Origin of the sequence: Butyrivibrio sp. AC2005 (genome assembly GCF_000424145.1) — a bacterium.
Taxonomy (GTDB): Bacteria; Bacillota; Clostridia; order Lachnospirales; family Lachnospiraceae; genus Butyrivibrio.
In genome coordinates this window covers 1-55,182 of sequence record NZ_AUJI01000033.1, presented here as the reverse complement: position 1 = coordinate 55,182, position 55,182 = coordinate 1, and the positions used below count along the sequence as shown (strand labels likewise).

Here is a 55,182-nt window from a genome sequence, read left to right as displayed (position 1 = left end):
GCAACAAATGAGAAAATCTTGTAATCTTACAAAAACACAGGAGTACTCAATTGTAGATATGTTTTTATCGGAGGGTGTAGGTGAAGGTTGTTCTTATTAGGCATGGAAGCCAAACTAAAAATATGCGGGGAGAGTGTGAAAGGTTTGTGAATTTGATTTTTGAAAGGATGAATGAAAAGAAATGATTTACATAGGCTGTCACTTATCAGTTACAAATGGATATGAAGCTATGGGACGTCAGATGGTAGCTTTTGGCGGAGATACATTTTCATGGTTTACACGCAACCCCAGGGGAGGAAAATCGAAGGATGTAGAACCCAGAGATGCCCAAGCACTTGAGAAGCTCCTCTCTGAAAAGAGATTCGGAAAACTCGTTGCTCATGCAAGTTACACCATGAACCTATGCTCTGCAAATCCTGATACGAGAGCGAATGGACTTGATATGCTGAAGAAGGATCTGGAGAAAATGGAATACCTTCCAAATCAGTTTTACAATTTCCATCCCGGTTCGCATACAGGACAGGGGGCAGATGTAGGAATAAGTCAGATAGCGGAGGGACTAAATAATGCCCTTTGGCCGGAGATGAAAACGACGGTTCTATTAGAGACCATGGCAGGAAAAGGCTCAGAAGTCGGCAGGAGCTTTGAGGAACTCAGGCAGATAATTGACCTTGTGGAGCTTAATGACAAACTCGGAGTCTGCTTCGATACATGCCACACCTGGGATGCCGGGTACGATATCGCAGGTGACCTGGACGGAGTGCTTGATCAGTTTGATAAGATCATCGGCCTTCACAGACTTAAGGCAGTTCACTTCAATGACAGCAAGAATGAGTGCGGCTCCGGAAAAGACCGCCATGAAAAACTCGGACAGGGAATGATAGGCATGGAAGCAATGAAGAGATTTGCAATGCATCCGGCTTTCGAAGGACTGCCGTTTATATTGGAAACACCTAATGACGATGAGGGATACGTGAAGGAAATTGAGACGGTGAAGGGTTGGTTTGGCTATGAAGAAGAGAAACTTTATTACAAATAGAATAGTGCATACATCTGCTATGGTTGCCCTTACGTCTGTATTGATTGCATTGTCAGCTGTCGGCGTCGCGACATATGCAAAAACAACTGACCATGAAGAGACAGTATTATCGATACTTCCGTATAGTGGTAGTGATTCTGTGCCTCTAAATGATAACAAGCCTGTTTTCATTGATTCAGAACTAACAAGCAAATCCTATGAGAAATATGGTGAACTTGATGAGCTTGGTAGGTGTACTCCTGCTATGGCATGCATTGGCAGGGATATGATGCCCACTAAGGAGCGTGGCTCTATATCTGAAGTAAAGCCAAGTGGCTGGAACCAAAATAAATATCCCCGGAGTTGTTGATGATTTTGGTCAATGCTCCGGGGATTTTTACGTTATAATGTTGGTATGTGATTTTTAGGAGGCTTGTTTATGGTTGGAGGATACAAGGTAATAACTCTTTGTGGAAGTACGCGTTTTAAGAATGAATTCATGGAAGTTCAGAAGAGACTGACTCTGCAGGGGTGCATTGTGATAAGCGTTGGGCTGTTCGGACATTCCGGGGATCAGGAAGTCTGGGAGAACATGGATGAAGGGACGCTTACCAAGACCAAAGAAATGTTAGACGATATGCATAAACGTAAGATAGATATGGCAGATGGTATTTATGTCATAAATGTTGGAAATTATATAGGAGACAGTACGAGGTCTGAGATTGAGTATGCATTGAAACATGGGAAGACTGTGGAATATCTTGAGTCGATAGAGTAACTCAGGGATAATGAGGTATTTAGGATATGATAACTGTTAATCTTTATTACAAGGGAACAAATGGCAATGCAAGAGCTTTTGCTGATGAAATGGAGTCATCAGGGATAGCTGAAGCAATCAGAAATGAGGAAGGAAATCTTCGCTATCAGTATTTCCAGCCAATAGGGGATTCTGAGACAGTTCTCCTCATAGATTCATGGACAGATCAGGCTGCTATTGATGCACACCATGCATCGCCGATGATGGGGCAGCTGGCAAAGCTCCGTGAGAAATATGATCTTCATATGACAGTTGAGAGATTTATCAGTGATGATTATGAAGGTGATGAGGGCTTCATAAGAAAGTAAAGTGAAAATTTTATTTGGTTTGGGAGGATATAACGATGAGAGTCAGGATTGAGGCAGAGATGTTTATAGAAAAGTCGCCAAAACGATTGATTATCGGAAGATACTGGAAAAGTGGTAAAAGCTAAGAAGAGGTTTCTGACTAAGGAGTAATGGAAAATGTTTTTCATAATGGGAATAACGCAAGGCAGGAAAGATTTTGATTTTAATCAGCTTGTGACCTGTACAATCTGTGGAAAGTATGGTCGTTTCAATGTGTTCATGACATATATGGTTCTGTCTCTTTTCTTCATTCCTACATTCAAGTGGAGCAAACGGTACTATGTTCAGACAAGCTGCTGCGGTACAGTATATGAGCTTGATCCTGAAATAGGCAAGGCTATTGCAAGGGGAGAGAAAGTTGAAATTCAGCAGTGCCATCTGACAAGAGTGATGGATGGAAACGGATATGCAAGAGGTTATAAAAGGTGTAGACAATGCGGATATGAAACTGCTGAGGATTTTGAGTTCTGCCCTAAATGTGGAACCAGATTTTGAAATACAAGGCAAACAGGTAACAGTTGAATATATGGAAGGGAAAGAGATTCATTTTTAATTGTATTTTTATTGTTGCTTTACCAGGTTTTTATATGAATACGCGATAATTTTCATAGGGATATTATGCGGAAAATACGGTGATGCCGTGATGAGAGAACAGAATAAAGAAGGAGTGAGGACACATTGAAGGTTTTTACCGGATGTTCAAACTATGCATCTGATACATGTCCGTGCATATTGGCAGAAACAGGGCATTGCCTTGTGTGCTCCCTGTGCAGAGGGATGGAAAAATATTTTCTGCGGTGGCGAAAAGGGAGCGCCACTTATTGGACACACCGAGGCCGTTGTTACGGGAGCTCTGGCAGGACACAATGCAGTCAGATATGCAAGGGGGCTTGAACTTGTTACATTACCTGATAGCCTTGCAGTAGGCCTGATAATTTCCCATTCACATGAACAGTTCATTGATAAGAAAGCGTATAAAGACAGATTTACCTTTGCATGAGGAGTGTTCTTTGAAATGATGAAGGAAAGACACCTGTATACCACAGATGTCAGTGAAATCCAAAGTCGTATAGAAAAAGCCGGCCTTAAAAATATCTATGAGAATTTATCATAAACCAAATGATATATTAAAAAAGCTATTTATTCAGCTGGTGGTTGTGAATAGCTTAATAGGATTGCTACAACCCTGCAATCAGCTGATTGACAGTGTTCTGACAGGGCAAATGCTTGGAACGTATTCGCTCAAAGTATATGCTCTTATTTTACCTGTCGGTTCTCTGGTTATGGCTCTCAGCTTTGTTTTTTCCATCGGAACTCAGATAAGTGTTTCTAACATGATTGGTAAAGGAAAGGTAAGCGAGGCGGAGGAGTACTTCCATACATCCTTGCGTGCTGCTACTTTGTTTGCCTGTGTTTTTGCTGCTATCGTTTTTATTTTTTCAAGACAGATAGTTGTTTTTCTAGGAGCCAGTGCTTCGGTCGAGGGACAGATTTCAGATTCTTCCGACTATCTAAGAGCGTATGCAGTTGGTATACCTGCTATTTTTCTAATGAACATAATGTTGTCCATGCTGCAGTTAGAAGGTCAAAAGAAATTGGTAGTCATTCTTTCTTTTTTCCTTGTGATTGTAAATGCCACAGGCGATTTGATGAATCTCTTTGTATTTTCCGGAGGTTTGTTAGGAATGGCGATGGCTACATCTATATCTTATATAACCATTTTTGCAGGACTGGTTTTGTATTATCTAAAGTTTTCCCGGATGTTTACCTTTTCGCTGAAAAATTTTAATGTTGACTGTCTGATTGGGATTGTAAAAAATGGACTTCCCTCTTTTGCCTATTACGGGAGTATTGTTGTGCGTACCGCATTTTTTAACCGTCTCGCACTTACTATTCCTTTCACGAATATTCTTGCTATCATGGCGGTCGTTAACAGCTTTACAACGATTGTAGATGCGGTAATTGGTGGAATAGGTGACACTGTTCTTTTGCTGGGAGGAGTTCTTCACGGGGAAAAAGACTTAAGTGGTCAGAAGTCACTGCTGCAAACTGCCGTGCTTTATGGCGGGAGTCTTCTCCTGCTTATGAGCATTCTTTCAGGTATCTTTGCAGTGCCAATAGCCGGAATTTTCGCATATAAAGATGACCGGTTATTTGTTCAGGACTGTGCACGGGCCATACGACTTACTTCAATTTGTTTTCTTCCTGATACTGTCGCCTGTATTTTTAAAAAGTATATCCAATCCATTGGCAGAGCAAAATATACTGCTATTACAAATGTTTTATGTAATGTTATTTATGTCGGCACAGCGGCATATGTTTTGGTTAATCTTTTGGGTAGCGACGGGATATTTTTTTCATACACGGTTTGTTACGTCCTGATGCTTTTCACACATTTCCTGTATGCTTTTTACATTGCCAAAGGGAGTTTTAAAAGCGGTGTGGACATTTTTCTTTTCCAACCGCAGGATAGACTTAAAAATATCGGAAGAATACATGAATATCAGATAAAAAATATTGATGAATGCGTTGAAGTTTCCAAAGAAATATATGAAATCTGTCTCAGGGAGGACATAGTTAAAAGAAAAGCTCTATATATGTCGTTGTTTACGGAAGAAATGGTAAAAAACGTTTTGCAACATGGAGTACGGAAGGATAATCAGGTCAGGATACTGCTTAAGATTATATTTTTGGAAGATGAAATTATTTTGAACGTAAAAGATAATTGTATTTATTTTGATCCGATGAATTATTATCACATCCTGCAGGAAAACGGAAATGATAAAAGCGGCTTTGGAATAAGGATTGTCATGGGATTGGCAAAAGAAGTTACCTACACAAACAGTTTTAATCTTAATAATCTGTTTGTCAGATTATCAAATGGGTAAGAAAGAAAAGTGATGATTATGATGAGCTTAAGCAATACTATATCAGGGCTATGGATTTTGATGTACTGCAGGACTTTGGTAATGCGATAATTGAAGATATAATTAAGTGCAAATAATTTTTGTGAAAAGAAATCTGCAAAGAGCGTGACGGAGGAGTAATGGGACATTTTTATTTTATCAGGCATGGACAGACAGTATGGAATGTTGAGAACAAGATATGTGGAGCAACTGACATAGAATTGACAGAGCTCGGTCATCAGCAGGCTATTGAGACGGGAAAAAAGATTGTTGAAACCGGGATTAAGGCAGATGAGATTCTTACGTCACCTCTTGTCAGGGCTTCAGAAACCGCGAGACACATATCCGAGGTTACAGGAATCCCCATGAGGGTAGAACCAAGACTCATAGAGCAGAACTTTGGAAGGTATGAGTCTACTGCCAGAGATGGTAAGGAATTTCATGAAGCCAAGAAGGACATGGCAAACAGATTTGGAACCGGTGAATCCATGCTCCATCTTGCACAGCGTATTTACAATCTTCTTGACGATATCAAAGAGGATGACAAGACATATATCCTTGTTGCACATAATGGAATATCAAGGATATTGGAGTCATATTTCAGGGAGATGGATAATGAGGAGTTTTCTTCGTTTGGTATAAAAAACTGTGAGATAAAGAGATATGATTTTTGATTATTAGGGGAGGGGAATCATATGAAAAAAGAATTGTTTGTTAAGCAGCTTAGACCTTATCTGTATCTTATGGATGAGGCCCATGAAGCAACCGGCTACATTGTGGTGGGGAATGAAAAAGTATGTGTGATCGACACCATGAATGGCTACAATGACCTTCATAAGGTTGTCAGGGAGATTACGGATAAACCGATTATTGTAGTTAATACCCATGGTCATCCGGATCATATTTTTGGAAATGTCTATTTTGATGAGGCATATTTGAATCCTAAGGATTTTGATATGGCATCATCATTCTTTAATGATCCCGAATTTGTAAATAACTGTAAAAAAGAAGGGCTTTCAATTCCTTCATTAAAACCGGTAAAAGGTGGAGATGTTATAGATCTTGGCGGAAAAACTCTGGAGATATACGATCTTCCGGGACACACACCTGGAGGAATATTGCTGCTCCTTAAAGAGGACAGGATACTTTTCACCGGAGATTCCGTAAACCATCACTTGTGGATGCAGCTGGATGAATGTCCTAAACTGGAAGAATATGTGAAAGCTCTTGATAAGATCATGTTTCTTGAAAATGAAGCTGATGTAATTCTTCATGGACATGCGACAGGCTTTGATGACATTTCACTACTCAGATGCATGAGGCAGGGAGCTGTCGAGATTGCAAATGGAGAAACAGAAAATGATCTTCCGTATAACTGGTTTGGTGGAGTGGCAAAGCAACATGCGTTTAAGCTTGAAGAAGGCAAGGAATACAATCAGCTTGAAAGTGTAATTTGCTATAAACCACAGATATGATTAGAGAAGCAGAAAATATCGAATAAGTTAAGGAGAATAATTGAATATGGGTAAAGACATGACAGTGCCGTGTGAGAACGGACTTATTAACATCAGAGTAGGAGCAATTATTCTGAAGAATGGAAAATTCCTTATGGTTGGGAACAATATAAGGCCGGAGTATTTGTACTCTGTAGGTGGCAGGGTATAATTCGGAGAGACAGCTGAAGAAGCAGTAAACCTTGGAAGAACAAATCAGGCAAATGTGAGGTATTTATTATATGGGTAATGAAAGTGGAACATGGATCATGTATGGCGTGGAGTGGGATGATCCCGAGTGCTTACATACGGTTCAGGATGCAATTAACTACATAAATGAGATAGGTTTTTTGCCTCTTTTCAAAAATGATATTCCGGGATTTTCATTAGAAGAACGAACTGTGCCGGAGTATTGGTGGTGTGGTAATCCGGAAGTTGATCCCTGGGAGTGGCGCGAACTTATTGCCAGAAGTGGAGAAGTAGCTTATGGGAAGTTTTTTGAAAAGAAGGCCGGATTCATTTCAAAAAAGTGGCTGCCATTTTTCACAAATTGCAGGCGTGATGGCTACGATTTTGATGCCCTATGGGATGATGAGAAAGCTTCGAGACGACAAAAAAAGATAATGGATCTTTTTGAGTCCGAGGACGATATATATTCCAATGAAATCAAAGCCTGGGCAGGATTTGGCAAAGGTGGCGAGAAGGGCTTTGACGGAACTATGACGGAACTTCAGATGAAGACTTATCTGTGTGTTCGGGATTTCAGACAAAGGAAGAATAAGAAGGGTGAGTTCTATGGATGGCCGATAGCTATTTATTCCAAGCCTGAAGCTATCTGGGGATATGAGCATGTAACGTCAAGATACAGCGAAACTCCCGAAGAATCCAGGAAGGCTATAGCAGATTACATAAAAGAGATATATCCCGTTGCTACCGAATCTCAAATAAAGAGGCTTATAACGGGAACCGGTGCTGCCGGAAGCAGGAAGAAGAGCAGTCGAAGCCCCAAGGAATGGCTGGTTCCTGCAAATCCCAAGTATTATGATATAGTCCATGCTTTTGATGATACAGATGAGATTGAATGGAAGCAGGGTGCCGGGATTATTTGCGATGACATCGTATATATGTATGTAGGATCACCGGTTTCTGCGATTATGTATAAATGCATTGTTACGGAAACTGATATTCCATACGATTTTGAAGATGAGAATCTGAAAATAACTGCCCTGATGAAGATAAGGCTTTTAAAAAGATATGAACCGAAAGAGTTCACTTTTGAAAAGCTTAAAGAAGTATATGGAATATATGCAGTGAGAGGTCCAAGAGGTATACCTGGAAAACTGAGTGAAGCTTTATAAGAGCCATGATAAAAAAGAGTAGATGCATAATCATGCACTTGATTTTTGAATCTGAAAGGTTATAATAAATATTGCACACAATGCAATATGACAAAATGTATTAAAACTATGACCGTTTAGAGATGGGAGGTGCGTAATGGCAACGCTTGTAACGTATTTCAGTGCTGAAGGCACAACAGCAAAGGTGGCGAAGGATTATGCCGAAAGGATTGGCGCGGATGTTTTTGAGATAGTTCCACAGGAGCCTTATACAGCTGCTGATATCAGATGGACGAATCCACTGGCACGATGCAACAGAGAGCAAATAGGTGGAAAAGACGTTCCTGTAAATGGGAATATAGAGTCTTTTGAGAGCTATGATACAGTATACATTGGATTCCCGATATGGTACGGGCAGGCGCCCAGGGTGGTTCATACTTTCTGCAAGGGTTATGACTGGACCGGTAAAACAGTCCATGCATTCGCAACATCAGGTGGAAGTGGTATAGGAAAAACAGCTGAAAAGCTTAAGCCTTCTCTTCAGGGAGTAGAGTCGGTAGATGCAAAGCTGGTTCACAGCGCGACAGAAATTTAAATGATATGGAGGCTACTATGAACGAAACATTAAAGGTATTGGAAAGCAGAAGAAGCTGCAGAACCTGCTAAGTATGCAACTCCAAGAAAAGAGAATTATGTTTAATATATTTAAGTAGAAAAAACTGCGATAACCTTAGGGGGGCACCTGAAGGTTATCGCAGTTTTCATATTACAGTGAATCAAAATTAAGATCGGTTTCATGCATAGCATCAAGCCTTATGTATATGACACCTAAAAACGTGGTATCATTGTAGAGTATGTAAAAAGTATTTTTGGAGAGGAGATTTGTAATGGGAATAATTCAGGCAGGAAGGAGATAGAATGAAGGACGAAATTATACTTGATGAAAAGAAGCTGGAGTTGCTTGATCTGATCGATAAGGCTGGGAAGGGAAGCATAGAAGCAGCTGAGCAGGTAGCGGAGGCATATTTTAAAGGGAGTAAGGAGGATAAGCCTAATCTTGCCAAGGCTAAGAAATGGGCTTCATATGCCGCGAAGCATGGAAGTGAGAAGGCTGCGGAGATTCTGAAGGAGATATCGCATTAAAGAAACGTTAATTCATTTTTGGAAAACAAAGAGGTATGTGTTATGAGTGAAAAGAAACTTTATAAAAGTAATGATAGAAAAATCTGTGGCGTATGCGGAGGCATAGCTGAGTATTTTGGTGTTGATCCTACGTGGGTACGCATTGGATGGGGAATAGCTGTTTTCTTTACGGGATTTGGAATTCCTGCATACATAATCGCAGCGCTGGTCATGAACGACAATCCAAGTTATATAGAGGACAAGTCATATAACCATGACAGGGTGGTCGATACCACAGCGACATACAGAAATGATGAGCCTGTAGGCTATCAGCAGTCACAGCAATATGAAACAGAGGAACCTGTTGGATTTAACCCATATGATAATGTGAACAAATAAATAATTTTTTGAAATAGTCTGATTTGCGCGCAGGGGATAACAGATCTATGGCAGACATAGCAAAAACGGAGGAGACAAATATGATGAAAGATACAATTCAGAAGAGATGTGAGTTATTAGTTGAAAACAGGAATATTATCCATGAAGGGTTTAAGCTTGAGAATAGCTTATTGAAGGCTGTAGCCGGAGCTGCTTTTGCAGAAAAGGAAAAGAAAGTGGATGTGGAGTATCTGAAGGAGTGCAGAAAGATTTTAAGGGATAAGCAGGGTGCGCTTTCATATTTCCGTGGCAATAATGAGCTTATTGTATCCACAAGAATGGCGCTTAGCAGTGATCCCGAAAAATATATAGATGAGCTGGTAGAGGTATATAACAAGTTCCAGAAGGGCAAATTCTTTGGATCAACATACAGGGTACTTGCAGCTATGTCAATCTGTGATGTAGGCAAGTTTTCAGAGGCAGATGCCATCATTGAGAAAACTAATGCCATCATGACCGGAATGAAGAAAAATCATCCTTTCATTACTTCTGATGAGGATACCAGTTTTGCTGTGTTGCTCGCCATGACAGATAAAGGTGTGGAGGAAATCCTTACGGAGCTTGAAGATGCATACCAATACATAAAGAAAAGCTTTTCACTTCATGAGAATGCTGCATATTCACTTACCCAGGTACTTACTGTATATGATGGAAACTATGAGGATAAGAGGGACAAGGTTCTTGAAATATATAATGCATTTAAGGCAGCAGGTCTAAAATACGGAAAAGAACATGAGCTTGCATCTCTTGGAACTCTGATCAATATAAACAGGAGTGCTGAGGAGCTGGTATCTGAGATAGCGGAAGCTGCAGAATTTTTCAATGGTAAAAAGGGATTTGGTATGTTAGATATGAGCAGGCAGACAAAGCTTATGCTTGGAGCTATGGTGATATCCAGTGTATATTCAGAGGAGAATTCTGTTACAGATGCTTCAGTAACGAGTGGGGCACTTGCAATGATAATAGCAGAGCAGACAGCTATGCTTGTTGCGATAATGATTGCATCGACATCAGCAGCAACCGCATCTTCTTCACATTAATAAGTATAAAATTCCGGATCATGATAAATTAGACTCCTTTTTATGAAAAATGATAAAAAAAGCATACATCTGATATAAAAATGTTCGATATGTATCGTACACTTTGGTACAAGATGTTCATTAACTCTGATGCCATATGGTAATCCGAGTTAAAAGATGATAGTTTGGTTTCGGAAATACTGGATGGGCAATTCGGAAACGATGTTGTGATCTATGGTTTTCGAAGAAAGGAGTACTATGACTATGAGTAAATTTATCAAGTTGGATCCCCAGCAGGTTAAGGATTTTGTAAGAGCGGCTTCTAAATGTGATTTTGACGTAGATATTTCATATAATCATCTGACAGTGGACGCTAAGTCACTCCTGGGTGTTTTTGGAATGAATTTCAGATTCCCACTTAAGGTTAGTTACCGGGGATATAATCAGGAATTTGAGAATTATCTTGCAGAGCATGCATCTGCATAAGTACAATTTAATATAAATACATGGTTTCATGTTTTTTAGGGGTACTGCCAGGTTATAATAACCTGGCAGTATTTAGTCTGTTGACGAAGGATGGATGAAAATGAAGCATTGCGGGATACAGACAATTGAGACAGAAAGATTTATACTTAGAAATATATAAATGTTCATGGGAGGAATTAATGCAAATCAAGCGAATTACAGAAGATGACAGAACGGGTGAGTTCATTAACATAGAGTTCTCAGATTATGCTACGGATTGTGATGTGGAACTTAACTTTGAAGAATTTTGTTTTGCAGCAGAAGATGATGGAAAGATTGCAGGAGTAATAACAGGCCGTGCGTACTACAACGAGGTCCATATTGGAGATTTGATTGTAGGAAAAGAATACAGAAAATCCGGAGCTGGCAGTAAACTTGTTGCCGCTGTAGAAGATGCATATAAAGGAAAAGGTTACGAGAAAATAGCACTTACAACTTTTGGGTTTCAGGCACCGGAGTTTTATAAAAAGCTTGGATATGAATTGGAATTTATTCGTGAAGATGCAGACCCAAAGCTTAGCAAATATTTCTATTTGAAGAGGCTAAAGTAATGGCCAGTTACTGAGGAGGTGCTTATGGCAGTTTACAGATGTAGGGCATGCGGTTACATTTTTGACGAGGAAAAGGAAGGTAAAAGCATCCGCGACATTGATGTGTGTCCAAGATGCAAGCAGCCTGATGACATGTTTGTGCTTGTTGTAGAAGATGGCACAGATAAGGAGGCTGATACATAAGTAGCATCAAGTACCATGTGGGAGATATAACTAAACTTAAGGTTGATGGAATCGTTAATGCGGCAAATTCTAGTCTGCTGGGTGGAGGCGGAGTGGATGGCGCCAGTAATCTTCGGAATAATTGAAGATTATTGGCGCTTTGTTACGTTTTAATTGTGGTTGGACATTTGTTGGACAGCCGGTATTAAGATGATAACAGAGAAGAAAAAGAGAGAGGTATTTGTTGATTTTGTGATTGGAGGTTGATGATTATGAGAAATATATTTGAAAGCATCATGGAAGAATTTGGGTTCATAAATGCTGCATCATATCACAAGCCATTTGGAAGACTTGATGCATCAGACTATAACAGGATTGAGGCAGAGCTTATCAGATTTGCTGATAATGTATCTGTAAATTGATGCTGAATGACAAAATACACATATGTGATATGAGTAACCTGATCAATGCAGAGTTGACCGGGTTATTCTTTTGCCCATTTACATGGCTGATAGAGTATAATATTGTTAAAAATATATTTCGGGAAAAGGATGGATTAAGTTTTCATAAAAAAGGAGGTTAAGTATGGCAGACATTGCGGAAATCATCAAACAGATCAGTGGGAACAAGGAACTTATGGCTCAGATTGCAAAGGCTGATCCGGCGCAGGCAAAGGAACTTTTTAAGAAGGTAAACATTGATGTTAGTGAATCAGACATCAAGATGGTGCAGGCCGCTGTTGCTGATGGCAAACTGGATCTGGGAGATATTAAGAATCTTGCCGGCGGGTTATTAAAAAAGTAATAGTGTTATGCTGAACGGTGCTTCGTAAATGAGGTGCCGTTTTTTGTGCGGTTGAGTGGGTGTTTGAGCGGATGTTTGAGCGGAGTGTTTGGGCGGATATTTACAGAGAGGATTTTTGGATACATGAAGCTATATTAATAAGACTCATCGTTTGTTAGGACCAAAATGACATGGATATTAAAAATCAAAATAGTCTCTGATAGCAACTCCGACTCCATTATGGTCGCTGTCCTTTGTGATATAGTTTGCCAGCTTTTTTATATCGCTGCGGGCATTCATCATGACGATAGAAATGCCTGCGGTGGTAAGCATATCTCGGTCATTGTCTGCATCTCCGATAGCCATTGTTTCTTCAATAGTGATACCCAGAAGAGAAGACAGAATCTTAAGGGCGGCTCCTTTTGATACTCCCTGGGCATTCATTTCAAGGCTTGTTTCTTCTGCCAGTGCAAATGTAAGTGGAAGGTCTTTTAATTCCTCATATCCATGGTGGCGGTCTTCCTGATTCCTGAAGTATATATTTATCTTGGTGATGGAATCGTGATTTTTGATTTCAGCAGCCATGTCTTCAACCTGCCTTGTCACTTTAAGGTACATGGGCTGGTAAACTCCCATATGGAAATCGTCCATGTGGTTGATATCGGCGGAAGACACTATGGATTCATTTTCTGTGAGAAAAGTGAGCATTCCACTGTATTTATCAGCAACTTCAATTATCTTTTCGAAGCAGTCAGAAGGTACTTCCTTTCTGTAAATAACTTTTTTATCCATGCAATCATAGATTATTGCTCCGCTATAGCAGATGGCATAGCGGATCATTGGTGTTATCTCAAAGTATTCCTTCATTTCCACGAGTGCTCTGCCTGTTGCGTAGGAAAGATATGCTCCTTTATCAGCTACCCATGACAGATCAGCCAGGGTTTCAGGGAGAATCTTCTTATCTGAGGTAAGAAGGGTTCCGTCCATATCCATAGCGATTAGACTGTAGGGCAGAAAATTTTCAATGCTGTTAGCTTTATTCAAAATAGACATTTATAATTCCTCTTACATATCTGTTTTCATACTTGCAAATTATACATGATTTTGAAGAAATGCCAAGTTTATTTATATAGGACCTCATACCTGCCGTTAATGTTGGTGGTAGGGCATATTTTTGTTTATGATATAGTGGTCGGTTGCAAACACTATTGAAAGCGAGAGGAAGAGATTAATAAAAAGCTCATTTGCTGTATTCTCTTAACCCGTAATAGTAGAATTTACGGATGCTTTCTTTGAGAGATTCGGGTTTTAGTACTATTGCATCTCTTCCGAACCGTTTAAAATATTCTTCAAGCTGCAGTTCAGGCCAGTCAAAGTAATAAAGGTCTCCTTCTATTTTTGATACAATAGGTCTGTTTTTGGTAATGGCTTTAAACTTACGCACACCATATTGATTTAGTTTTACAACTGCTTCAACTGTCAGTGATACAGAATGAGGGCTCCGGATAGCTTTTTCCTGGAGCTCTTTTTGTATGTCAGAATTTATTGGAAATGTATCAGAGGTTACAAAAACGCTTCTTAGTCTTGAAATCCGAAAGGTTCTGGGTTTGCGGACTTTTCTGTCTATGCATAGCAAATAGTTGCACTGTTCCTCTTTGGAAGGTGCAATGATATAGGGCTCCACATGATATGCTTTGTCCGTTCCGGAGGTTGTGGTTGTAAAAGATAGAATCCTGTGCTCTTTTAATGCTCTGGTTATATCCTCATAACTGTCCTTGAAAATGATGGCTTCTCGCTCACTTCTTGGGATGGAAAGGTACGCGTTGAACATATCTTTAAGGTATTGGGAAAGTGATGTGTCCTTTAGCATGTTGTTCTCAATTATCCTGAGGATGTCGTAGGAAGAGCCACTAACAGTCAGTGTCAGGGCAGAGTTTTTGCCACTCTGAAGACTGTCATTTTTTATATATGTACTTACGATTTTTTCTGCCAAAACAGCAGCATCCTTATTTGTTATTGAAGTGAGATCGGTCAGATCCTGCATTATATTGGAGAGCAAGGCTTCGCTGTCATGTCTGTACTGATCGAAGTAGTTAACAATAAGTGTCTTAAGAAAAGCGTTGAGGTTCACGCTCTCATCATTCTTGGTGAACTCGAAGAGTTCAGCGTCGTTTATAAGTCTTGATTTTGTATCCTCTGAAAGATAGATTTTATACTTCTCTGTCATATTGCGCCTCTTAAATGGGGTTGTAAAATATATATAAAACAACAAAAATATGCCATATATAATATTATATTGGGGTTGCAATAACAGGTCAATCTGCATCTTTTTATCTCCATTATTAAGAGCTATGATTTAATCACAACAAAGACACAGGCAGCAATCAATACAGGATAGCTAAGTGGTGAAGCACCGAATCATTGATTCGTGATCGCGGGTTCAAATCCCGCTCCAACCCGGAAGGGTGTATGTGTCTTGATAAAAAAGAAGATACTAACAGCAATTAAACTGGGGACGCGTTGAAAAGTCAGCTGTAGCATGACTTAGGCATGGCAGAGGTAAGAACCCGCGCGCGTAAAAAATGTATCTTGCAAGGCTCATGGAAGCTGCAGTTCTGTGAGCGACACTATAGAATATTGTTAAGGTGCATACAGCAAATAAATTATAACTGTCAATTATGAAACCGGGGTGATGCCTGGGGCACCTTGTAGATGAAGGAGGAACTACAAATGTTATCATTCTTAAAGAAAGAAGCAAACAAAACATATACAGAGAATGGCGCAGCTACTCACGTTTCAACACAGTCCGACTGCCTTGACCTTTTTGCTACAATCGGAGCGCTTAGAAATGCTTCTGAAGAAGATATTATAACCAGATTCACAAGAGCATACGCTGAGGATGCTGATCTTGCAATGAAGATGCTTTTCTTTGCAAGAGATATCAGAGGTGGCCTCGGCGAGAGAAGAGTGTTTAAGGTAATCCTTAAGCATTTGGCAGCTGCTGAGCCTGAATCTGTTAAAAAGAATATTGAGAACGTGGCTGAATATGGCAGATACGATGACCTTATGGCTTTACTTGATACACCTGTGGAAAAAGAGGTTATGGCATATTTAGAGAAGGCTTTAAGAGATGACATGGATGAGTTTGCTAAAAACGGCGACAACGCAGAGATATCACTTTTAGCAAAATGGCTCCCTTCTGTAAATACAAGCAACAAGGATGCAGTGAGAAACGCTAAAAAGATTGCAAGAGCAACGGGGATGACAGATGCAGAGTACCGCAAGACTCTTTCAGTACTCAGAGCTCAGATCAGGATAATAGAGAATAACCTTCGCAAGAAGGACTACACTTTTGATTATGAAAAGCAGCCTTCAAAAGCACTTTATAAATACAGACAGGCATTCATCAGAAATGATCAGGAGAGATACCAGGCTTTTATTAAAAGGGCAGAGGCAGATCCTACAGTGATGCACACAGGAACCCTTACTCCTTACGATGTGATAGCACCTGTGATAAGCAGAGCGCAGTTTACAGAGGATGAGAGACGTGCCATGAACGCAACCTGGAACGCCCTTCCTGACTTCACCGTTTCAGAGAATTCTCTTGTGGTGGTTGATGGTTCAGGCTCAATGTACGGTGGTAGCAATCCGGTTCCTGCAGCAGTTGCGCAATCACTTGGTATCTACTTTGCCGAGAGAAATAAAGGCGCTTTTCACAATCACTTCATCACCTTCTCAAAGAATCCCAGACTCATCGGGATCAAGGGAAGGGATATCGTGGAAAAGGTCCGCTACTGCATGGGCTTCAATGAAGTCAGCAACACAAATATAGAAAAGACCTTTATGCTCATTCTCAGAACTGCCGTGGATAATAAACTCACACAGGCTGATATGCCGGTGAAGCTCTACATAATCTCTGACATGGAGTTCGACTACTGTGCTGAAAATTCCGAGATGACCAATTTCGAGAATGCGAAGGCACAGTTTGCAAGATACGGCTATAAGCTTCCTCAGATAGTTTTCTGGAACGTGAACAGCCGTAATCAGCAGCAGCCTGTAAAAATGAATGATCGTGGCGTTGCGCTTGTATCAGGTTGCAATCCGCAGATCTTTTCAATGTTAAAAGAGGGCAACTTAGAACCTTACAAATTCATGATGAGCGTCCTTTCAGCGGCACGTTATGAAAAAATAGCAGCATAGGTTTACCGGAAAAATAGAAAACAGCCGGGAGGAAGCAAGCCTTCCGGCTCCGATAAAAGGATAAAACAATGAACACAATAGAGATAAAAGGGAAAGTAAATACAGCTCTTTGCTACGCCAAGGTAGTAGAGGACGAGGCAATAGAGCAGATAAGAAGAATGTGCGACTACCCTATGACGGAAGGCTCCAAGATAAGAATCATGCCTGACGTTCATGCCGGGAAGGGCTGCACAATCGGAACAACCATGACCATTACAGACAAGGCAGTGCCCAACGTGGTCGGCGTGGATATTGGCTGTGGCATGTACACAGTTAATCTTGGAAAACAGAACATTGACCTTGAGAAGCTTGATATGGCAGCTTTTACGATTCCTTCCGGAAGAGATGTGTGGGAGGGGAGAATTGAGAGATTTGATCTCACGGAGCTTCGCTGCTACAGACAGCTTAAGGATACTAAGCGCTTGGAGAGATCTCTTGGAACTCTCGGCGGTGGCAATCATTTCATAGAGGTGGACAGAGCGGCTGATGGCACGCAGTATCTTGTCATCCACTCAGGCTCCAGAAATCTCGGGAAACAGGTTGCGGAGCTTTATCAGACCCTGGCCGTAGACCTTGCAAAAGGTATAGGAGATTACCTCGAGGCGAGGGATGAGCTCATTAGAACCTACAAGGAGCAGGGCAGAAGAAATGAGATTCAGACTGCACTTAAGGAGCTCTATCATAAAAAGTATGTTGCGTTTCCGTCCACTATGCCCGAGGACCTTTGCTACTTATCAGGAAAATATCTTGACGACTACCTTCACGATGTGGAGATATGTCAGAGATTTGCCAGGAGAAACCGCGAAAAGATGGCAGAGATTTTACTTGATAAGTCTGGACTTGCAGGCGGGGAGGCTTTTCATACAATCCATAACTACATTGATACTGATGAGATGATTTTAAGAAAGGGCTCAATTGCTGCTCACAAGGGCGAGAAGGTTCTTATCCCCATAAACATGAGAGATGGATCAGTACTTGCAATTGGTAAAGGTAATTCTGAGTGGAACTATTCGGCACCGCATGGCGCAGGACGGATTATGTCCAGAACTGCAGCCAAGAACAACCTTTCAATGGAGGAATACAAAGAGTCAATGAAGGGAGTTTTCACGTCTTCTGTCTGCGAGGCAACAATTGATGAGGCACCTATGGCGTACAAATCGCTTGACGATATCATTGATGTGATCAAGGAGTCCGTGGAGATTGTAGATGTGATGAAGCCGATTTATAACTTTAAGGCTAAGGACTGATTTTATACCACAGGTATTATAGACAGCTAAGGCTTTCGGTGTTAGTATATGTTACCAATCCCTACGTGTGCATAGAGATTGTCCGCAAACTCATAAATATCAAGAATATACTGATACTTTTTGGGTGTGTGGGAAATATGCTGAAAAATATCGTTGGAATATTGTATTATAGAAGCTGATAAAATTTTTAGAGAGGGAGCCGCCATCCGTGAAGAGGATTTAAAATGTGACGGACAATAGGCCGCTGACCAAAGGGGTGGTTCAGATGAAGAGGTGTTTAATAACTGATAAGACTAGAAAGGTACTGCTGATTGCAGCAATTGTTATTATAGGACTGGTGATTTTTTCACAGCTGATTAAAAACCGTGGCGGCGTGAATGTAAAATGCCAGACAGAATATAAGGTGGAAGAAGGGTTAATCAGCTACAGACAGGATGATCCAAAGTGGAAGGATCTTTATCTTGGAGAGTCGGAATTTACGATGCAATCATCCGGATGCATAACTACCAGCATAGCAACAGCCATTTCCGAGAGTGAAAATCCTCTTGATCCTGGGCAATTGGTGGCATTTTTGTCTGATAACGGTGTGTTTGATAATGACGGAAATATGCAATGGGGCAAGTTAGATGAACTGCCGGGCTTCAACGCCGAGGTTTATGGCAAACCGGATGCCGACGCTATTGATGAATGCCTGGCACAAGGGCATTATCCGATTGTAAAGGTGCACAGAAGATCTCTTTTCAGTTACCATCATTTTGTTTTGATCATAGGAGCTGAAAATGGTGAATATATCTGTATGGATCCATTAAAGGATAGTTTCACCAAGCTCAAGGATTATGGTAACAGGATATATTCTGTCAGGTGTGTTTGGTATGGGGATTATTGAAAAAGAATTGTTCAAGTCTATAACATGTTTAGCAGAATATATCTATTAAATAGTTTGATAATTTAGAGTTATTTAATGGCTTAAATAAATATAGAGTATATAATTATTAATGGAGCTTCACATTGGCTCCATTATTTTTATCTTTTTATTGAAATAGACAATCTTTGTTCAGTCAAAGGCTGTCAGAGAGATTACAGATAAACCGATCATTATTCTTGAGGTATGAAAAATGAGTGACAAATATCAGTATATTATATTTGATCTGGATGGTACCTTGACGGATTCCGGCCCGGGGATCATGAATGGATTTGAATATGCCATAGAGAAAATGGGAAGGGAGCCGGTTGACAGGAGCGAGATGCGCAAATTTGTCGGACCTCCGCTGAAGGTCTCCTTTGGGGATCTTTTGGGATATTCAAAGGAGGACACTGACAGAGCAATTGTCCTTTATAGAGACTACTATAACAATATGGGCGGAGTTCTTGAAAACAGCGTTTATCCCGGAATTGTAGAGCTTTTGTCAGATCTGAAAAGTGAAGGAAAGAAGTTGATAGTTGCGACTTCAAAGAATGAAGTCGGAACAAAGACAGTACTTGAGCATTTTGAACTGAAGAAATTCTTTGATTTTGTAGCTGCGGCAGATGACAAGATACGTCCGCGCAAAACTGATGTAATCAAGTATGCTTTGGATAGCTGCGGGATAACAGATCTGTCCCATGTGGTTATGGTGGGTGACAGAGAAAATGATATTTTGGCTGCAAACGAGATTGGCATTGATTCTATTGGCGTTCTGTATGGATATGGTGACAGCGAAGAGCTTACAGCTGCAGGAGCGACCTATTTGGCAGAAAAACCTTCTGATGTGAAAAAATTGATTATTGATGATATAAGTATCAGATTGGAAACAGAGAAGGACTACAGAGCAGTTGAAGAGCTGACCCGTAATGCGTTTTGGAATGTCTATAAGCCTGGTGCAGATGAGCATTACTATGTTCACACAATGAGAAATCATCCTGATTTTATTCCGGAGCTTGCTTTTGTGCTGGAAAAGGATGGTGAGATTATCGGCAATATCATGTACACCAAGGCATGGATTGAAGATGAAAACGGAATGAAAAAAGAAATCGTTTCTTTTGGACCGTTTTGTGTTGCGCCTGAGTATCAGAGACTGAAGCTTGGCAAGGTTCTGATTGAGCATTCCTTTGAAGCTGCCCGCAAAATGGGATATGACGTAAATATAATTTTCGGAAATCCAGGTAACTATGTCACTCGCGGATTTGTCAGCTGTAAAAAGAAAAACGTCAGCTGTTTTCAGAAAGGAAACTTTCCTACAGCGCTTTTGGTGTGTGAAATGATACCCGGTGCACTTGATGGGCATGAATGGATGTATATTCCGAGCACGGCTGCCGATTGCTGCGATGATGAAGCAGCTGTTGAGGAATTTGATAAGACTTTTACTCCTAAGGAAAAGAAATGGATGCCGAGCCAGGAGGAGTTCTACATTTATAGGAATTCTTCGGTTGTAAGATGATTGAATAGTTTAGTTGTTATGGAGATGATGTAAAATGGATTCAATTTTAATTAAGGATACAACACGTGAAGAAAGGGAGAGGATTGTTGCCGAATCTATCGGGAATGTAAATGGTTCCTGTGATGGCTGCAGTGCGGGCCTGATAGAAATGTATCAGCCATATATAGATGGCATTAAAGAAATACGCGAGATAAACATGGAATTTCGGGCACATTTTGAATCAGGTGTTGACGGCCCGGAAAAAGCAGATTGCGGATACAAGTATTGAGGCTGATAATAGCATTTTATATCCCCGGAGTTGCTGATTTTGTTCATGCTCCGGGGATTTTTACGTTATAATAGCTTTATGTGTTTTGGGGAAGAATAAAGAGGAAAAGGTAAGTGGAAGTTTATGGATTTTATAAAGCTGATGCAGTCTGAGGAGTACGATTTCCTTAGGACTAATGAGAGATTAAATAATCGAATAATGCTACTGGGGCTTGGTGGCAGTTATGCATATGGAACAAATAATGAAAACAGTGATATAGATTTCAGAGGTGTCACATTACAGATGCCTTCTGATTTATTGGGGCTTACTGATTTTGACCAGTATGAGGACGATAAGACAGATACAGTTATCTATGGTTTCAACAAGCTGGTGAAGCTTCTGCTGGAGTGTAATCCTAATACCTGCGAGATGCTGGGACTTGACGATGATCAATATCTTATTATGTCTGAGCTTGGAAAGGAATTAAAGGATAACACCTATATGTTTTTGTCCAAAAGAGCTATAAAGACATTCGGTGGTTATGCGGATTCTCAGCTTAGAAGGCTTCAGAATGCAATAGCGAGAGACAGCCTTCCGCAGAGTGAGAGGGAAAAGCATATCCTTAAGTCAGTTATGCATGCTCTTGATGATGTGAACAGGAGATATTATGGGAAAACCGAAGGTGGTCTAAAACTGTACATCGATAAGGCGGAGAATCCTGAGCTTGATACGGAGATATTTGTAGATGCAAATTATGAGCATTTTCCGCTCCGTGATTATGAGGATGTCTGGGGTGTCATGAGGAGTGTTGTGCGAGACTATGACAAGCTGGGCAAACGTAACAGGAAGAAGGATGACAACCACCTTAATAAGCATGCCATGCATCTGATCAGACTTTTCATGATGGCGATTGATATTTTGGAAAAGGGTGAAATCATAACGCACAGGACAAATGATCTTGACACACTGCTCGCAATCCGAAGAGGTGATTTCATGGAGGCAGATGGTTCCTATTCACCTGCGTTTTTTGAGATGCTCAAAGAGTATGAGAGAAAACTTGATGAAGCTGCGAGGAAAACCACCCTTCCGGACAATCCTGATATGGAGAAGGTAGAGAAATTTGTTGAGCGCATAAACAGATATGCGGTTACAGGGGAACTATTATGAGAGATATTTTAAAGGAAATAGATGAAAAGCTTAATGAAATAGAGAAAACAGAGAACGTAAAGATTCTGCATGCAGTTGAGTCGGGAAGCAGAGCATGGGGCTTTGCTTCACCTGACAGCGACTATGATGTACGGTTCGTTTATGTCAGGGAGGCAAAGGATTATCTGAGGCTTGATGAGCCAAGGGATGTCATAGAATGGCAGCTTGATGAAGTTCTGGATATAAATGGCTGGGATCTGAAAAAAGCTCTGAAGCAATTTGCCAGAGGAAATGCTACCTTGTTCGAATGGAGCGGCTCCCCGATAGTGTACAGGACAACCCCTGAGTGGAGCAGAATAGCCGAGGTATCGGGACGGTATTTTTCTGAAAAGTCTGCAGTATATCACTACTATGGAACTGCTAATAATACCTATAACGAGTACCTCACAGGTGAGATGGTAAGATACAAAAAATATTTCTATGCTCTTAGGCCTCTTCTTGCCGCTATGTTTATTGAGAAAAATCACGCAGCACCGCCGGTTTTGTTTGATGATCTGTTAAAAATGGAATTACCGTCAGAACTTAGAAATGCAATTGGCGAGCTCCTTGAGATCAAACAACGGACAACTGAGAAAGAAGAGAATCCTCAGCTTCCGGTAATAAGGAAATTCATTGAGGATGAAGTGATCAGGCAGAAAGAGATAGCTGATAATATGCCTGATGACCATAATAAGGGATGGAACTGTTTAAATAGTCTGTTCAGAGAAATAATAGGTTGCAACAATATTTAAAAATGACCATTGACTCTTCCCTTAGGGAACCCCTTAAGGTGGATTTATAAACAAGAAGGAGGTTCTGTATATGGAGAAGAAAATGACATTACTGTTAAAAGGATTTTTTTTCTGTTATAGTAGAAATATGTTTATACCGTAAAAACAAATGTATTAGAGGATGTGTAAATGAGAATTATAGGAAACCTTATCTGGATCGTGTTTGGAGGCCTTATAAGTGCTATAGGCTGGTGGATTACAGGTATTTTTTGGTGCATAACTGTAGTTGGCATTCCGGTCGGAATTCAGTGCTTTAAGCTATCATCGATTTCACTTAATCCTTTTGGAAAAGAGATTGAGAATGACGGCGGAACAGTATCTTTCCTGCTGAACATTGTGTGGCTTCTGCTCTCCGGATGGGAGCTTGCTTTAGGTAATGCCATTATGGGATGTATTCTCTGTATCACAATAATTGGTATCCCTTTTGGAAAGCAGTTCTTTAAGATTGCAAAAGTAGCACTTATGCCATTTGGAGCAAGAGTCGTTAGAGATCATTATCTGTAAAGAGATTTTTATACTATACCCTGCAAAGGAAGAATAGGAGGGGATTTTTATGCTCGAAGTAGGAACAAAAGCACCATCGTTTGAGCTTCCGGATCAGAACGGAGTAATGCATTCGCTGGAAGAATACAGAGGTAAGAAGGTTATCCTTTATTTTTACCCTAAAGATAATACTGCCGGATGCACCAAGCAGGCATGTGGTTTTTCAGAAAGATATCCGCAGTTTACAGAAAAAGGGGCAGTGGTACTTGGAGTGAGTAAGGATACGGTTGCCTCACATAAGAAGTTTGAGGAAAAGTACGGACTTGCATTCACACTGCTGGCGGATCCGGAGCGCAAGGTGATTGAAGCCTATGATGTCTGGAAAGAGAAGAAAAACTATGGCAAGGTATCTATGGGGGTTGTTCGAACCACATACCTCATTGATGAGAATGGAATAATTATCAGGGCTAACGACAAAGTAAAGGTAGCTGATGATCCCGAAAAGATGCTTGGCGAACTTTAATAATGTTTATTATATAAAAAGCATTGCCCAAGATGGATGAAGAAGATCTAAGGGCAATGCTTAAGGGTTGACAGCAGCTAATATTATATTAGCTGCTTCTTTTTACTTCTTAAAAAAGATCTGAAGTGCATGGTACATATGCAGCTGCCATGCTTTCATGTCGTGAACACCACCGGGGATGATAAAGAAATCATAGTTCTTCCCCTGTTCATCCCCAATAATTTATACAGATTAATTCAGATAACCAATATAATCCCAATTCCTGATTATAGCAGTATGTGATATCCTTCACTAACAGATTATTGCTCAGTTTTTCACTACTTTTGCCACTTTAAACATATCTTTTTTGCTGTTATTTGAATTTATCTGAAGACAAATGAGGATTATATTCGTTATATAAACAAGTGAATGTTTCAGAGGTGTGTCAGAAAGGTGTTGGTTATGAGTGGAAAGAGATTATACAAAAGTCATGATAAAAAGATCTGTGGTGTATGTGGCGGCATAGCTGAGTATTTCGGAATAGATCCTTTAATAGTAAGGCTTATCTGGGGTATCCTGGCATTTGCCTGGGGAACAAGCATAGCAATATACATAGTTATGGCTTTCATAATGGATGATGCTCCTGATTGTATAGAAGCAGATGAAAACCGATATGAGGCTCAAAGGGACATAGAAGAAAAGACAGTTCTCAATGCAGAACCGGTTGGTTTCAGACTTAACAATGGAGTTAAGGAAGAGATCTACCGTTAATCATAGATGCAAAAGTAAAAAACAAGTTTTGCTGTGGTAACGCAGAAAGGAGTAGCAATGAATATAACACTTGAAGCAATTGAAAAGGTAATGGAACTCACAGGAGTTGAGTACAAGGCTGCTAAGGAAGCCCTTGAGAAGACTGACGGAAATGTAGATCAGGCTGTGAAGCTCATACAGCCTGCTACAAAGGATATCGGAGAAGATATTAAGAACCTCATGGATAAGCTTAAGAAGACTGTTGAGGAAGGCAACGTTGACAGAATCCAGATTAAGAAAGATGACGAGATTGTCCTCAGCGTTCCTGTAAATATCGGAATCATCGGCGGTATCCTTGGTCTGGCAGCAGCACCCTGGGCACTTATCGCAGGCTCTGTTGCAGCATTCGGACTTGGATGCAAACTGATAGTTGTGAAGAAAGATGGCACAACCAATGAAGTTAAATAAAACTGAATAGTGAATTGTTATAAAAAATCAAATTGATTATCAGACATCACCCCGGAATAGGAGTGGTGTCTGATTTTGTTTTAAATGGTGTACAATAGTAACAAGGAAGAGCACAATATGAAAATAGAGGGGAGACATTAGAGGCTATGATTATCGAACAGTGTATTCAAAATGAGATAGATAGCATATATGGAATCGAATATGGAAAAAGGACAGGAAAAGTGCTTATACCCGCTTTTTTAGGTGATTTCAGAAAGGTACTTGAGAAAAATCCTGCGGGGAAAGAAGTCTCCGAGGAATATATGACAGAAGACAGGAAAATGCATCTGATTTTAAAAGGTCTAAAAAAGCTTGGGGCTATGGGATATGAGCCGGTCATTGTTTCATGTATATGCAATGGCAAGGAACTAATGGCCTCCGAAGTGCCGTTTATTCCTGATATTTTTGACAGATAACTTTTTGTAAAGGATAATATATGACACAGAAAGAAGGTGACAAATATGACAATCGCAATGGCAAATGATCATGCAGGAACACAGATGAAAGAAGAAATCAAAAAGTATCTTATCGCACAGGGATATGAGGTTAAGGATTTCGGAACATATGATGAGGAATCCTGTGACTTATCTGATTTTGTTTACCCGGCTGCTTTAGCTGTAGCAAAGGGTGAGTGTGAAAGAGGAATCTTCTGTGATGGAGTAGGATATGGCAGTGCACTTATAGCTAACAAAATAAATGGCTGCTATGCAGCAGTATGTCAGGATCCGTTATGCGCTACGCTGGCAAGGCAGCATACCGATTCTAATATTCTCTGCCTTGGAGCAAAGATTATCGGCGGCCTTATGGCTATGGAAGTAGTTAAGACATGGCTTACAACGGAGCCTCTGATGGAAGAGAAATATCGCAGACGTGTTCAGAAGGTTTGTGATATTAATGATAAGCATTGTGTACCTGTAAAATGATTTTTTAATACGCTAATAGGTACAGTTTCTATGGCAAAGGAGTGGAAAGGGAAAGTTTAAAATGGAGATTTTTACCGGAAGACCGGAGAATTCAGATAACAGGCTTGAGAGGGAAATGCGTGTCTATGATCTCCTGGATAGTTTGGGGATAGAGTACCAGAGAGTAGATCATGAAGCTGCTATGACGATGGAGGCCTGTGAGGCTGTGGATGAGGCTTTGGAGACGGTAATGTGCAAAAATCTGTTTTTGTGTAACAGGCAGAAAACAGCGTTTTATCTTCTCCTGATGCCCGGTGATAAGAAATTTAAAACAAAGGAGTTGTCCAGTCAGATAAATTCTGCAAGGCTTTCCTTTGCTGAGGCTGATGATATGCTTAAATATCTGGATATTGAACCCGGATCAGTGAGCGTAATGGGACTGATGAACGACAAGGATAAGGCTGTGAGACTTCTTGTTGATGAAGATGTAAAGGCTGGTGATGTAATTGGCTGCCATCCCTGTGTGAACACATCAAGCCTGAAGATAAGAACTTCTGATATTTTTGATAAGTTTCTGCCTTCGGTAGGGCATGAAGCAGAAATAGTACATCTTGTTGGTGAATGAAAGAGCAGTAAATGGATAATCGTATTGAATGGGCAAGAAATCATGATGAGCTGGTGCATGCTGTCGAAAGTCTCGGACTTCCGGGAGAACTCGGAGATCAGGTTGCAAGGCAGCTGGGGAGTCCCAAAGCAATGCAGAGAATGATGGCTTATTTATATAATGTAAAGCCTCGCAGCGCAGAACTTATTGTTGATGAGACGCTTGCCATATGCAGTGATATAGACCGATGGAAAGATAAAAAGGCGGCGGAAGAGGCTAATGCCAGATATAATGAAATCCTTTATTACGGATTGGGTGATGATGATAGCGACTGATGAGAGGAGGTAGTTATATGCGTCTGTTTATAGCAATTGTCCTGGATGAAAATATGACGGATGCTCTCGAAGAGATGCAGGATGATCTGATGCGCGTAGGAATCAAAGGTGGCTATACCAGACCGGAGAACCTCCACATTACGCTGGCATTTCTTGGAGAAAATGACGAGCCGGAAAAGGCCATCGAGGTAATGCGAGATGTACCTCTGAAGTCCTTTAATATAAAAGTTGCAGGTACAAGGCGATTTAAGGATATGGTATTTGCAAATGTTGAAGAGAATCAGGCTCTTTATGATTATGTAAAGCGTCTTCGTAAAGCCCTGTCTGAAAATGATATAGAGTATGACATGAAAAAGTTCATGCCTCATATCACCCTGGTAAGAAGGGCGACCGGAAATAAGGAGTTTCCTGTGCAGTACGAGATTGCTACAGAGGAAACAATGAGAGTTAAGGGAATATCATTGATGAAATCTGAGCGTGGGAAGCATGGAATGGTCTACACTGAGATAGGCTATGTGAGAGCTTTCTGAACTAAGATTACAGTGCTCCTTTCGTAGACGGGTGAGGATAATGACTTATGTTTTTTAAAAAGAAAACAGTTAAGAAATCATACGATAAAGAGAATAAAAAACCTGTGATTAAGGCAAGTATATGCAATGGGGAGCAGGTCGCCGGTTTTCAGGATGTTCATACGGGATTTTTTGAGGAAGTAATGCTTATAAGAAACTCAGAGGATCTCTTTCAGTTTAAGAGCAAGTATGGAATCGAGGGAGACATAGAAAAGATATATTGAGGCAGTTTATTAATAATTCCGTAAGGCATGTCTTTTTGGACGATAGCAAGGGAAGACATACTTTAATACTAGTGGAGGATTAGGTTTATGAAAAAGTTTAAGATTACTTTCAATTCCCCGGTTACACTGGGATTTATATTCATATGTTTTGCAGTATTGGTGTTGAATATTGTAACAATGGGTATGACTAATCAGATGCTGTTTATGACATATCATTCATCGTGGGCATCACCTCTTACATATCTGAGACTTTTCACACATGTACTGGGACATAGCGGATGGCAGCATTTTATTGGTAATGCAACATATATATTGCTTCTTGGGCCTATGCTTGAGGAAAAGTACACCTCAAAAAAAGTGGTAATGGTTATTCTGATAACGGCTTTGGTAACGGGACTGGTAAATAACATTCTGTTCCCGAACACAGCACTTTGTGGTGCAAGTGGAGTGGTGTTTGCATTCATTCTTATGACATCCTTCACAGGATTCAGGCAGGGAGAGATTCCGCTGACCTTTATACTGGTTACTATAGTTTTTATCGGGCAGCAGGTGTATGAAGGAATCTTTTTACAGGATGACATATCAAATCTTACCCACATTCTGGGTGGAATTGTCGGAGCTGCCGTAGGATATAAGTTAAATAAACAGAAATAGGAGGCTTTATGGAAACCTGGTTTTATATTGTAGATAGTATTGACGGCGATTATGCAAATCTTCGGAGGACAGATATAGACTCCGATGATCTTAAGCTTGTTGCAAGAGCTCTTTTGCCTGAGGGCATATCAGAAGGAACAAGGCTTAAATATGAGCTGATGCAGTATTCAGTTATCGAGGACTAAAGGAATAATATACGATGCAGATTGATAGACAGAGAGTGCGGGAGCAGTTTGCTTCATACACAAGAAAATACGATCCGAGTGATACGAAGATCGCGCTGGTATTTGAACTTGTCTACCCCAAAAGCCTGGAATTAGCTAAGACGCAGGGCTATTTATATAAGATGTTCGAATTTCCGACAAGGAATGAAAGCATGAGGAAGGCTTTGGAAGAAACGCGTAAAGAGCTTGGGCTATAAACTATAGATTCTGTTTTTCGGAAGGGAAACAGAAAGCTATGGAATAATAGCAGGAATGGCTATATACTATTCTTATATGGATAATAAATCACCAAAAAAGAACAAACTATATAAAAGTTTCAGGTACGCATTTGAGGGAATTTTTGCGACTATATTCCATGAACGGAATATGCAGATTCACTGTCTTGTTGCTGTGCTTGTGGTGATGTTTGGCATTATACTCAAAATATCACTCTCGGAGTGGTTTTTGTGTATGCTTCTTTTTTCTATTGTACTAAGTCTTGAGCTTGTTAACACAGCTATAGAAGCGGTGGTGGATCTTGTTACCGAAGAGAAGCGTCCTCTTGCTAAAAAAGCGAAAGATGCTGCTGCCGGAGCAGTTTTAGTAAGCGCGATTTTCGCAGCGATCATGGGTGGAATCATTTTTTTTCCAAAGCTGTGGCAGTTTTTATTTTGAAGCTATCATTGCCTTATTAGCTCGGAAGTGGGATGCGACAGATGTCAGCACAGCTTTCGGGTGGGGAATGTGCTAATAGAAACAATTTCTTAGGAGGGTGACACATGGATAATCTTACAGATGGACTTAAAAAAATTCTACTTGCAGGCGTAGGTGCGGTAGCGCTCACTGCTGAGAAGGCCGGAGAAATTCTTGAAGAGATGGTCGAAAAGGGTGAGATTACTGTTGAACAGGGTAAGGCCCTGAATCAGGAACTGAAGCGCACTGTTAAGGAGAATGCAGGCAAAAAGGACAACGGAGAAAAGGATTTGTCTAAGGTTGTTGAGGGTCTTTCATCCGAGGAGCTTTCCAAGCTCAAGGAACTTATTGCTGCTGCTGAGAGTAAAGAATGACAGATTTAAAGGGGATTGTCGGCACTGTAAGAAAGATGGCCGACGCGCAGGCTGATAAGGCTGAAGCTGAAAAGGCTGCAGCCGAGGGACAGCCTGTTTATGATGGCAAAATAAGAAATGCTGAGGATAAAGCCAGGTTTAAGGAAATACGAGGGGTGCTTGCAAGGAACAAGATTACCAGGGGTATTTCACCTGAAAAACTCAGAATTATTTTAGAAGAGCTTGGTCCAACCTACATCAAGCTTGGGCAGATTATGTCTATGCATTCAGACATATTGCCGAAGCGCTATTGTGATGAATTGGCCAAGCTTAATTTTGATGTTCCACCTATGCCTTTTTCAGAGGTAAAAGAGATTATAGAGGAATCATACGGATGTCCCTATACGGAGGTCTTTGAGCGGATTAATGAAAAGGCTCTTGGTGCAGCATCTATCGCGCAGGTTCACAAGGCAAGGCTGAAGAAGAAAACCGAAGACGGGAAAAGCATAAATGTTATCGTAAAGGTTCAGCGCAAGGGTGTTTTTGACATTATGTCCAGGGACATAAGCCTCTTACACAGATTAGTTAAGCTGATGCCTCCCGTTGGCGATCTGAAGAACATCGTAGATCTGGATATGGTTCTTGATGAGATGTGGACCGTTGCCAGAGAAGAAATGGACTTTTTAAAAGAAGCCTGCAATATCGCTGAGTTTAAGAAAAATAACAAGGACATCAAATATGTGGATTGTCCCAATATGTATCTAGAGTACACGACGGACAAGGTTCTTGTTATGGAATTTGTGGATGGATGCTCGATAGATGATGTGGAGTATCTTGTGACTCATGGCTATGACCTTGATGAGATTGGAGAAAAATTCGTCAACAGCTTTATCAAGCAGGTGATGGATGATGGATTTTTTCATGCGGATCCTCATCCCGGGAATGTAAAGATTTCCGGTGGCAAGATTGTCTGGATCGACATGGGAATGATGGGAAGGTTATCGGACAGAGACAGAAGACTCATGGTCAGGGGTGTTCGTAGTATTGCCATGCATGATATTCAGGCGACGGTAAATGCGATTATTGATCTGGGAGATGTCAGGGGAACACCCAACAGGGATAAGCTCTATACTGAGATAAAAAGCTTCCTTGATCAGTATGGGTCGGTTGCTTTCGGAAGTCTTGATATTGCTGGTGCTCTTCAGTGTCTCATGGATATAATGAAGGAAAATGGCATAGCTCTTCCACATGGTATGACTATGCTATGCAGAGGACTTGCCCATGTGCAGGGAGTACTTGCCACAATAAGCCCTGATATCAACATGATGCAGATAGCTACGTCAAGAATTACCGATGATTTTATTCAGAACCTGGATATTCGCGATGAATTTTCAAAATATGGCAGGGCTCTGTATCGCGCAGCTGACAGAGGCATAGAGATACCCGCACTTGCCAATCAGGTTATGAAGGAGTATCTTGCCGGTCAGAGTAAGGTTACTATAAACTTAAATCCGTCCAAGGAATTTGATGAGCTGATATATTCTTCAATAAGAAATATGGTTATCGGACTTGGAGTAGCTGCGCTTCTTATTGCATCCAGCGTCATGTGTACGACTACAATGGAGCCCAGGATTTTCGGGATACCTGTCCTTGGGGCAGTTGGATTTTCGTTTGCTATGATAGTCAGTGGATTTTTGATACTGAGAAATATAGGACTTAAGATACTTGCCAGAAGGAGAAGGCGGAGAAAATAAAAAAAGCCTTCCCCCCAAGGAGAAGGCGGAGAAAATAAAAAAAGCCTTCCCCTTGGGGGGAAGGTGCCCGAAGGGCGGATGAGGGGAAGTCTTACCGCTCCTTCCCCCAGAAGAACAGCCCAAGCATTCCGGGACCGACATGGGCACCTGAAAAAGGCTCGTGCTGACAAATTGTAATATTGGCAGCGGGATTTATTTCCTTCACCATCTCAGCCAGCTTATTGGCATCTTCTATACAATCTCCATGAGAGATGCAAACAGTCTGATCATCTGTATCCATTCGCTTTTCAGCATATTTGGCAATGATTGCCTTTATTGCATTCTTACGACCTCTTACCTTATCACATGAAATGATATGACCTGTACTGTCGCCGAACAAGATAGGTTTAATATTGAGAATTGTACCAATCTGTGCTGTAACTCCGCTTACACGGCCGGTGTTCTTAAGAAAGTTTAAGTCATCGACTGTGAAATACTGGCAAGCGTGAGGTACGGCTTCATCAAGAATCTTAGCAGCCTCTTTTGCATCTACGCCATCGCGGTTTAACTGAGCCGCCTTAAGTGCAAGAATTCCATTGCCAAATCCGCATCCATGAGAGTCAACAATGTGAATGAAACTGTCAGGATATTCCTCCATGAGCTCTGTGGCTGCAGCAATTGCTGCGTTGTAGGTTCCGCTTATTCCTGAGCTCATTGCGATGTATATAATGTCCTCACCCTTACTGGCAAGAGGGGTAAAATACTCTAAAAATAAAGCTGTGTTAAGTAGACTGGTCTTAACTTTATCCCCATTTTTAAGACCTTCGTAGTAAGCGTGACCATCAAAATCTTCAATATCGCCTGTATAAGTTACAGGCTCATCATTTACAAGATAGCCACAAGGTAACAGACTTATGCCGTCCAAAAGCTTCTTGGGAAGGTTGGCACAGCCGTCTGCAAAGACAGTAAAACTCACTATTTCATTCCTCCGCATACATTATAAATTTATCTGCTATAATATGAATGATATATTATACATTATGTATATCACACGTAGTTCATTATACCACATCTATGGGTGTAGTGTTCTGCAAATGGCTTGAAATCAATGATTTTTGGAGGAGATAGCGATGAATATTTGCTTGCTTAATGATTCGTTTCCACCAGTCATAGATGGTGTCGCAAACGTAGTGATGAATTATGGAAAAATTCTCTCTGAGGATATTCATGCAGGAGTTGTTGTCGGAACTCCCAGATATCCGGATGCGAATTATGAAGGTTATCCTTATAAAGTTATACCATACAGCAGCATTGATACCACGGAATTTGTGAAGGGATACAGGACCGGAAATCCGCTTGCAATGCGTGAGATTACACAGATGGCAGAGTTTGGCCCTGATATTATTCACACGCACTGTCCCGCATCCTCAACAATAATGGCAAGAATACTGCAGAATGAGACAGGCGCACCAATTGTTTTCACATATCACACCAAGTTTGATGTGGATATAGAAATGGCAGTTGGACAAGGTCTTTTGAAAAATGAGACCATAAGGGTAATGGTTGGTAATATCTCTGCCTGTGATGAGGTCTGGGTTGTTTCCGAGGGTGCAGGTGAAAATCTTAAGTCCCTTGGGTATGAAGGAGAGTACCATGTCATGAATAATGGCGTAGATTTCCCCAAGGGCAGAATTGCGGCAGATAAGGTGAGGGAAGTTACAGAGAAGTTTGACCTTCCCGAAGGCGTTCCGGTTTTCCTTTTCGTGGGAAGAATGATGAAATACAAGGGACTGCCCATAATTATAGATGCTATGAAAAAACTATCCGAAGAGGGCGTTGATTATCGCATGGTATTTATCGGAGGAGGCGCCGATGCCTTAGAAATGCAGGAAAAGGTGAAAAACTATGGCATAAGCACTGATATAGTTACGGAAGAAACTGATGCATCACAAAGCGGAATAGATGTTTTCATAGATGGTAAGAATAAAAAGCTGGTAACTGTAGCGGGTCTGGACGGCATGTCAGGAAAGGTGATTTTTGCAGGACCTGAGCATGACAGGGAAAAGCTTCGCGCATGGAATACCAGAGCGGATCTGTTCCTGTTCCCTTCAGTCTATGACACTAACGGTATAGTTGTTCGTGAGGCAGCAGCATGCGGACTGGGCAGTGTTTTAATTAAAAATTCCTGTGCCGCAGAGGGAATCACTCATGCAAGAAACGGATATATGATAGATGAGAATGCCGAATCCATGGCAGCTTTATTGAAAGAGGTTTCGAAGGATTTAGATGCTGTACATGATGTTGGACAGCATGCAATGGATGAAATTTACATATCCTGGGAAGATGCAGTTCACACAGCCTATGAGAGATACGGCGTTATAAGGGATCTGGTTGCGGATGGAACAATTGCACGAAGAAAAAAGCAGAGCTCCGATTACCTGCTTGAATCTGCATCCATGATAGTTAAAGGCACAAACCATATTTTTGATATCCCACGAAATATTTATGGCGGCATGAAAGAGAACTTCGAGGATTTCAAGGAGGACTTCATGGAAGACCTTCAGGATTTTAAAGAGGAATTTAAGGAGAGCATCCCCGAGGGTGTAAGGGAATTTGGTGAGAGTGCAAAAGAGCTGACGGAAAACGCTACCAACAGTGTGAAGAAGAATGTTAAAAAGGGCATCGAATTCGCAGGACAAAGCGTCCGCGAAGGCTTGGATATAAGTATCAATGGAATGAAGATGGACTAGTACGGGTAACAATTATGGAACAAGACTGGTATAAACGAATGGCTTTCTACCAAATCTGGGTAAGAAGCTTTGCTGATGGAAATGGCGACGGTATAGGTGATCTCTACGGCGTTTACGACAAGCTGCCATATGTGAAATCCCTTGGAGTGGATGGCATCTGGTTTTCACCGCTTTACCCGTCTCCCAATGCGGACTACGGCTACGACATCTCTGATTACAAGGATATCCATCCTGATTACGGTACGCTGGATCAGTTTAAAAAAGTGCTGGGTAAAGCACATGAACTGGGACTTAAGGTCATCATGGACCTGGTAGTGAATCATACCTCGGACGAGCATCCCTGGTTTATCGAAAGCAGGAAAGGTAAGGATAATCCCTACAGTGATTATTATATCTGGAGAGATAAGCCCAATAACTGGGATAGTCTGTTTGAAGGAAAAGCCTGGGAATACGATGAACAGAGAGGGCAATATTACCTTCATATTTTTGCAAAAAAACAGCCTGACCTGAATATGGATAACCCCAAAGTGCGTGAGGAAGTAAAGTCTATCATGCGTTTCTGGCTGGATATGGGCGTAGATGGATTCAGGGAGGATGTCATAAATTTTATTTCCAAAAAGGAAGGACTTCCCAATGGCCTGCCATTTTTACCTGCTGTTAACGGAATGCCCTACTATAAGGATGGTCCGCATATTCACGAATATCTGGCTGAGTTCAGAGCTGTGTGTAAGGAATATGACTGCTTTCAGATAGGCGAGGGACCTATGACTACGGTGAACTCTGCCCTGAAGTATCTCACAGGTGAAAACAAGTCCCTGGATATGATGATTTCCTTTGACCACATGATGGCTGACTGCGTTTATACGGAGTATATTCACAGGCCGTTTTCTCTTATAAAGCTAAAAAAGGCATTTACTAAGTGGCAGACAGCTCTGGCAGGCAAAGCTTGGAACAGTCTGTATCTGGAAAATCATGATCATCCAAGAATCATCAGCCGTTACGGAAGTGAATATTATCACAGAGAAAGTGGAACCATGCTTGCGGCATGTTATCTCTTCCTGCAGGGGACACCTTTCATATATCAGGGACAGGAAATCGGGATGACCAATATCCGCCTGAATTCAATCGACAAATATGTGGATGTGTCCAGTAAGACCAATTACCACACCTATCATTTGAAGGATACAAAGGAAAAGAGGCTTAAAAGGATCCATTTATCAAGCAGGGATTCCGCGCGAACTCCGGTGCAGTGGAATGATTCAAAGTACGCCGGATTTTCAAAGGTCAGACCATGGTTTTATGTAAATCCGAATTACAAAAAGATCAATGTTGCAGCGCAGGAGAAGGATAAGTTTAGCATTCTGAATTTTTACAGAAAATGCCTTGCATTAAGAAAAAGCTCCAATGCACTTTTATATGGTGATTATAAGGAGTATAATCCAAAAGACGCAAATATATATATGTATGAACGTACACTCGGTAAGACAAGCTATCTCATAATCTGCTCATTTTCAAGGTTCCCTGTGAAGGTCAGCATTCCCGACAAATACATTGGGAAAAAGGGACAGCTCATGCTGTGTAACTATTCTGACAGGAAGCAGTATCATCATGACCTTATGAGAAGTGAGCTTTGCACCTATGCCGTGCGTCATGGCATGTACAGACCCTATGAGACGAGGGTGTACAGATTTAGAGTAAACTAAGGAGACAACTAAACTATGACAATAGATGCGTACTTAAACCCGGATTTTACCTGGATTCAGAAACTTTTGTTTTTTGCTGTGGGACTTCTGGGATTACTTGTTTGCGATTTTTTACTGCTTGGAGGAGCCGAAATTTCTGCATCCTTCATGCCAAGAAGTGAGAGAAAATATGCCGTTCCGGTTAAGTTTCATAAGTACATCCAGCTTTTTTACGAAATGATAATTTCGGGAACTTCGGTTATGTCCTTTGCATGTGCATATGTTGTATTTAATCACGTCTATTCACTGATGCAGGCAGGGGCGGGTCACTCAGGAATGATAACCGGAACCTTCTATCATATCTGGAGTGAAGGAAAAGATTTTGCACTGCTGCTTCTTATCTGTTTATCAATCGTATTTAACACAATTCTTGATACTTTCATAATTCCTCTTGGCAGACTTGCCAAGGAGGAAAAGGCAGCGGTAAGAATGCTGGGAATGTTCTATGCGATCATCATTTTGATATATCTTAATCTGATCGGTGATGAGAGTGAATACAGTCCGGTAATGATGTATTATCTGGGACTTATGGTGGGTAGATTTGTGTATTTTGATGCTTCATTTATGGATTTCCTTATAGCAATCAAGAATGCGTTTATAAAGCTTCCCATGCTTGTTCTTTGCATAGCACTTTGCGGTGGAATGTGCTTTTTTGGCTTTAAGGCAGGGTTCCTCCTTGAAAGAAATTATTATATTGTCGGCGTTTTCTATACTCATTTGTTCCTGCTTGCTGCAGTATTTGTGATTCATCACAGCCACATAATGAAGTTTGTAGCCAGAGAGAAGGAGCTTCCTAAAGAGGATGAACGTCTGGGGGAGGAAGAATATTATGATGATAGTGATTATCCCGAAGATAAATAAACCATCTTTTTACAAATGTTTAAGAATTAATTTATAAACGAATATACATAAATGTCATATTATATTCTTATGAGAACTATGCACTCTAAGGAGGTTAATATGGCAGACGGAAGAAACAAAAAAGATAATGCTTTGAAGCTTGAAGGCATGAGTATCAAAGTCAAACTGATTCTGTTTATTGTTCCTATTGTTGCAATTCTGTTGATTGCTCTGACTGCAATAACCACTATTGTCAGCAGAAATATCATAATGGAAAGATCCAACAGCGAGATGGCAGCAACCCTTGGCGAGAACACGAACTATATATCAGCCGAGCTTAAAGATATTCGTGCGCAGGCTGATACCATAGCCAGAATGGTTGCCGGTACCTATCATTCTGCGAGTGTAGATGACTATGGTTATGCGCTTACTGAGGTTGTTGAAAGTGATGACCTTGTTCTTGGTGCAGGTTTGTGGTTTGAACCCTATGTTTTTGACACAGAATCAGAATACTATGGACCTTATTGGTACAAGAATACTGATTCATCAGGAAATTGGGATGGAAAGGATCCCATACTTACCTGGGATTATTCAAATGCAGACTATAACTATTTTTCACAGGAATATTATACAAATGCAAAGAGCCTTCCTAATGCAACCATAACAGATCCTTACTATGATTCATCATCAGGAATGGTTATGGCATCCTGCTCAGCGCCTATTAAGACACTTGATGGCACATATATCGGATGCGTTACGGTTGATATCATGCTGGGTGCAATTAGTGATCAGATAGGATCAATAAGCGTTGGACAGACCGGAACACTTTTCCTTATTGATGGAAATGGAAATTACATCTATCACCCTGCATTTAAAGATGCTTGTAAGGACGGAATGAATATCACCGAATCTACAGAGATGGGTGAGTATGTGACTAAGGTTACAGCTTCAGATTCAGGCAGTGGCGATTTTACCTGGGAAGGTTCAAAAAGACTTCTTTTCTGGGATAAGGTTCCCAGTATGACCTGGAAGGTAGGCCTTACAATTACTGAGGATGAGATTGTTAAGTCAGTAAATAGGATGATGTATATCTCCATCATCCTATGTATTGTAGCAATTGTTCTTACAACCAGCATTATTATTTATCAGGCAACCGGTATTGCTAATGCTGTTGCAGTTGTTGCGCACTCTCTCTCTAAATTAAGAGAAGGCGAATTTGTAAGAATAACAGGTGTTAAGAAGAGAACCGACGAGTTCGGACTGATGACTGAAGCCACAAATGATGTAATTGACAAGCTCGATGACATCGTTACAAAGATAAAGGATTCTGCACTTGCCGTGGGATCATCATCTGAAGAGCTTTCAGATATGGCTAACCAGATATCACAGACAGCGGAAGATGTATCCAATGCCGTTCAGGAGATTGCATCAGGTGCAACACAGCAGGCTGATGAGATTCAGTCCGCATCTGAAAATGTCGGACTCATCGGCGATGCCGTAAACGATGTGCAGACTTCAACCGGTAATCTGTCAACTACAGCCGGCAAGATGAAGGAAGCTTCGGAGATATCCAGCAGATCGCTTGCTTCTCTTCAGGATTCCTCTCAGGAGATGACGGCTAAGATTGATGAGATATCCCAGACCATTCAGGCAACACAGGAAGCTGTTACCAACATCAGTACCAAGGTTGAAGGCATTACATCCATTGCTACACAGACTAACCTCCTTTCACTTAATGCTTCAATCGAGGCAGCAAGAGCCGGTGAAGCAGGAAAAGGCTTTGCGGTTGTTGCTGAAGAGATCGGACAGCTTGCTGAGAATTCAAAGCAGCTTGCAGATGATATAAAGGTTGAGATGGAATCACTGCTTACTCAGGCTAAGGCAGCGGTTGATGCGGCAGAAGATGTTCGCCAGGGCAACATTGATCAGCAGACGGCTCTTGGAGATACACTTACAGCAGTTAACGGAATGTTAGAGGATATTGGAAGTACTGTTGGCGGCGTTCAGCTTATCAGCCAGGGTGCTGACACCTGTGAGAATTCCAAGAATGCTGTTGTAGATACCATGAGTGCTCTATCTGCTATATCAGAGGAGAATGCAGCTTCTTCACAGGAGACAGGTGCATCCATGCAGGAGCTTTCCGCAACGGTTACAACCCTTGCAGGATCAGCATCTTCACTAAAGGATATCGCCGAACAGCTTAATGAAGAGATGCAGTTCTTCAAGTCATAAGAGAAGTTAATAGCCCCGGTATATCCCAATGAATTTGAGGTATACCGGGGATTTTTTATTCAATAGGAAATTCCTTCGGATTTCCTATTGAATAAAAAGCGCTCCGCTATGGATGCGACTGGTGCGCGCAAGCTAAAGCTTGCGCGCACCAGCGCGCAAAGAGTCGCGAGCGACTCTTTGTTCTTTCATACGAGGAAATTCCTATAAAATGAAAAACTCTGCGAGGATATTTAAAAGAGAGGGGTATTGTTTTATGAGAAAATTTTTATTAACTGCTTTTGCAATTACTTGTTTTCTTATTGCAGGGTGTTCATCCTCAAAAGCAATCCCATATCATTTTGCTGACAGGAAAGAAGCGATGGACTGCTATCGCTCAAATATGGATTATTTTAATGGCATAGGACCTCGTGACATTCAGTATAAAACCCAGGATATTAATGGCTCAGAGGCAGAATTGGCAGTGTTTGGCGCAGAGCAGATGATGGATTTTACTGATGATGAGAAAAAAGGCATAGATAAAATTATGGAAGAAATAGAGAATGATCTTAAAAAGAATCATTACACTATACCACATCTGGATGAGGTTACATTTATTAAATCAACGCAGAAAGAGGAGAGCGACAGCGGAGCATATACTCATGGAACACAGATTTATATAGCACAGGAGTGGGTGGATGCTATATGTTCTGATAATGTTGAATATCATATTGAGGGTAAATATATGATATGGCATGAATTGTTTCACTGTCTGACAAGAAGTAATCCTGATTTTAGAAAGAAAATGTACAGTATTATAGGATTTACTGTTCAGGATAAAGATTTTGAACTTCCACCATCAGTTTATGAGATTTATATATCAAATCCGGATGTGGAACATCACAATGCATATGCAACATTTAATATAGATGGAGAAATGATTGACTGTTACATGGTCCTTATAGCAACGAAGCCTTTTGAAAAGGAGGGAGACAGTTTTTTTGACTGTATGGAAGGAGTACTTGTACCTACAGACGGGAGTGACAAGTATTATACGATAGATGAGGCGTCAAATTTCTGGGATTTGTTTGGAAGAAATACCGATTATGTAACTGATCCCGAGGAATGTATGGCTGACAATTTTTCGTTTGCAATGACATTCGGAAAAGTTTCCAGGGAATATAATAATCCGGAGATTATAGATGCTATTTTGGATGAAGTATCAAAGTAGAAAAAAGAAAGGTACTGCTTTTATCGAAGTAGCTTTTCTAGGATACATCAGTACGGAGGGATTCGGCAACAGATATCGCAGCAAGTTCTCTGTAATAGCAAATAAGCGACCTGCATCATAGCAGATCGCTCAATTTTTTTTCATAGAAAAAGTTCTTCTCAAGAGCATAGAATTCCGTCCACATGGATATGGTCCTGCATTTATCCTTTCTGGGGCACTCCTCAGCGTTATCCTCGAGACAGACAACCGGAGAAAAGGTGCCTTCCATAAGTTCTATTATTTCCCCAATTGAATATTCCGAAGGACTTCTCAGCAGCTTATAACCACCGTGTTTTCCACTGGCACCGATTATAAGTCCTCCCTTTACCATCTCTTTTGCAATTATTTCCAGATATTTCTTGGAAATATCCTGCCTGTCGGCGATGTCTTTAAGAGGTATATAGTCCGGACTGTTCTGCTGAGCGAGGTCGATCATGACTCTCAGGGCATAGCGTCCTTTTGTTGAAAACATAGGTCTCCTCCTTATTCAAAACTTCTTTTTCCTATAAATCTATATATAGGATATAGTACCTTCTGTAGCTTTTGGATTACGGGTTGCTTATAGCAAGTGAAAACAAAAGCTTATCGTAAAGCATATTGACATAGTAGGTAAATAGATTGTATCATCATTTCATGAAAAAGCAAACAACAAAGCAAGAGGCAAGCGCCGGAAAAAGAAGCTTTGGAAAGAGAGGAGAATTTAATTATGAAAAAGAATTTATTGACAAAAATGGGAACACTTTTAGTTTCAACAGCACTTATTGGAGCTTCACTTGCAGGTTGCGGAGCAAAGGAAGAGAGTGCAGCTGCTGACACAGCTGGGACAACTATAGCAGATGATGAAACAGCTAAGGCTGATGAAGTTCAGGCATCTGAGACAAATGCGGACGAAGCTGATACAAATACAGTTTATAGAACTCTTGATGAGATCAAGGAGAGCGGAACAATCAACATCGGAGTATTTTCAGATAAGAGTCCTTTTGGATACGTTGATGAAAATGGTGAGTATGCAGGATATGATGTATATTTTGCTGAGAAGATTGGTGAGGATCTGGGTGTAGATATCAACTATGTTTCAACAGAAGCTGCAAACAGAATCGAGTATCTACAGACAGGCAAGGTTGATATTATTCTTGCAAATTTCACTGTGACCGAGGAGAGAGCGCAGGAGGTTGACTTCGCACTTCCTTACATGAATGTAGCGCTCGGTGTTGTATCACCTTCAGATAATGTAGTTGAGAGTCTTGATTCAGTAGGTGCTGATGATCAGATCATTGTTATATCCGGTACAACAGCTGAGACCTATCTTGAGAAAAACTATCCCGATATCAAGCTCCAGAAGTACGATGCATACGCAGAGGCGAAGACCGCCTTTGAAAACGGCAACGGCGTTGCATGGGCAAACGATAACACAGAGGTTATTGCATTTTCACTTGAGAACGAGGGCTACACTGTAGGAATTCCTTCACTTGGTGATGCAGATACAATCGCACCTGCTGTAACTAAGGGCAACGATACACTTCTTACATGGCTTAACGATGAGATTGAGACAATCGGTAACGAGAATTTCTTCCACAAGGATTATGAGGCAACACTTCTTGATACCTATGGAGCAGATTATGAGAACACTCTTGTAGTAGAGGGTGGTAAGGTTCAGTAATTATGGATTTGAATGTGCTTGAGTCATATATACCTCTTTATAATGAAGCACTACTTCTTACTGTTAAAATCGGTGTGCTTGGTATCCTGACAGCCTTCGCCATTGGGCTGTCGGGGGCAGCAGCCATCTATTTTAAGGTTCCAGGTCTTAGAAAAATACTGGCAATATACATAGAACTTTTCAGAAATACTCCGCTGCTGGTCCAGCTTTTCTTTATCTACTTTGCACTACCGAAGCTTGGAATCAGGATATCAGCGGAGGTTTGTGGTGTTTTGGGACTTGGACTTATCGGCGGAGCATACATGATTGAGACCATGCGAAGTGGTCTTGAATCTATAGCAAAGGTGCAGAGTGAGAGTGCTCTTTCTCTTGGAATGACGGAGTCTCAGGTTTTCTGGAATATAATTCTCCCTCAGGCATTTTCGGTAAGTATGCCGGGAATTATGGCAAACGTGATTTTCCTGTTAAAGGAGACCTCGGTTTTTTCAACCATAAGTCTGATGGATCTCATGTTCACAGCTAAGGATCTTATAGGAATGTATGCAAAGACTATTGAGTGTCTGTTCTTACTTGTTATTTACTACCTGGTGATGCTTCTTCCTGTATCAATCCTGGGATCAATAATTGAGAGGAGAGTGCGCTATGCAGAGTTTGGGGATTGATGTGCTTTTAAAAGGCACAAACATGATAAGACTCCTTAAAGGACTCTGGGTATCAGTGGAAATCAGTCTTATTTCCGTTGCGATAAGTATTGTACTCGGTCTTATCGTCGGGGTGCTGATGACTTCAGAGAATAAACCGGTAAGACTTTTCTTTAGAGTTTATCTTGAGATAGTGAGGATAATGCCTCAGATGGTTTTACTGTTTATTGTCTATTTTGGGACAACCAGAGTGTTTGACATGAATATTTCTGCAGAGCTATCTGCGATTATTGTATTTGTATTCTGGGGTACCGCAGAGATGGGAGACCTTGTAAGGGGATCTATAAAAAGTATACCGAGAATTCAGTATGACTCGGCATATGCTCTGGGTATGGATGATTTTCAGGTACATTTTTTTATAATTTTCCCGCAGACAATAAGAAGACTTCTTCCGCTTTCCATAAATCTTGTTACAAGAATGGTGAAGACTACCTCTCTTGTGATGATGATTGGAATTGTTGAAGTATTAAAAGTGGCACAGCAGATTATCGAGGCAAACAGAAAAGCATCACCCAATGCAGCTTTCGGGGTGTTCGCAGTTGTTTTTCTGTTGTATTTCCTTGTGTGCTGGCCGGTAAGCAGATTTGCAGTAAAACTTGAAAAAAGGTGGGCGTAAGATGAGCGAGCTCGTTAAAGTAAAACATTTACATAAAGAATACGGAAGAAACGTTGTACTTAAGGATATAAATATGTCTGTGAAAAAGGGCGAGGTTGTGGTTATAATCGGGCCTTCAGGCTGCGGCAAGAGTACTTTTCTACGCTGCCTTAATGGTCTTGAGGAGATTCAGGACGGAGTCATAACAGTGGACGGACTTCCTGTTGAACCTGATAAGAAAGATATAGTGAACATCAGACAGAAGATTGGTATGGTGTTCCAGTCCTATGATCTTTTTCCGCATAAGACTGTGCTTGAAAATGCTATACTTGCGCCTATTAAGGTTCAAAAGAGGATAAAGGACGATGCCATAAGAGAGGCGCTTGAGCTTCTTGATAAGGTTGGACTGGCAGACAAAAAGGATTATTATCCAAGACAGCTCTCAGGAGGACAGAAGCAGAGAGTTGCCATTGTGCGAGCACTGCTGATGCATCCTGATGTTCTGCTTTTTGATGAGGTAACTGCAGCCCTTGATCCTGAGATGGTGCATGAGGTTTTGCAGACAATGCTTGACCTTGCGAAGGCAGGCTCCACTATGATCATTGTTACACATGAGATGGCTTTTGCAAAGGCTGTCGCAGACAGAATTGTGTTCTTCGACCAGGGAGAGATTGTAGAGGAGACACGGGATGTTAAGAAGTTTTTTGAGGAGCCTGAGACTGAGAGAGCAAAGAGGTTTTTGAAGACCTTTGCGTATGAGTGAGGCTCATAAAAAGCCTTCCCCTTGGGGGCGCAAGACGTCCGGGGGACGTCTGCTCTGCGCGGACCGAAGTGGAACGTAGACAGGTGGCGCGAAGCGCCGGATGAGGGGAAAGCCCATTTAGTGAACCAAGTCACTCAGCTTCTTCCCAAAGAAGAAATCATGCTCTATCTGTGCAAATTCCTTCCACATAGGAAGCGTAGGGCAGGACTCAACGCGAGGACATTCCTCGGCATCGGGAAGAAGGCAGGCTATAGGAACGATGGGGCCTTCCATAATTTCAATAATTTCACCGACAGTATATTCTTCAGGGGATCTGGTAAGGGCATAGCCGCCATGCTTTCCGCTTGTGGCAGAAATCAGTTTTGCTTTTACCAGGTCCTTTGCAATTATTTCAAGATATTTTTTTGAAACGCCAATTCTTTCGGCGGTATCTTTTAATGGTACTAGCTCTTCGGACTGCTGTTGCGCCAGATCAATCATGATTCTAAGAGCATATCTTCCTTTTGTAGAAAACATAATAACCTCCATGAATTATTACTGTGAACACTTGTGGATTATTATTCCACAAGTTTAAAGCAGGTTGTAATGAAAATATATTCACCTATTATTCTATAGGGTAAATGTAAAATAAACAATGTGAAATTTACACAGAAAACTGGTTATATAAAAAGTATCAAAAGTGATTATATTTATATAATCAGAAATGCTGTATAGTGGCACATAAGTTAATTGATAAAAATTCAAACGGGAGACATTCAGAAGATATGAAAGTTGCAGCGATTAATGATTTATCAGGATTTGGAAAGTGCTCGCTTATAGCAGATATTGCAGTTCTGTCATCCATGGGGGTAGAGGTCAATCCGGTACCGACAGCACTTTTTACGGCACAGACAGGATTTCCGTCATTTTACATGCATGATACCAAGGACATGGTAAGACATTGCACAGACGAATGGAAAAAAATGGAGGCGGAGTTTGATGGAATTCTGACAGGATACATTCCTTACGAAAGAGAAGCTGATTATGTTATCGATTTTGTGGAGACATTCAACAAAAAGGACACGGTTTTGCTGGTGGATCCTGTCATGGGAGATGGCGGAGAGTGCTATTCAAACTATTCCGACGGACTTCTTTCACGGATAAAAAAGATGGTATCCATAGCAGACATTATTACCCCTAATCTCACAGAATTATGTATTCTTGCGGGAGTTGATGCAGAGCAGGTAGTCAGGGATACCGCTAAGGGAAATCACCTTAAGAAAATCGAGAACATAGCAAATAAGGTGAGAGCTGATGATAAGCAAAGCGTAGTGGTTACCGGTATTTTTTCAGAGGGAGATAAGCTGTGTAATCTGGTAGTCCATGAAGGTGGGACTGAGATGGTGGAGTGCAGCTACAATGGTCGCAGTTATTCCGGAACAGGAGATCTTTTTGCAGCATCACTTCTTGGAAATGTTCTGAATGGAAAAATCATAACGGACGCAGTGTTTGCAACTACTGAGTTTATAAATAAAGCAATATCAGTGACAAAGGAAGAGGATGGAAAATACGGAACCGGTTTTGAGAAGGTGCTGATGGATTCTCATTTTTGGACTGATATTAAGTAATTTAACCCAATTTGTGCCTAAATGAATCACATTGACGTAACTTGTTTTTTTGGCTATTGCGTCATAACAGAAATCTATGGGGATTTTAACAAAACAAAAGGAGGAGAGACACTATGAAAAAAGATACTATTAACTCAAAGACAAGACTCATGGCTTACACTGGAGTCCTTGCGGCCCTTACAACCATTTTTACTGCGTATATTTTTCATATACCGGTAGGCGTAAATGGCGGATATGTGCACTTTGGCGATACCGTAATATACCTGGCAGCAGCACTCCTTCCTGCACCTTATGCAATGCTTGTTGGCGCAATTGGCGGAGGACTTGCAGATCTTCTTACAGCTCCCATGTGGACTATAGCAACAGTGATAATTAAGATGCTGATAGTACTGCCTTTTACTAGTCGCAAGCCATCACTTCTTAATAAGCGCAATATGTTTGCTCCGATTATTTCCTTTTTCATTTCCGCAACGGGTTATTACATAGCCGAGATGCTGCTTTTCGGAACGAAGACAGCTATCCTATCAGCCTTCGCAGGAAGCTTTGTACAGTCAGGAGGTAGTGCACTGTTCTTCTATATTGCAGCGGTCGCTTTTGATGGAGTTGGTGTTAAGAAGACAATCTTTGAATATTGAGATAGCAACCCTCATCCGGCGCTTCGCGCCACCTTCCCCCAGAGGGGGAAGGCAAAATATAGGGGGCTTCCTCTTTGTGGAGGCAAAATATAGGGGCTTCCTCTTTGTGGAGGCAAAACATTAGAGCCTTCCCCTTGGGGGGAAGGTGGCAGCGAAGCTGACGGATGAGGGGCATAGGGAGGATGAAAAAAATGGCAGACATTTTATATACATACAAAAATTCGGTGTATGCGAACATTACAAACAAATGCAATTGCAGATGCACCTTTTGCATACGTTTTCAGAAAGATGGAGTAGGGAGCTCCGATACGCTTTGGCATCAGGTAAACCCCACAAAGGAAGAGGTGCTTAATGCAATAAGGAATTACGACTTTACAGGATTTGATGAGCTAGTGTTCTGCGGATATGGGGAGCCCACCTGTGAACTGGACATACTTCTGGAAGCAGCAAGGACGGCTAAGGAGGAGAAGTCACTTAAGACTAGACTAAATACCAACGGACTTGGTAATGAGCAAAACGGAAGAGACATAGTTCCTGAACTTGCCAAAGTTATTGACAGTGTCTCAATCAGCCTTAATGCGCCCGACCCCGTGAAATATCAGGAAGTCACAAGACCTCAGTACGACAATGGCTTTGAAAAGATGATCGATTTTGCAACCAGATGCAGGAAGAAGATAAAGGATGTAAAGTGGTCAATCGTCGATGTGCTACCTGAGGAAGATATTGAGAAATGCAGGCAGTTATCTGAAAGCACGGGCGTGGAGCTGAAGATACGACACTTTAGTAAATGAACATGTGGACACTTGATAACTATTCCAATAGGTTATCGGGTGTCCTTTCATTTATTAATGTTAAATTCACTCTGATAAAGTGGTTATATTCACCCATAGACACAGTAGGCGAATAGTGTTAATGTTTTTGATGTTGCGGAAAATACTGGGGATGAGCAATGATAAAATTTAAACTTATACTTGCCTATAAGATTAGTATGCTTTACGGAAGATATATTCCAATGCATAATCTTCTTATCAACAGACAAGCAGAGGAGGACAGCAGGTATGGATAGTAATGAGCAGCTTATAGTTGACGCTATAGACAAGAGACGTGATGAAATAATCGAATTTGCAAATGATATCTATAAGCATGCAGAGCTTGGATACAAAGAATTCAGAACCAGTGCAAAATTCAAAGAATCAATGCAAAAGCTGGGATTACAAATTGAGGAGGATCTCGCAATCACCGGAGTGAAGGCCTTTTTGAATCCGGATAGGAAAAACAATTTTTCGTTAGCACTTATGGGTGAGTTGGATGCGCTGAGAATACCTACACATAAATTTGCATACGAAGAAACTAAAGGGGCTCATTGCTGTGGACATCATGCACAGCTTGCAGGGGTTGTTGGAGCTGCTCTTGCTCTTACAATACCGGAAATAGCAGATCAGCTTGATGGACAAATAGAGTTCTTTGCAGTTCCTGCTGAAGAGTATGGTGAGGTGGAATTTAAAAACAAGCTTATTGAAGAAGGCAAAATTAAGTATGGTGGTGGGAAATGTGAGCTATTAAGGATAGGCGCTTTTGATGACATAGATGTTGCTCTTGCACATCATATCAATGCAAAAGGAAATAGAATCGGTTCGGGAAGTTCTAACGGATTTGTTTCCAAGGTTATCAGAATCATTGGAAAAGCATCACATGCAGCAGGTGCACCTGAGGAGGGAATAAACGCATTATCTGCTGCCACATTAGGCTTACAGGCCCTGGGACTTAACCGGGAAACCTTCAGGGATGAGGATGCTGTAAGAGTACATCCTATTCTTACTAAAGGCGGAGAACTTGTAAATGTAGTTCCCAAGGAAGCTGTTATAGAGACCCTTGTGAGAGGCAAAACAATAGAGGCGTTCACAGATGCAGCGTTAAAAACTGACAGGTCCTTTAAGGCTGGTGCCTTAGCACTTGGAGCTGATTATGTGATAGAGACCATGCCGGGATATCTTCCGGAGATACCGCAGGCATTTCCGGAGGAACTAAAGGAAGCCTTTAGGGAATTAACCAATAATGATTTTACTGAAGTGAATGAGGATTTCCATACGAATGGATCTACAGATGTGGGTGATGTGCAACATTTGTTGCCTGTTTTAACCTTCAATACAGGTGGTATGGTTGGTGGCCTTCACCAGGATAACTTCGACATAGTTGATGAAGAAACCGCTTATATACTCACCGCAAAGATGTTTGCAATAAGTGCATACAGATTATTAAAAAATAACGCAGTACTCGGCAAAAGTATAAAGGATAATTATGAACCCAGGTTTAAGAATAAAGAGGAATATATAAAGTTTATGGATTCCTTTAACCAGGTTGAGAAAGGTTCATACAAATAATTAGCAAAGGGGTAGGAAACAGAAATGGCAACTATAAAAACTGAACTTACAGGAACTGTAGAAAAGCAAAGATCTGTCGATCAGATAAGAAAAGCAGCCAGACAATTTGCAATGCAATACTTTCATTTTTGCAAAACTTTGTATGAGAATTTTGGACATGATAAAGCCAAGGAACTTGTTCAGCAAACAGTTTTCAACCTTGCAAAAGACAGAGCGGAGCAGATGAGGAATAAGGCATTAAGTGAGGGAAAAGCTACCGATACTGTAGAAGATTTTATGGCTGCCATAGATCTTCCTTTCGATGGATGGATCCCGGAATGGGGAGAAAATCACTGTCCGTATGCTGAGGTTTGGAGAACATATTTTGATGAATATCCCTGGTTTAAAGAATTTGCACCGTTCTATTGTGATGTTATAGATACAACAACAATTGAAACTTTCACACATAGATTATCACATAGGATAACTCAGAATGTTATAGTCAGCGGAACGGCGTGCTTAAGGGAATATTACGAGAGTGACAGGGTTCCGAAGGGAGAGTACACATATGGGGAATAAGAAGAAAAAATTTTCAATAATAAATGTTCTGCAGATACTGACAGTTTTGCTCCTGCTCATCTACATGCAGGTGGCAGTCAAATCAGGAGCAATAAGTAAAGTTTTCCTTGCAGCTCCGACAGATATTGTTCTTGAGGGGATAAAAATTATAACTGACGGGACATTGTTACCACATTTTTTGGTAAGTGTGAGTGAGATAGTAGTCGGATACGGAATAGCCGTTATTGCAGGAATAGGATTGGGACTTATATGGACACTTTTTCCAAAGACAGAAGAATATGGAAATGTGTTCTGCGCAGCAATCATGGCAATACCCAAGGTTGCTATACTGCCACTACTGATACTGTGGTTTGGAATAGGATTTACTTCAAAGGTAGTTCTGATCTTTCTGTTTTCTGTTTTTACAATTCTGTACAACACAGTTACAGGTGCAAAACAGTGTAAGGAATCATATTTAAAGGTTGCCAGAGTTTTTGAAGCAACAAGGACACAGACAGTACTTGAAGTAGTTATACCTTCCGCGCTTCCTTCCATATTTAACGGATTAAGACTTGCAGCAGCTACTGCATTCACAGGGGTTGTGTTTTCTGAGATGCAATCGGCCAAGGCAGGAGTCGGATATCTTCTATCGGAAGCTCAGGGACTTTTAAATACACCAAGAGTTTTCTTTTTAATTATTTTGATAACAATAATGTCAGTAATTTTTGTAAAGCTGATCACACTCATAGAATATATCTTCTGCCATCAATGGCGAAGCATATAAATATAAACCAGCTAAATAAATGCAAACAAGAGAGGAGAAAAAGTTATGAAGAAGAGATTATTCGCAGCATTATTAACAACAGTATTTGTATCAGCATCACTTGCAGGATGCGCAAGTGCAAGTGCTTCGGAAAAAGCATCAGATGAAGCAGCTACAGAGGCATCAGCAAAGTCAGAAGATGAAGCTGAGTCAGAGTCAGAGGAGGATTTCGTTACTATTAAGGCATGCTTCGCTATCGGTATGACAGGTGCAGTAAACAGATTCGCACTTGAGAAAGGTTTATATGAAGCAGAAGGAATCAGATTTGATGTTACTGATTATGAATCAAACGACACAACATTGTCACTTATAACAAGAGGGGATATAGAAGTGGCAGATGGTGATCCCAGTACGTATATTCCGGCAATTCAGAATGGTGTTCCTGCAAAGCTGGTAGGTAATATGTGGAGATATCAGGGATGCTACTGGCTTATTGCTAAGGATGGAATCGAGACAATAGAAGATCTTAAGGGTAAAACAATTGGTACTGCAGGTGCTTCAGGTGGAATGAAGCTTTCAGTATTAAAGATGCTTGAAGCAAATGGAATTGCTGAGGATGAAGCGACACTTGTTGCAAATGGTGTTTATCAGGATGGCTATGCAACACTTACCTCAGGAGAAGTAGATGCAACTATCATTCATAATCCCTATGCAGCACTTGCTGAATCAGAAGGCACAGGACATATTCTTGGAAGAGCATGGGATTATATTCCTGATTATTACACAGGAACAATCATTGCATCAGATAAGATCATCAATGAGGATCCTGAAAGACTTCAGAAGTTTGTAACAGCATATTATAAGGTACATGAAGAGGTTAAGAATGAATACTTTGATGAGTTTATCGATTGGGCATCAGAGTATATGAATACAGATAAAGATATCCTTCGTAAAGCAGTTGAGTCTGAAATAGATGTATGGGCAGATTATCCTGTGATACCTGAGGACAGACTCGACAAGACAATAGAATATCTTCAGCAGTATGGCTGGCTTGAAGATGGTATCTCTGCAGATGGTACATATACTAATGAATTTGCTCAGAAAGCAGCAGATGAGCTGGGACTTAAGGATCCTGAATCAAAATAAGAACATAATTACAGAGGGAGGAGCTGCTATGCCTAACATAAGCATAAAAGATGTCAAGAAAGTATACGAGGATGCAAGTGGCAATCCGGTTGAAGCTATAAAGGGAATAGATTTAAATATTGAGGATGGCGAATTTGTCAGTATAGTAGGCCCCTCCGGATGCGGTAAAAGTACATTGCTGGAGATTGTTGCAGGTTTGCAAAGACAAACTTCCGGAGATGTGTTTATAGGAGATAATCCTGTTACTGGAACAAGCAGGGATATAGGTGTTGTTTTCCAGGATGCATCCCTTTTTCCCTGGAAGACAATAAGACGTAATATCCTCTATGGTATGGAAGTCGCAAAGGTTCCCAGGGATGAACAGGAAAGACGATTCTCCCAGTATATCGAGCTAATGAATCTGAAGGGGTTTGAGGATAAGTATCCGTCACAGCTTTCTGGAGGAATGAGACAAAGAGCAGGGATAGCAAGAACGCTTATCATGAATCCAAAGGTAACACTTATGGATGAACCATTCAGTGCAGTAGATCATCTTACGAGATGCACTCTTCAGGAGGAGCTTGTAAGAATTCATCAAAAAGAAAAGAAGACGGTACTGTTTGTAACTCATGATATAAACGAAGCTGTTTTTCTTTCGGACAGAGTTATTCTGTTAAGTCCAAGGCCCAGTGTTATTCAGAGAGAATACAAGATTAATCTGCCACATCCGAGAAGCAGAAGTGATGACTATTTAGTCCATATAGCATCAAAGATTGTTGCAGATATAAGTCGAGGTGCGGTTGAACTTGACAATGATTACATTATTTAAGGAGGAGTTGAAAATGTCACACACACATGATTTTCATGATACCTGCCTTGACTATCAGCCCAAGGAAGAGGTATTCGCAATATATCAGAGAAATTCAGCACTTACAGAGGATGAATTATATGAAATGGATGATACTGAATTCAGGGCACGCATGAGAGAAAGAAGTCATCATACACTGGAAATTCAGTTATATTCCAATGATTACAGGAACAAAGCATTAAGTGATAAACAGGCAGATATAGCAAAGAAATTCTTAAGAGTATGGGACAGAAAAGGATTGTCACATGATCTGCCCGAATACAAATACGTGAGTTTTCTTGTTAACAGTGCAGAAAAACTTGTAAAGGGTGAAAAACTTGACCTTACACCATATAAGCCACATGAAGTGACAAAACAGATGGAAGAGGATTTCTTTACTATTCTTTATGAAAGAAGATCTGTCAGAGAGTTTAAGGATATAGATGTTCCTGATGAAGTCATAGATAAGGTGTTAAATGCAGGCTTGTGGGCAGCACATGGATGCAATGTTCAGTCAATACGATATGTTGTTGTAAAAGAAAAGAATGAACCGGGGCTTTTCAGAGGTAGTGATGTTCCGGGTGGACCGGTGCATATTGTGATTTGTCAGGATATGAGATGCTATAAGGCGAATGACTTTACACCAAATAGAAACAGACTTCTTGACGCAGGAGCTGCAGGTGAGAATATTGTACTTGCTGCTCATGCAGCTGGCCTTGAAGGTGTCTGGCTGACATTTCCCAATGAGGAGTTTTGCGAGAGATTGAAGGAAAAATTCCAATTGCCGGATTATATAAGACTTGTAACCTATGTTGATGTAGGTTATGGGGATCAGACCCCGCATCCGCCACTTCGACAAAGTGTTGAAGAGGCAGTACTTGGTAGATTTTAAGTGGTAATAAGTAAACTTTATTTCTACCGATAATTATTACTTAATTTCACAATAAAGAAAGCCATGGTATTATTTTTTTAACAACAAGATACGTAAAAAAATAAATTATACAAATACATGAAACGGAGGAGTAATAACATGGCATATATTAAACAGAGCGCACTTGAGTTAATTGGAGGAACACCTCTTCTTGCACTTAACGGATACAGTAAGAAAGCAGGAGTAACAGATGCAAATCTTATCGCAAAGCTTGAGTATCTCAATCCTGCAGGATCTGTGAAGGATAGAGTAGCACTTAGCATGATTGAAGATGCTGAAAGGAGTGGAAAGCTTAAGCCCGGTGCTACGATCATCGAGCCTACAAGTGGAAACACAGGAATTGGTCTTGCAGCAGTTGCGGCAGCTAAGGGCTACAGAGCAATACTTACACTTCCTGATACCATGAGTGTTGAGAGAAGAAATCTTCTTAAAGCATATGGTGCTGAGATAGTCCTTACAGAAGGCGCTAAGGGAATGAAAGGGGCTATTGCCAAGGCTGAGGAACTTGAAAAGGAAATTGAGGGAGCAATAATCCTTGGTCAGTTTGTAAATCCTGCAAATCCTGCAATTCACAAAGCTACAACAGGTCCTGAGATCTGGAAGCAGACAGATGGAAAGGTTGACATCTTTGTTGCAGGTGTTGGTACCGGCGGAACCATCACAGGCGTTGGTGAATATCTTAAGGAACAGAATCCTGATGTTAAGGTAGTAGCTGTTGAACCTGCAACAAGTCCAGTACTTACTAAGGGAACAGCAGGACCTCATAAGATCCAGGGTATCGGTGCAGGATTTGTTCCTGAAACCCTTAATACCAAAGTCTATGATGAGGTTATTGCGATCGAGAATGAAGATGCCTTTGCAGAGGGGAAGAGATTTGCGGTTTCTGAGGGAATCCTTGTTGGAATTTCTTCAGGCGCAGCCCTTAAGGCAGCTACAATTCTGGCACAGCGTCCTGAAAATAAGGGCAAGAATATTGTAGTTCTTCTCCCTGATTCAGGTGACAGATACCTTTCAACACCGCTTTTTGCAGATTAAAAAACAATTGCTCCGAAGCTCATTTGCTTGCGGGGCAATTTTTTTATTTAATAGGAAATTTCGCCTTGGCGGCGAACCCTTGAATTAAAAGGCCCGGCAAGACCGGGCCACGCAAAGCGGAGGTATGTTGGTTTTGAATTACCAATCTACCTCATCAAAGAATTCATCATCTTCATGCATAAAGTAATCCATGTCGAGAAGGTCTTCATCATCCATCTCGCGGATTTCATTCGCCGACATGCCTTCCGGCGGGTTTTGGATGTATTTCTCTCTAAGCTTTGCTATTAGTTCTTTACTGGCCATGGCTGTTCCTCCTAGCATGATTTTATCATGCGCAGGAATACGAGGGAACACTACTGATTTTTGAGGATGGAGCTCTGCTTTTGGGACGGCATTTTCCCATTGCCTTTTCATATAAGTCTTCGAGAGAAACACGTTTGTGGTTAAAGCGCAATTCGAGAAATTTCATTGTGCTGCTGCACTTTGGACAACTCAATGGGTCATATCCGAATGCTGTCAGGATGCCTGAACGCCATTGAAGGAATGATTTAAAGAATGGTTTTTTGGAAGGGTGAATCAGCCGGTAAAGTTTTTTGTCTGATTCTCTATGGCGACCATATACACCATAGTAACGTATCATCTTAAAGTCTTTTTCAGGTATGTGCTGGATAAGACGCTTGATGAATTCCATTGAAGGTATGGTCTCAGTGACAAGGAGTTCGTCTTCATGCCTGTTGTAGTGGAAAGTAACAGTATCATGCTCTTTATCATAGGAGTCAATTCTTGAGAGACCGATTACAGGACGACCAAGGTAGCGACCTATATATTTTGATACTGTGCGTTTGTCAGCGAGAGTGGGTTTACCATAGACATAGAAGCCTTCTTTCTGATTTTTGTAGGAGAGAGCTTTTTCTTTTTTAAACAATGCTTTCTTATTGGGATCAGTAATACGATCTTCCATTAGATTCAGAAGAGCAGTCTGAAAAGCATGGCGCATATAGGGGTAACTGAAGAACTTTACTTTGCGCCAGAAGCCGGTGTCTCCAACACCACCTTCAGATATGAGGCAGTGGATATGAGGATTCCATTCCAAAGGACGACCAAATGTGTGAAGAACAAGGATGTAACCAGGTGTAAAGTTCTGACTCTTGTTGATTTTGTAGAACATCCGGTTAATAACACTGCTGGTAGCTTCAAAAAGACAGTTAAGAAGGTCGCGATCTTCGAGAAAGTAATGGCGTAATTCTTTTGATATGGTGAATACGCAGTGACGGTGCTGACAGTTTATGAGCTTAAATGACATAGCCTGAGCACGTTTTTGTGAATACATGGCACCACATGTAGGGCAGAATCTTGAATGACAACGAAAGGGAACAAATTTGAGAGTACCACAATCAGGGCAGCCGTACATAGCGCCGCCATAAGCAGGATCCCCGCAATTGATCATCTTATCGATGTTTTCCATTTCGGTCTTGCGGGGATGAAGAGTATATTGAATTTCTTCATAATGATCGCGGAACAGATCTTGTAGAGTATTTCGTTTCATAAAATCATTATGAATGAGTTGAGGCAAAAAACAACCCCACCCCTCATGATTGAGGGGCAGGGGAGTTGAGGTGCCGTAGGCACTTTTTTA

Annotated in this window: 70 protein-coding genes, 1 tRNA gene and 2 pseudogenes (1 of these 73 only partly in view); 66 read left to right on the top strand and 7 right to left on the bottom strand. The window is 41.0% G+C overall.

Annotated features, from left to right (window positions below):
- The 22 genes and pseudogenes from G602_RS0110660 to G602_RS0110540 form a co-directional block, all read left to right on the top strand.
- A protein-coding gene (locus G602_RS0110660; protein ID WP_026658994.1) for a GNAT family N-acetyltransferase crosses the window boundary here: on the top strand, positions 1-11 show its 3' portion. Its footprint begins 454 nt before the window's first position; the window shows 11 of its 465 coding nt (coding positions 455-465); its start codon lies off the left edge, out of view; it ends in the stop codon at positions 9-11.
- Positions 12-181: 170 nt separating this feature from the next.
- Positions 182-1,039, top strand: a complete 858-nt coding sequence (locus G602_RS26185; RefSeq protein WP_044931805.1) for a deoxyribonuclease IV — start codon at positions 182-184, stop codon at positions 1,037-1,039.
- Positions 1,011-1,388: a hypothetical protein gene (locus G602_RS26180; RefSeq protein WP_049945175.1), complete on the top strand. Its 378-nt coding sequence runs from the start codon at positions 1,011-1,013 to the stop codon at positions 1,386-1,388. The genes G602_RS26185 and G602_RS26180 overlap by 29 nt, the downstream gene beginning before the upstream one ends.
- Before the next feature lie 69 nt (positions 1,389-1,457).
- A complete protein-coding gene (locus G602_RS0110640) occupies positions 1,458-1,796 on the top strand; it encodes a hypothetical protein (protein WP_026658993.1) in 339 nt (112 codons plus the stop codon).
- Positions 1,797-1,822: 26 nt separating this feature from the next.
- Positions 1,823-2,143: an antibiotic biosynthesis monooxygenase family protein gene (locus G602_RS0110635; RefSeq protein ID WP_026658992.1), complete on the top strand. Its 321-nt coding sequence runs from the start codon at positions 1,823-1,825 to the stop codon at positions 2,141-2,143.
- A 156-nt stretch (positions 2,144-2,299) separates the two neighbouring features.
- Complete coding sequence (locus G602_RS0110625; RefSeq protein ID WP_026658991.1) at positions 2,300-2,677, top strand: zinc ribbon domain-containing protein; 378 nt, start codon at positions 2,300-2,302, stop codon at positions 2,675-2,677.
- A 211-nt stretch (positions 2,678-2,888) separates the two neighbouring features.
- Complete coding sequence (locus tag G602_RS0110620; RefSeq protein WP_026658989.1) at positions 2,889-3,182, top strand: hypothetical protein; 294 nt, start codon at positions 2,889-2,891, stop codon at positions 3,180-3,182.
- 97 nt (positions 3,183-3,279) lie between these two features.
- Entirely contained in the window at positions 3,280-5,070 is a 1,791-nt protein-coding gene (locus G602_RS0110610) for an MATE family efflux transporter (protein WP_081675970.1), read from the top strand.
- Between the two features lie 158 nt (positions 5,071-5,228).
- Positions 5,229-5,762 (top strand): histidine phosphatase family protein, encoded by a 534-nt coding sequence (locus G602_RS0110605; RefSeq protein WP_026658987.1) that lies wholly within the window; start codon positions 5,229-5,231, stop codon positions 5,760-5,762.
- Between the two features lie 21 nt (positions 5,763-5,783).
- Positions 5,784-6,563 carry an MBL fold metallo-hydrolase gene (locus tag G602_RS0110600; protein WP_026658986.1) on the top strand — a complete coding sequence of 260 codons (780 nt, stop codon included), beginning with the start codon at positions 5,784-5,786 and terminating at the stop codon, positions 6,561-6,563.
- Positions 6,564-6,609: 46 nt separating this feature from the next.
- Positions 6,610-6,753, top strand: coding sequence for an NUDIX hydrolase (locus tag G602_RS26175; RefSeq protein WP_044931830.1), 144 nt, complete (start codon positions 6,610-6,612; stop codon positions 6,751-6,753).
- A 70-nt stretch (positions 6,754-6,823) separates the two neighbouring features.
- Positions 6,824-7,939: an AlkZ-related protein gene (locus tag G602_RS31900; RefSeq protein WP_330369142.1), complete on the top strand. Its 1,116-nt coding sequence runs from the start codon at positions 6,824-6,826 to the stop codon at positions 7,937-7,939.
- Between the two features lie 136 nt (positions 7,940-8,075).
- The gene (locus tag G602_RS0110585) at positions 8,076-8,513 is read left to right on the top strand and encodes a flavodoxin (protein WP_026658985.1); all 438 of its coding nucleotides are present in this window, start codon (positions 8,076-8,078) and stop codon (positions 8,511-8,513) included.
- Positions 8,514-8,836: 323 nt separating this feature from the next.
- On the top strand, positions 8,837-9,061 hold the full coding sequence (locus tag G602_RS0110580) for a hypothetical protein (RefSeq protein ID WP_026658983.1): 225 nt from the start codon (positions 8,837-8,839) through the stop codon (positions 9,059-9,061).
- Between the two features lie 42 nt (positions 9,062-9,103).
- Positions 9,104-9,439 (top strand): PspC domain-containing protein, encoded by a 336-nt coding sequence (locus G602_RS31895; RefSeq protein ID WP_044931804.1) that lies wholly within the window; start codon positions 9,104-9,106, stop codon positions 9,437-9,439.
- Between the two features lie 80 nt (positions 9,440-9,519).
- Complete coding sequence (locus G602_RS0110570) at positions 9,520-10,518, top strand: DUF4003 family protein (RefSeq protein ID WP_196808643.1); 999 nt, start codon at positions 9,520-9,522, stop codon at positions 10,516-10,518.
- Between the two features lie 243 nt (positions 10,519-10,761).
- The gene (locus G602_RS0110565) at positions 10,762-10,983 is read left to right on the top strand and encodes an HPr family phosphocarrier protein (RefSeq protein WP_049945174.1); all 222 of its coding nucleotides are present in this window, start codon (positions 10,762-10,764) and stop codon (positions 10,981-10,983) included.
- Positions 10,984-11,162: 179 nt separating this feature from the next.
- Positions 11,163-11,573: a GNAT family N-acetyltransferase gene (locus tag G602_RS0110560; protein ID WP_049945173.1), complete on the top strand. Its 411-nt coding sequence runs from the start codon at positions 11,163-11,165 to the stop codon at positions 11,571-11,573.
- 24 nt (positions 11,574-11,597) lie between these two features.
- Positions 11,598-11,756, top strand: a complete 159-nt coding sequence (locus G602_RS30340; protein WP_155829802.1) for a hypothetical protein — start codon at positions 11,598-11,600, stop codon at positions 11,754-11,756.
- Positions 11,753-11,860 (top strand): annotated as a pseudogene (locus G602_RS32070) (RNase III inhibitor); the annotation flags it as partial. The gene G602_RS30340 and the pseudogene G602_RS32070, both read left to right, overlap by 4 nt.
- A 147-nt stretch (positions 11,861-12,007) precedes the next feature.
- Positions 12,008-12,157 (top strand): hypothetical protein, encoded by a 150-nt coding sequence (locus G602_RS30335; RefSeq protein WP_155829800.1) that lies wholly within the window; start codon positions 12,008-12,010, stop codon positions 12,155-12,157.
- A gap of 163 nt (positions 12,158-12,320) precedes the next feature.
- A complete protein-coding gene (locus tag G602_RS0110540) occupies positions 12,321-12,539 on the top strand; it encodes a hypothetical protein (RefSeq protein ID WP_026658979.1) in 219 nt (72 codons plus the stop codon).
- A gap of 177 nt (positions 12,540-12,716) precedes the next feature.
- On the opposite strand, the gene G602_RS0110535 is transcribed toward G602_RS0110540, so the two are convergent.
- A complete protein-coding gene (locus tag G602_RS0110535) occupies positions 12,717-13,571 on the bottom strand; it encodes a Cof-type HAD-IIB family hydrolase (protein WP_044931802.1) in 855 nt (284 codons plus the stop codon).
- Between the two features lie 187 nt (positions 13,572-13,758).
- Complete coding sequence (locus G602_RS0110530; protein WP_026658977.1) at positions 13,759-14,745, bottom strand: WYL domain-containing protein; 987 nt, start codon at positions 14,743-14,745, stop codon at positions 13,759-13,761.
- 165 nt (positions 14,746-14,910) lie between these two features.
- On the opposite strand from G602_RS0110530, the gene G602_RS0110525 reads away from it, so the two are divergent.
- From G602_RS0110525 to G602_RS0110410, 25 genes and pseudogenes are all read left to right on the top strand, one after another.
- Positions 14,911-14,974: transfer RNA gene (locus tag G602_RS0110525), tRNA-Asn, on the top strand.
- Positions 14,975-15,248: 274 nt separating this feature from the next.
- Positions 15,249-16,718, top strand: coding sequence for a DUF2828 family protein (locus G602_RS0110520; RefSeq protein WP_026658975.1), 1,470 nt, complete (start codon positions 15,249-15,251; stop codon positions 16,716-16,718).
- Between the two features lie 68 nt (positions 16,719-16,786).
- Positions 16,787-18,004 carry an RNA-splicing ligase RtcB gene (locus G602_RS0110515; protein ID WP_026658974.1) on the top strand — a complete coding sequence of 406 codons (1,218 nt, stop codon included), beginning with the start codon at positions 16,787-16,789 and terminating at the stop codon, positions 18,002-18,004.
- A gap of 265 nt (positions 18,005-18,269) precedes the next feature.
- Positions 18,270-18,890 (top strand): hypothetical protein, encoded by a 621-nt coding sequence (locus G602_RS0110510; RefSeq protein WP_026658973.1) that lies wholly within the window; start codon positions 18,270-18,272, stop codon positions 18,888-18,890.
- A 229-nt stretch (positions 18,891-19,119) separates the two neighbouring features.
- Positions 19,120-19,722, top strand: a pseudogene (locus tag G602_RS32065) (HAD-IA family hydrolase); the annotation flags it as partial.
- A gap of 45 nt (positions 19,723-19,767) precedes the next feature.
- Positions 19,768-20,421: a GNAT family N-acetyltransferase gene (locus G602_RS32060; protein ID WP_026658972.1), complete on the top strand. Its 654-nt coding sequence runs from the start codon at positions 19,768-19,770 to the stop codon at positions 20,419-20,421.
- 34 nt (positions 20,422-20,455) lie between these two features.
- Entirely contained in the window at positions 20,456-20,689 is a 234-nt protein-coding gene (locus tag G602_RS0110500) for a hypothetical protein (RefSeq protein WP_026658971.1), read from the top strand.
- A gap of 123 nt (positions 20,690-20,812) precedes the next feature.
- Positions 20,813-21,835 carry a nucleotidyltransferase domain-containing protein gene (locus tag G602_RS0110495; RefSeq protein ID WP_026658970.1) on the top strand — a complete coding sequence of 341 codons (1,023 nt, stop codon included), beginning with the start codon at positions 20,813-20,815 and terminating at the stop codon, positions 21,833-21,835.
- A complete protein-coding gene (locus tag G602_RS0110490; protein WP_026658968.1) occupies positions 21,832-22,605 on the top strand; it encodes a nucleotidyltransferase domain-containing protein in 774 nt (257 codons plus the stop codon). Before G602_RS0110495 ends, G602_RS0110490 begins: the two co-directional genes overlap by 4 nt.
- Positions 22,606-22,773: 168 nt before the next feature.
- Positions 22,774-23,148, top strand: coding sequence for a YccF domain-containing protein (locus tag G602_RS0110485; protein WP_026658967.1), 375 nt, complete (start codon positions 22,774-22,776; stop codon positions 23,146-23,148).
- 49 nt (positions 23,149-23,197) lie between these two features.
- Positions 23,198-23,650: a thioredoxin-dependent thiol peroxidase gene (gene bcp, locus G602_RS0110480; protein WP_026658966.1), complete on the top strand. Its 453-nt coding sequence runs from the start codon at positions 23,198-23,200 to the stop codon at positions 23,648-23,650.
- A gap of 441 nt (positions 23,651-24,091) precedes the next feature.
- Positions 24,092-24,400 (top strand): PspC domain-containing protein, encoded by a 309-nt coding sequence (locus G602_RS32215; protein ID WP_081675974.1) that lies wholly within the window; start codon positions 24,092-24,094, stop codon positions 24,398-24,400.
- Between the two features lie 57 nt (positions 24,401-24,457).
- Positions 24,458-24,847 carry a DUF4342 domain-containing protein gene (locus G602_RS26155; protein ID WP_049945172.1) on the top strand — a complete coding sequence of 130 codons (390 nt, stop codon included), beginning with the start codon at positions 24,458-24,460 and terminating at the stop codon, positions 24,845-24,847.
- Between the two features lie 146 nt (positions 24,848-24,993).
- Positions 24,994-25,302, top strand: coding sequence for a hypothetical protein (locus G602_RS0110465; protein ID WP_026658965.1), 309 nt, complete (start codon positions 24,994-24,996; stop codon positions 25,300-25,302).
- A gap of 45 nt (positions 25,303-25,347) precedes the next feature.
- On the top strand, positions 25,348-25,809 hold the full coding sequence (locus G602_RS0110460) for an RpiB/LacA/LacB family sugar-phosphate isomerase (protein WP_026658964.1): 462 nt from the start codon (positions 25,348-25,350) through the stop codon (positions 25,807-25,809).
- Between the two features lie 61 nt (positions 25,810-25,870).
- Complete coding sequence (locus G602_RS0110455; protein ID WP_026658963.1) at positions 25,871-26,413, top strand: prolyl-tRNA synthetase associated domain-containing protein; 543 nt, start codon at positions 25,871-25,873, stop codon at positions 26,411-26,413.
- A gap of 11 nt (positions 26,414-26,424) precedes the next feature.
- Positions 26,425-26,727 carry a hypothetical protein gene (locus G602_RS0110450; protein WP_026658962.1) on the top strand — a complete coding sequence of 101 codons (303 nt, stop codon included), beginning with the start codon at positions 26,425-26,427 and terminating at the stop codon, positions 26,725-26,727.
- 17 nt (positions 26,728-26,744) lie between these two features.
- Positions 26,745-27,257, top strand: coding sequence for an RNA 2',3'-cyclic phosphodiesterase (gene thpR / locus G602_RS0110445; RefSeq protein WP_026658960.1), 513 nt, complete (start codon positions 26,745-26,747; stop codon positions 27,255-27,257).
- A 47-nt stretch (positions 27,258-27,304) separates the two neighbouring features.
- On the top strand, positions 27,305-27,520 hold the full coding sequence (locus tag G602_RS0110440) for a hypothetical protein (RefSeq protein WP_026658959.1): 216 nt from the start codon (positions 27,305-27,307) through the stop codon (positions 27,518-27,520).
- 87 nt (positions 27,521-27,607) lie between these two features.
- Complete coding sequence (locus tag G602_RS0110435; protein WP_026658958.1) at positions 27,608-28,174, top strand: rhomboid family intramembrane serine protease; 567 nt, start codon at positions 27,608-27,610, stop codon at positions 28,172-28,174.
- Positions 28,175-28,182: 8 nt separating this feature from the next.
- Positions 28,183-28,359 (top strand): hypothetical protein, encoded by a 177-nt coding sequence (locus G602_RS0110430; protein ID WP_026658957.1) that lies wholly within the window; start codon positions 28,183-28,185, stop codon positions 28,357-28,359.
- 14 nt (positions 28,360-28,373) lie between these two features.
- Positions 28,374-28,595, top strand: coding sequence for a hypothetical protein (locus G602_RS0110425; RefSeq protein WP_026658956.1), 222 nt, complete (start codon positions 28,374-28,376; stop codon positions 28,593-28,595).
- A 76-nt stretch (positions 28,596-28,671) separates the two neighbouring features.
- On the top strand, positions 28,672-29,052 hold the full coding sequence (locus G602_RS0110420) for a diacylglycerol kinase family protein (RefSeq protein ID WP_026658955.1): 381 nt from the start codon (positions 28,672-28,674) through the stop codon (positions 29,050-29,052).
- Positions 29,053-29,156: 104 nt separating this feature from the next.
- Positions 29,157-29,444: a phasin family protein gene (locus G602_RS0110415; RefSeq protein ID WP_026658953.1), complete on the top strand. Its 288-nt coding sequence runs from the start codon at positions 29,157-29,159 to the stop codon at positions 29,442-29,444.
- Positions 29,441-31,177, top strand: a complete 1,737-nt coding sequence (locus G602_RS0110410; RefSeq protein ID WP_242835576.1) for an ABC1 kinase family protein — start codon at positions 29,441-29,443, stop codon at positions 31,175-31,177. The genes G602_RS0110415 and G602_RS0110410 overlap by 4 nt, the downstream gene beginning before the upstream one ends.
- A gap of 91 nt (positions 31,178-31,268) precedes the next feature.
- Here the strand turns inward: G602_RS0110410 and G602_RS26150 are convergent, their stop codons facing one another.
- Positions 31,269-32,132, bottom strand: coding sequence for a DegV family protein (locus tag G602_RS26150; RefSeq protein ID WP_049945171.1), 864 nt, complete (start codon positions 32,130-32,132; stop codon positions 31,269-31,271).
- A 154-nt stretch (positions 32,133-32,286) separates the two neighbouring features.
- Here G602_RS26150 and G602_RS26145 point away from each other — a divergent pair, with 154 nt between their 5' ends.
- The 5 genes from G602_RS26145 (at position 32,287) to G602_RS26140 (ending at position 39,927) form a co-directional block, all read left to right on the top strand.
- Positions 32,287-33,906 carry a glycosyltransferase gene (locus G602_RS26145; RefSeq protein ID WP_049945170.1) on the top strand — a complete coding sequence of 540 codons (1,620 nt, stop codon included), beginning with the start codon at positions 32,287-32,289 and terminating at the stop codon, positions 33,904-33,906.
- 14 nt (positions 33,907-33,920) lie between these two features.
- Entirely contained in the window at positions 33,921-35,609 is a 1,689-nt protein-coding gene (locus tag G602_RS0110395; protein ID WP_026658951.1) for an alpha-glucosidase, read from the top strand.
- Between the two features lie 15 nt (positions 35,610-35,624).
- Positions 35,625-36,509, top strand: coding sequence for a hypothetical protein (locus G602_RS0110390; protein ID WP_026658950.1), 885 nt, complete (start codon positions 35,625-35,627; stop codon positions 36,507-36,509).
- A 99-nt stretch (positions 36,510-36,608) separates the two neighbouring features.
- On the top strand, positions 36,609-38,720 hold the full coding sequence (locus G602_RS0110385) for a methyl-accepting chemotaxis protein (RefSeq protein ID WP_044931799.1): 2,112 nt from the start codon (positions 36,609-36,611) through the stop codon (positions 38,718-38,720).
- A 253-nt stretch (positions 38,721-38,973) separates the two neighbouring features.
- The gene (locus G602_RS26140; protein WP_049945168.1) at positions 38,974-39,927 is read left to right on the top strand and encodes a hypothetical protein; all 954 of its coding nucleotides are present in this window, start codon (positions 38,974-38,976) and stop codon (positions 39,925-39,927) included.
- Positions 39,928-40,042: 115 nt separating this feature from the next.
- On the opposite strand, the gene G602_RS0110370 is transcribed toward G602_RS26140, so the two are convergent.
- Positions 40,043-40,438, bottom strand: coding sequence for an RrF2 family transcriptional regulator (locus G602_RS0110370; RefSeq protein ID WP_026658947.1), 396 nt, complete (start codon positions 40,436-40,438; stop codon positions 40,043-40,045).
- Positions 40,439-40,672: 234 nt separating this feature from the next.
- Between G602_RS0110370 and G602_RS0110365 the strand changes: the two genes are divergently transcribed.
- Genes G602_RS0110365 through G602_RS0110350 form a run of 4 tightly spaced genes read left to right on the top strand, consistent with a single transcriptional unit; the run spans position 40,673 to position 43,685 of the window.
- Positions 40,673-41,626, top strand: coding sequence for a transporter substrate-binding domain-containing protein (locus G602_RS0110365; protein WP_026658946.1), 954 nt, complete (start codon positions 40,673-40,675; stop codon positions 41,624-41,626).
- Between the two features lie 2 nt (positions 41,627-41,628).
- Positions 41,629-42,288, top strand: a complete 660-nt coding sequence (locus G602_RS0110360; protein WP_026658945.1) for an amino acid ABC transporter permease — start codon at positions 41,629-41,631, stop codon at positions 42,286-42,288.
- Positions 42,269-42,943, top strand: coding sequence for an amino acid ABC transporter permease (locus G602_RS0110355; RefSeq protein ID WP_026658944.1), 675 nt, complete (start codon positions 42,269-42,271; stop codon positions 42,941-42,943). The genes G602_RS0110360 and G602_RS0110355 overlap by 20 nt, the downstream gene beginning before the upstream one ends.
- 1 nt (position 42,944) lies before the next feature.
- Positions 42,945-43,685, top strand: a complete 741-nt coding sequence (locus G602_RS0110350) for an amino acid ABC transporter ATP-binding protein (RefSeq protein ID WP_026658943.1) — start codon at positions 42,945-42,947, stop codon at positions 43,683-43,685.
- A gap of 117 nt (positions 43,686-43,802) precedes the next feature.
- Here the strand turns inward: G602_RS0110350 and G602_RS0110345 are convergent, their stop codons facing one another.
- A complete protein-coding gene (locus G602_RS0110345) occupies positions 43,803-44,201 on the bottom strand; it encodes an RrF2 family transcriptional regulator (RefSeq protein WP_026658942.1) in 399 nt (132 codons plus the stop codon).
- 248 nt (positions 44,202-44,449) lie between these two features.
- Here G602_RS0110345 and G602_RS0110340 point away from each other — a divergent pair, with 248 nt between their 5' ends.
- The 10 genes from G602_RS0110340 to cysK all read left to right on the top strand — a co-directional run bounded on the left by G602_RS0110340 (position 44,450) and on the right by cysK (position 53,546).
- A complete protein-coding gene (locus G602_RS0110340) occupies positions 44,450-45,292 on the top strand; it encodes a PfkB family carbohydrate kinase (RefSeq protein WP_026658940.1) in 843 nt (280 codons plus the stop codon).
- Positions 45,293-45,405: 113 nt separating this feature from the next.
- The gene (locus G602_RS0110335; protein ID WP_044931797.1) at positions 45,406-45,927 is read left to right on the top strand and encodes a TIGR04002 family protein; all 522 of its coding nucleotides are present in this window, start codon (positions 45,406-45,408) and stop codon (positions 45,925-45,927) included.
- Between the two features lie 191 nt (positions 45,928-46,118).
- Complete coding sequence (locus tag G602_RS0110330; RefSeq protein WP_026658938.1) at positions 46,119-46,718, top strand: TIGR04100 family radical SAM protein; 600 nt, start codon at positions 46,119-46,121, stop codon at positions 46,716-46,718.
- 267 nt (positions 46,719-46,985) lie between these two features.
- Positions 46,986-48,308 carry an amidohydrolase gene (locus G602_RS0110320; protein ID WP_026658937.1) on the top strand — a complete coding sequence of 441 codons (1,323 nt, stop codon included), beginning with the start codon at positions 46,986-46,988 and terminating at the stop codon, positions 48,306-48,308.
- A 24-nt stretch (positions 48,309-48,332) separates the two neighbouring features.
- The gene (locus G602_RS0110315; RefSeq protein ID WP_026658936.1) at positions 48,333-48,866 is read left to right on the top strand and encodes a hypothetical protein; all 534 of its coding nucleotides are present in this window, start codon (positions 48,333-48,335) and stop codon (positions 48,864-48,866) included.
- Positions 48,856-49,629: an ABC transporter permease gene (locus G602_RS0110310; RefSeq protein WP_026658935.1), complete on the top strand. Its 774-nt coding sequence runs from the start codon at positions 48,856-48,858 to the stop codon at positions 49,627-49,629. Before G602_RS0110315 ends, G602_RS0110310 begins: the two co-directional genes overlap by 11 nt.
- Positions 49,630-49,674: 45 nt before the next feature.
- Entirely contained in the window at positions 49,675-50,754 is a 1,080-nt protein-coding gene (locus G602_RS0110305) for an ABC transporter substrate-binding protein (protein WP_026658934.1), read from the top strand.
- Between the two features lie 28 nt (positions 50,755-50,782).
- Positions 50,783-51,562: an ABC transporter ATP-binding protein gene (locus tag G602_RS0110300; protein WP_026658933.1), complete on the top strand. Its 780-nt coding sequence runs from the start codon at positions 50,783-50,785 to the stop codon at positions 51,560-51,562.
- A gap of 13 nt (positions 51,563-51,575) precedes the next feature.
- Entirely contained in the window at positions 51,576-52,472 is an 897-nt protein-coding gene (locus G602_RS0110295; RefSeq protein WP_026658931.1) for a nitroreductase family protein, read from the top strand.
- Between the two features lie 138 nt (positions 52,473-52,610).
- Positions 52,611-53,546, top strand: coding sequence for a cysteine synthase A (gene cysK, locus G602_RS0110290; protein WP_026658930.1), 936 nt, complete (start codon positions 52,611-52,613; stop codon positions 53,544-53,546).
- A gap of 138 nt (positions 53,547-53,684) precedes the next feature.
- On the opposite strand, the gene G602_RS30930 is transcribed toward cysK, so the two are convergent.
- Positions 53,685-53,849 carry a hypothetical protein gene (locus G602_RS30930; RefSeq protein ID WP_170832732.1) on the bottom strand — a complete coding sequence of 55 codons (165 nt, stop codon included), beginning with the start codon at positions 53,847-53,849 and terminating at the stop codon, positions 53,685-53,687.
- Positions 53,850-53,874: 25 nt separating this feature from the next.
- Positions 53,875-55,092: an IS91 family transposase gene (locus G602_RS26135; protein WP_044931794.1), complete on the bottom strand. Its 1,218-nt coding sequence runs from the start codon at positions 55,090-55,092 to the stop codon at positions 53,875-53,877.
- Positions 55,093-55,182 lie beyond the last annotated feature (90 nt).

What these genes read in the sequence shown, in the direction of transcription:
- G602_RS26185 (WP_044931805.1), top strand. Translation starts at nt 182, where the DNA reads ATGATTTACATAGGCTGTCACTTATCAGTTACAAATGGATATGAAGCT.
- G602_RS26180 (WP_049945175.1), top strand. Translation starts at nt 1,011, where the DNA reads ATGAAGAAGAGAAACTTTATTACAAATAGAATAGTGCATACATCTGCT.
- G602_RS0110640 (WP_026658993.1), top strand. Translation starts at nt 1,458, where the DNA reads ATGGTTGGAGGATACAAGGTAATAACTCTTTGTGGAAGTACGCGTTTT.
- G602_RS0110635 (WP_026658992.1), top strand. Translation starts at nt 1,823, where the DNA reads ATGATAACTGTTAATCTTTATTACAAGGGAACAAATGGCAATGCAAGA.
- G602_RS0110625 (WP_026658991.1), top strand. Translation starts at nt 2,300, where the DNA reads ATGTTTTTCATAATGGGAATAACGCAAGGCAGGAAAGATTTTGATTTT.
- G602_RS0110620 (WP_026658989.1), top strand. Translation starts at nt 2,889, where the DNA reads ATGCATCTGATACATGTCCGTGCATATTGGCAGAAACAGGGCATTGCC.
- G602_RS0110610 (WP_081675970.1), top strand. Translation starts at nt 3,280, where the DNA reads ATGAGAATTTATCATAAACCAAATGATATATTAAAAAAGCTATTTATT.
- G602_RS0110605 (WP_026658987.1), top strand. Translation starts at nt 5,229, where the DNA reads ATGGGACATTTTTATTTTATCAGGCATGGACAGACAGTATGGAATGTT.
- G602_RS0110600 (WP_026658986.1), top strand. Translation starts at nt 5,784, where the DNA reads ATGAAAAAAGAATTGTTTGTTAAGCAGCTTAGACCTTATCTGTATCTT.
- G602_RS26175 (WP_044931830.1), top strand. Translation starts at nt 6,610, where the DNA reads ATGGGTAAAGACATGACAGTGCCGTGTGAGAACGGACTTATTAACATC.
- G602_RS31900 (WP_330369142.1), top strand. Translation starts at nt 6,824, where the DNA reads ATGGGTAATGAAAGTGGAACATGGATCATGTATGGCGTGGAGTGGGAT.
- G602_RS0110585 (WP_026658985.1), top strand. Translation starts at nt 8,076, where the DNA reads ATGGCAACGCTTGTAACGTATTTCAGTGCTGAAGGCACAACAGCAAAG.
- G602_RS0110580 (WP_026658983.1), top strand. Translation starts at nt 8,837, where the DNA reads ATGAAGGACGAAATTATACTTGATGAAAAGAAGCTGGAGTTGCTTGAT.
- G602_RS31895 (WP_044931804.1), top strand. Translation starts at nt 9,104, where the DNA reads ATGAGTGAAAAGAAACTTTATAAAAGTAATGATAGAAAAATCTGTGGC.
- G602_RS0110570 (WP_196808643.1), top strand. Translation starts at nt 9,520, where the DNA reads ATGATGAAAGATACAATTCAGAAGAGATGTGAGTTATTAGTTGAAAAC.
- G602_RS0110565 (WP_049945174.1), top strand. Translation starts at nt 10,762, where the DNA reads ATGAGTAAATTTATCAAGTTGGATCCCCAGCAGGTTAAGGATTTTGTA.
- G602_RS0110560 (WP_049945173.1), top strand. Translation starts at nt 11,163, where the DNA reads ATGCAAATCAAGCGAATTACAGAAGATGACAGAACGGGTGAGTTCATT.
- G602_RS30340 (WP_155829802.1), top strand. Translation starts at nt 11,598, where the DNA reads ATGGCAGTTTACAGATGTAGGGCATGCGGTTACATTTTTGACGAGGAA.
- G602_RS30335 (WP_155829800.1), top strand. Translation starts at nt 12,008, where the DNA reads ATGAGAAATATATTTGAAAGCATCATGGAAGAATTTGGGTTCATAAAT.
- G602_RS0110540 (WP_026658979.1), top strand. Translation starts at nt 12,321, where the DNA reads ATGGCAGACATTGCGGAAATCATCAAACAGATCAGTGGGAACAAGGAA.
- G602_RS0110535 (WP_044931802.1), bottom strand. Translation starts at nt 13,571, where the DNA reads ATGTCTATTTTGAATAAAGCTAACAGCATTGAAAATTTTCTGCCCTAC.
- G602_RS0110530 (WP_026658977.1), bottom strand. Translation starts at nt 14,745, where the DNA reads ATGACAGAGAAGTATAAAATCTATCTTTCAGAGGATACAAAATCAAGA.
- G602_RS0110520 (WP_026658975.1), top strand. Translation starts at nt 15,249, where the DNA reads ATGTTATCATTCTTAAAGAAAGAAGCAAACAAAACATATACAGAGAAT.
- G602_RS0110515 (WP_026658974.1), top strand. Translation starts at nt 16,787, where the DNA reads ATGAACACAATAGAGATAAAAGGGAAAGTAAATACAGCTCTTTGCTAC.
- G602_RS0110510 (WP_026658973.1), top strand. Translation starts at nt 18,270, where the DNA reads ATGAAGAGGTGTTTAATAACTGATAAGACTAGAAAGGTACTGCTGATT.
- G602_RS0110500 (WP_026658971.1), top strand. Translation starts at nt 20,456, where the DNA reads ATGGATTCAATTTTAATTAAGGATACAACACGTGAAGAAAGGGAGAGG.
- G602_RS0110495 (WP_026658970.1), top strand. Translation starts at nt 20,813, where the DNA reads ATGGATTTTATAAAGCTGATGCAGTCTGAGGAGTACGATTTCCTTAGG.
- G602_RS0110490 (WP_026658968.1), top strand. Translation starts at nt 21,832, where the DNA reads ATGAGAGATATTTTAAAGGAAATAGATGAAAAGCTTAATGAAATAGAG.
- G602_RS0110485 (WP_026658967.1), top strand. Translation starts at nt 22,774, where the DNA reads ATGAGAATTATAGGAAACCTTATCTGGATCGTGTTTGGAGGCCTTATA.
- bcp (WP_026658966.1), top strand. Translation starts at nt 23,198, where the DNA reads ATGCTCGAAGTAGGAACAAAAGCACCATCGTTTGAGCTTCCGGATCAG.
- G602_RS32215 (WP_081675974.1), top strand. Translation starts at nt 24,092, where the DNA reads ATGAGTGGAAAGAGATTATACAAAAGTCATGATAAAAAGATCTGTGGT.
- G602_RS26155 (WP_049945172.1), top strand. Translation starts at nt 24,458, where the DNA reads ATGAATATAACACTTGAAGCAATTGAAAAGGTAATGGAACTCACAGGA.
- G602_RS0110465 (WP_026658965.1), top strand. Translation starts at nt 24,994, where the DNA reads ATGATTATCGAACAGTGTATTCAAAATGAGATAGATAGCATATATGGA.
- G602_RS0110460 (WP_026658964.1), top strand. Translation starts at nt 25,348, where the DNA reads ATGACAATCGCAATGGCAAATGATCATGCAGGAACACAGATGAAAGAA.
- G602_RS0110455 (WP_026658963.1), top strand. Translation starts at nt 25,871, where the DNA reads ATGGAGATTTTTACCGGAAGACCGGAGAATTCAGATAACAGGCTTGAG.
- G602_RS0110450 (WP_026658962.1), top strand. Translation starts at nt 26,425, where the DNA reads ATGGATAATCGTATTGAATGGGCAAGAAATCATGATGAGCTGGTGCAT.
- thpR (WP_026658960.1), top strand. Translation starts at nt 26,745, where the DNA reads ATGCGTCTGTTTATAGCAATTGTCCTGGATGAAAATATGACGGATGCT.
- G602_RS0110440 (WP_026658959.1), top strand. Translation starts at nt 27,305, where the DNA reads ATGTTTTTTAAAAAGAAAACAGTTAAGAAATCATACGATAAAGAGAAT.
- G602_RS0110435 (WP_026658958.1), top strand. Translation starts at nt 27,608, where the DNA reads ATGAAAAAGTTTAAGATTACTTTCAATTCCCCGGTTACACTGGGATTT.
- G602_RS0110430 (WP_026658957.1), top strand. Translation starts at nt 28,183, where the DNA reads ATGGAAACCTGGTTTTATATTGTAGATAGTATTGACGGCGATTATGCA.
- G602_RS0110425 (WP_026658956.1), top strand. Translation starts at nt 28,374, where the DNA reads ATGCAGATTGATAGACAGAGAGTGCGGGAGCAGTTTGCTTCATACACA.
- G602_RS0110420 (WP_026658955.1), top strand. Translation starts at nt 28,672, where the DNA reads ATGGATAATAAATCACCAAAAAAGAACAAACTATATAAAAGTTTCAGG.
- G602_RS0110415 (WP_026658953.1), top strand. Translation starts at nt 29,157, where the DNA reads ATGGATAATCTTACAGATGGACTTAAAAAAATTCTACTTGCAGGCGTA.
- G602_RS0110410 (WP_242835576.1), top strand. Translation starts at nt 29,441, where the DNA reads ATGACAGATTTAAAGGGGATTGTCGGCACTGTAAGAAAGATGGCCGAC.
- G602_RS26145 (WP_049945170.1), top strand. Translation starts at nt 32,287, where the DNA reads ATGAATATTTGCTTGCTTAATGATTCGTTTCCACCAGTCATAGATGGT.
- G602_RS0110395 (WP_026658951.1), top strand. Translation starts at nt 33,921, where the DNA reads ATGGAACAAGACTGGTATAAACGAATGGCTTTCTACCAAATCTGGGTA.
- G602_RS0110390 (WP_026658950.1), top strand. Translation starts at nt 35,625, where the DNA reads ATGACAATAGATGCGTACTTAAACCCGGATTTTACCTGGATTCAGAAA.
- G602_RS0110385 (WP_044931799.1), top strand. Translation starts at nt 36,609, where the DNA reads ATGGCAGACGGAAGAAACAAAAAAGATAATGCTTTGAAGCTTGAAGGC.
- G602_RS26140 (WP_049945168.1), top strand. Translation starts at nt 38,974, where the DNA reads ATGAGAAAATTTTTATTAACTGCTTTTGCAATTACTTGTTTTCTTATT.
- G602_RS0110370 (WP_026658947.1), bottom strand. Translation starts at nt 40,438, where the DNA reads ATGTTTTCAACAAAAGGACGCTATGCCCTGAGAGTCATGATCGACCTC.
- G602_RS0110365 (WP_026658946.1), top strand. Translation starts at nt 40,673, where the DNA reads ATGAAAAAGAATTTATTGACAAAAATGGGAACACTTTTAGTTTCAACA.
- G602_RS0110360 (WP_026658945.1), top strand. Translation starts at nt 41,629, where the DNA reads ATGGATTTGAATGTGCTTGAGTCATATATACCTCTTTATAATGAAGCA.
- G602_RS0110355 (WP_026658944.1), top strand. Translation starts at nt 42,269, where the DNA reads ATGCAGAGTTTGGGGATTGATGTGCTTTTAAAAGGCACAAACATGATA.
- G602_RS0110350 (WP_026658943.1), top strand. Translation starts at nt 42,945, where the DNA reads ATGAGCGAGCTCGTTAAAGTAAAACATTTACATAAAGAATACGGAAGA.
- G602_RS0110345 (WP_026658942.1), bottom strand. Translation starts at nt 44,201, where the DNA reads ATGTTTTCTACAAAAGGAAGATATGCTCTTAGAATCATGATTGATCTG.
- G602_RS0110340 (WP_026658940.1), top strand. Translation starts at nt 44,450, where the DNA reads ATGAAAGTTGCAGCGATTAATGATTTATCAGGATTTGGAAAGTGCTCG.
- G602_RS0110335 (WP_044931797.1), top strand. Translation starts at nt 45,406, where the DNA reads ATGAAAAAAGATACTATTAACTCAAAGACAAGACTCATGGCTTACACT.
- G602_RS0110330 (WP_026658938.1), top strand. Translation starts at nt 46,119, where the DNA reads ATGGCAGACATTTTATATACATACAAAAATTCGGTGTATGCGAACATT.
- G602_RS0110320 (WP_026658937.1), top strand. Translation starts at nt 46,986, where the DNA reads ATGGATAGTAATGAGCAGCTTATAGTTGACGCTATAGACAAGAGACGT.
- G602_RS0110315 (WP_026658936.1), top strand. Translation starts at nt 48,333, where the DNA reads ATGGCAACTATAAAAACTGAACTTACAGGAACTGTAGAAAAGCAAAGA.
- G602_RS0110310 (WP_026658935.1), top strand. Translation starts at nt 48,856, where the DNA reads ATGGGGAATAAGAAGAAAAAATTTTCAATAATAAATGTTCTGCAGATA.
- G602_RS0110305 (WP_026658934.1), top strand. Translation starts at nt 49,675, where the DNA reads ATGAAGAAGAGATTATTCGCAGCATTATTAACAACAGTATTTGTATCA.
- G602_RS0110300 (WP_026658933.1), top strand. Translation starts at nt 50,783, where the DNA reads ATGCCTAACATAAGCATAAAAGATGTCAAGAAAGTATACGAGGATGCA.
- G602_RS0110295 (WP_026658931.1), top strand. Translation starts at nt 51,576, where the DNA reads ATGTCACACACACATGATTTTCATGATACCTGCCTTGACTATCAGCCC.
- cysK (WP_026658930.1), top strand. Translation starts at nt 52,611, where the DNA reads ATGGCATATATTAAACAGAGCGCACTTGAGTTAATTGGAGGAACACCT.
- G602_RS30930 (WP_170832732.1), bottom strand. Translation starts at nt 53,849, where the DNA reads ATGGCCAGTAAAGAACTAATAGCAAAGCTTAGAGAGAAATACATCCAA.
- G602_RS26135 (WP_044931794.1), bottom strand. Translation starts at nt 55,092, where the DNA reads ATGAAACGAAATACTCTACAAGATCTGTTCCGCGATCATTATGAAGAA.